General features: G+C 69.9%; 55 protein-coding genes, 1 tRNA gene and 1 pseudogene (1 of these 57 cut by a window edge). 35 read left to right on the forward strand and 22 right to left on the reverse strand.

Features of this window, described 5'->3' with window-relative positions; translation table 11 throughout:
* Positions 1-1,017: 1,017 nt before the first annotated feature.
* Positions 1,018-1,914, reverse strand: coding sequence for a hypothetical protein (locus ADL03_RS32230; protein ID WP_053737372.1), 897 nt, complete (start codon positions 1,912-1,914; stop codon positions 1,018-1,020).
* Positions 1,915-2,123: 209 nt separating this feature from the next.
* Between ADL03_RS32230 and ADL03_RS32235 the strand changes: the two genes are divergently transcribed.
* The 3 genes from ADL03_RS32235 (at position 2,124) to ADL03_RS32245 (ending at position 3,595) form a co-directional block, all read left to right on the forward strand.
* A complete protein-coding gene (locus ADL03_RS32235) occupies positions 2,124-2,444 on the forward strand; it encodes a YbaB/EbfC family nucleoid-associated protein (RefSeq protein ID WP_231642564.1) in 321 nt (106 codons plus the stop codon).
* A 6-nt stretch (positions 2,445-2,450) separates the two neighbouring features.
* Entirely contained in the window at positions 2,451-3,059 is a 609-nt protein-coding gene (gene recR / locus ADL03_RS32240; RefSeq protein ID WP_053737373.1) for a recombination mediator RecR, read from the forward strand.
* 62 nt (positions 3,060-3,121) lie between these two features.
* Positions 3,122-3,595: a uridine kinase gene (locus ADL03_RS32245; RefSeq protein ID WP_231642566.1), complete on the forward strand. Its 474-nt coding sequence runs from the start codon at positions 3,122-3,124 to the stop codon at positions 3,593-3,595.
* On the opposite strand, the gene ADL03_RS32250 is transcribed toward ADL03_RS32245, so the two are convergent.
* A complete protein-coding gene (locus ADL03_RS32250; RefSeq protein ID WP_053737375.1) occupies positions 3,574-6,852 on the reverse strand; it encodes a BTAD domain-containing putative transcriptional regulator in 3,279 nt (1,092 codons plus the stop codon). The two genes, ADL03_RS32245 and ADL03_RS32250, sit on opposite strands and share 22 nt — an antisense overlap.
* A gap of 216 nt (positions 6,853-7,068) precedes the next feature.
* Between ADL03_RS32250 and ADL03_RS32255 the strand changes: the two genes are divergently transcribed.
* From ADL03_RS32255 to ADL03_RS32280, 6 genes are all read left to right on the forward strand, one after another.
* Positions 7,069-8,748 (forward strand): ABC transporter substrate-binding protein, encoded by a 1,680-nt coding sequence (locus ADL03_RS32255; RefSeq protein ID WP_053737376.1) that lies wholly within the window; start codon positions 7,069-7,071, stop codon positions 8,746-8,748.
* Positions 8,749-8,791: 43 nt separating this feature from the next.
* Positions 8,792-9,796, forward strand: coding sequence for an ABC transporter permease (locus ADL03_RS32260; protein WP_053737377.1), 1,005 nt, complete (start codon positions 8,792-8,794; stop codon positions 9,794-9,796).
* Between the two features lie 5 nt (positions 9,797-9,801).
* A complete protein-coding gene (locus ADL03_RS32265) occupies positions 9,802-10,725 on the forward strand; it encodes an ABC transporter permease (RefSeq protein ID WP_053737378.1) in 924 nt (307 codons plus the stop codon).
* A gap of 6 nt (positions 10,726-10,731) precedes the next feature.
* Positions 10,732-11,730, forward strand: coding sequence for an ABC transporter ATP-binding protein (locus ADL03_RS32270; protein ID WP_053737379.1), 999 nt, complete (start codon positions 10,732-10,734; stop codon positions 11,728-11,730).
* The gene (locus tag ADL03_RS32275; protein ID WP_053737380.1) at positions 11,727-12,833 is read left to right on the forward strand and encodes an ABC transporter ATP-binding protein; all 1,107 of its coding nucleotides are present in this window, start codon (positions 11,727-11,729) and stop codon (positions 12,831-12,833) included. Before ADL03_RS32270 ends, ADL03_RS32275 begins: the two co-directional genes overlap by 4 nt.
* A 122-nt stretch (positions 12,834-12,955) precedes the next feature.
* Positions 12,956-13,537, forward strand: a complete 582-nt coding sequence (locus ADL03_RS32280; protein WP_053737381.1) for a TetR/AcrR family transcriptional regulator — start codon at positions 12,956-12,958, stop codon at positions 13,535-13,537.
* Positions 13,538-13,557: 20 nt separating this feature from the next.
* Here ADL03_RS32280 and ADL03_RS49905 read toward each other — a convergent pair.
* Positions 13,558-13,980 (reverse strand): annotated as a pseudogene (locus ADL03_RS49905) (DedA family protein); the annotation flags it as partial.
* Positions 13,981-14,427: 447 nt separating this feature from the next.
* Here ADL03_RS49905 and ADL03_RS32290 point away from each other — a divergent pair.
* From ADL03_RS32290 to ADL03_RS49915, 3 genes are read left to right on the forward strand one after another with little or no spacing between them, the layout of a single operon-like run.
* The gene (locus ADL03_RS32290) at positions 14,428-15,996 is read left to right on the forward strand and encodes a discoidin domain-containing protein (protein WP_053737383.1); all 1,569 of its coding nucleotides are present in this window, start codon (positions 14,428-14,430) and stop codon (positions 15,994-15,996) included.
* A 46-nt stretch (positions 15,997-16,042) separates the two neighbouring features.
* Positions 16,043-17,176: an MFS transporter gene (locus ADL03_RS49910; RefSeq protein ID WP_231642568.1), complete on the forward strand. Its 1,134-nt coding sequence runs from the start codon at positions 16,043-16,045 to the stop codon at positions 17,174-17,176.
* Entirely contained in the window at positions 17,173-18,120 is a 948-nt protein-coding gene (locus ADL03_RS49915; protein WP_231642569.1) for a hypothetical protein, read from the forward strand. Before ADL03_RS49910 ends, ADL03_RS49915 begins: the two co-directional genes overlap by 4 nt.
* On the opposite strand, the gene leuA is transcribed toward ADL03_RS49915, so the two are convergent.
* Positions 18,117-19,910, reverse strand: coding sequence for a 2-isopropylmalate synthase (gene leuA / locus ADL03_RS32305; RefSeq protein WP_053737385.1), 1,794 nt, complete (start codon positions 19,908-19,910; stop codon positions 18,117-18,119). The genes ADL03_RS49915 and leuA overlap by 4 nt on opposite strands.
* A 769-nt stretch (positions 19,911-20,679) precedes the next feature.
* Between leuA and ADL03_RS32310 the strand changes: the two genes are divergently transcribed.
* From ADL03_RS32310 to ADL03_RS32320, 3 genes are read left to right on the forward strand one after another with little or no spacing between them, the layout of a single operon-like run.
* On the forward strand, positions 20,680-20,931 hold the full coding sequence (locus ADL03_RS32310; RefSeq protein WP_197288832.1) for a hypothetical protein: 252 nt from the start codon (positions 20,680-20,682) through the stop codon (positions 20,929-20,931).
* 18 nt (positions 20,932-20,949) lie between these two features.
* Positions 20,950-21,237: a hypothetical protein gene (locus ADL03_RS32315; protein ID WP_053737387.1), complete on the forward strand. Its 288-nt coding sequence runs from the start codon at positions 20,950-20,952 to the stop codon at positions 21,235-21,237.
* Between the two features lie 10 nt (positions 21,238-21,247).
* On the forward strand, positions 21,248-21,748 hold the full coding sequence (locus ADL03_RS32320; RefSeq protein ID WP_053737388.1) for an NUDIX domain-containing protein: 501 nt from the start codon (positions 21,248-21,250) through the stop codon (positions 21,746-21,748).
* On the opposite strand, the gene ADL03_RS32325 is transcribed toward ADL03_RS32320, so the two are convergent.
* Positions 21,734-22,294, reverse strand: a complete 561-nt coding sequence (locus ADL03_RS32325; protein ID WP_053737389.1) for a nitroreductase family protein — start codon at positions 22,292-22,294, stop codon at positions 21,734-21,736. The genes ADL03_RS32320 and ADL03_RS32325 overlap by 15 nt on opposite strands.
* The gene (locus ADL03_RS32330) at positions 22,294-23,514 is read right to left on the reverse strand and encodes a hypothetical protein (protein ID WP_197288833.1); all 1,221 of its coding nucleotides are present in this window, start codon (positions 23,512-23,514) and stop codon (positions 22,294-22,296) included. Before ADL03_RS32330 ends, ADL03_RS32325 begins: the two co-directional genes overlap by 1 nt.
* A gap of 106 nt (positions 23,515-23,620) precedes the next feature.
* Between ADL03_RS32330 and ADL03_RS32335 the strand changes: the two genes are divergently transcribed.
* Together ADL03_RS32335 and ADL03_RS32340 are read left to right on the forward strand one after the other, a co-directional pair.
* Positions 23,621-24,886 carry an aspartate kinase gene (locus ADL03_RS32335; protein ID WP_053737390.1) on the forward strand — a complete coding sequence of 422 codons (1,266 nt, stop codon included), beginning with the start codon at positions 23,621-23,623 and terminating at the stop codon, positions 24,884-24,886.
* The gene (locus ADL03_RS32340) at positions 24,883-25,947 is read left to right on the forward strand and encodes an aspartate-semialdehyde dehydrogenase (RefSeq protein WP_053737391.1); all 1,065 of its coding nucleotides are present in this window, start codon (positions 24,883-24,885) and stop codon (positions 25,945-25,947) included. The genes ADL03_RS32335 and ADL03_RS32340 overlap by 4 nt, the downstream gene beginning before the upstream one ends.
* Before the next feature lie 55 nt (positions 25,948-26,002).
* On the opposite strand, the gene ADL03_RS46025 is transcribed toward ADL03_RS32340, so the two are convergent.
* On the reverse strand, positions 26,003-27,451 hold the full coding sequence (locus ADL03_RS46025; RefSeq protein WP_231642571.1) for an ATP-binding protein: 1,449 nt from the start codon (positions 27,449-27,451) through the stop codon (positions 26,003-26,005).
* Positions 27,452-27,656: 205 nt separating this feature from the next.
* On the opposite strand from ADL03_RS46025, the gene ADL03_RS32350 reads away from it, so the two are divergent.
* From ADL03_RS32350 to ADL03_RS32370, 5 genes are read left to right on the forward strand one after another with little or no spacing between them, the layout of a single operon-like run.
* Positions 27,657-28,220: a hypothetical protein gene (locus tag ADL03_RS32350; RefSeq protein ID WP_053737393.1), complete on the forward strand. Its 564-nt coding sequence runs from the start codon at positions 27,657-27,659 to the stop codon at positions 28,218-28,220.
* Positions 28,217-30,130 carry an ADP-ribosylglycohydrolase family protein gene (locus ADL03_RS47590; protein WP_157529533.1) on the forward strand — a complete coding sequence of 638 codons (1,914 nt, stop codon included), beginning with the start codon at positions 28,217-28,219 and terminating at the stop codon, positions 30,128-30,130. The genes ADL03_RS32350 and ADL03_RS47590 overlap by 4 nt, the downstream gene beginning before the upstream one ends.
* A 10-nt stretch (positions 30,131-30,140) precedes the next feature.
* Complete coding sequence (locus ADL03_RS32360) at positions 30,141-30,881, forward strand: class I SAM-dependent methyltransferase (protein ID WP_053737449.1); 741 nt, start codon at positions 30,141-30,143, stop codon at positions 30,879-30,881.
* Positions 30,878-32,275, forward strand: coding sequence for a gluconokinase (locus tag ADL03_RS32365; RefSeq protein ID WP_053737394.1), 1,398 nt, complete (start codon positions 30,878-30,880; stop codon positions 32,273-32,275). Before ADL03_RS32360 ends, ADL03_RS32365 begins: the two co-directional genes overlap by 4 nt.
* Positions 32,276-32,335: 60 nt before the next feature.
* Positions 32,336-33,508 (forward strand): MFS transporter, encoded by a 1,173-nt coding sequence (locus tag ADL03_RS32370; protein ID WP_053737395.1) that lies wholly within the window; start codon positions 32,336-32,338, stop codon positions 33,506-33,508.
* Between the two features lie 43 nt (positions 33,509-33,551).
* On the opposite strand, the gene ADL03_RS32375 is transcribed toward ADL03_RS32370, so the two are convergent.
* The gene (locus tag ADL03_RS32375) at positions 33,552-34,022 is read right to left on the reverse strand and encodes a GatB/YqeY domain-containing protein (RefSeq protein WP_053737396.1); all 471 of its coding nucleotides are present in this window, start codon (positions 34,020-34,022) and stop codon (positions 33,552-33,554) included.
* 69 nt (positions 34,023-34,091) lie between these two features.
* On the opposite strand from ADL03_RS32375, the gene ADL03_RS32380 reads away from it, so the two are divergent.
* The gene (locus ADL03_RS32380; protein WP_053737397.1) at positions 34,092-35,045 is read left to right on the forward strand and encodes a metallophosphoesterase; all 954 of its coding nucleotides are present in this window, start codon (positions 34,092-34,094) and stop codon (positions 35,043-35,045) included.
* 18 nt (positions 35,046-35,063) lie between these two features.
* Positions 35,064-35,137, forward strand: a tRNA-Pro gene (locus ADL03_RS32385).
* A gap of 104 nt (positions 35,138-35,241) precedes the next feature.
* Here the strand turns inward: ADL03_RS32385 and ADL03_RS48925 are convergent.
* From ADL03_RS48925 to ADL03_RS32400, 3 genes are all read right to left on the reverse strand, one after another.
* The gene (locus tag ADL03_RS48925) at positions 35,242-35,430 is read right to left on the reverse strand and encodes a hypothetical protein (RefSeq protein ID WP_197288834.1); all 189 of its coding nucleotides are present in this window, start codon (positions 35,428-35,430) and stop codon (positions 35,242-35,244) included.
* A 425-nt stretch (positions 35,431-35,855) separates the two neighbouring features.
* Positions 35,856-37,088: a helix-turn-helix transcriptional regulator gene (locus ADL03_RS32395; protein ID WP_053737399.1), complete on the reverse strand. Its 1,233-nt coding sequence runs from the start codon at positions 37,086-37,088 to the stop codon at positions 35,856-35,858.
* A gap of 118 nt (positions 37,089-37,206) precedes the next feature.
* A complete protein-coding gene (locus tag ADL03_RS32400) occupies positions 37,207-38,355 on the reverse strand; it encodes a helix-turn-helix domain-containing protein (RefSeq protein ID WP_197288835.1) in 1,149 nt (382 codons plus the stop codon).
* A gap of 244 nt (positions 38,356-38,599) precedes the next feature.
* Between ADL03_RS32400 and ADL03_RS32405 the strand changes: the two genes are divergently transcribed.
* A complete protein-coding gene (locus ADL03_RS32405) occupies positions 38,600-38,821 on the forward strand; it encodes a hypothetical protein (RefSeq protein WP_053737400.1) in 222 nt (73 codons plus the stop codon).
* 10 nt (positions 38,822-38,831) lie between these two features.
* On the opposite strand, the gene ADL03_RS32410 is transcribed toward ADL03_RS32405, so the two are convergent.
* Entirely contained in the window at positions 38,832-39,311 is a 480-nt protein-coding gene (locus ADL03_RS32410; protein ID WP_082373656.1) for a GAF domain-containing protein, read from the reverse strand.
* A 126-nt stretch (positions 39,312-39,437) separates the two neighbouring features.
* Here ADL03_RS32410 and ADL03_RS32415 point away from each other — a divergent pair, with 126 nt between their 5' ends.
* Positions 39,438-41,249, forward strand: a complete 1,812-nt coding sequence (locus ADL03_RS32415) for a prolyl oligopeptidase family serine peptidase (protein ID WP_053737402.1) — start codon at positions 39,438-39,440, stop codon at positions 41,247-41,249.
* Positions 41,250-41,319: 70 nt separating this feature from the next.
* Here the strand turns inward: ADL03_RS32415 and ADL03_RS32420 are convergent, their stop codons facing one another.
* The 3 genes from ADL03_RS32420 to ADL03_RS32430 form a co-directional block, all read right to left on the reverse strand.
* Positions 41,320-41,796 carry a Dps family protein gene (locus ADL03_RS32420; protein ID WP_053737403.1) on the reverse strand — a complete coding sequence of 159 codons (477 nt, stop codon included), beginning with the start codon at positions 41,794-41,796 and terminating at the stop codon, positions 41,320-41,322.
* Positions 41,797-41,812: 16 nt separating this feature from the next.
* Positions 41,813-42,235, reverse strand: coding sequence for an organic hydroperoxide resistance protein (locus ADL03_RS32425; RefSeq protein ID WP_053737404.1), 423 nt, complete (start codon positions 42,233-42,235; stop codon positions 41,813-41,815).
* A gap of 82 nt (positions 42,236-42,317) precedes the next feature.
* Positions 42,318-42,887, reverse strand: a complete 570-nt coding sequence (locus tag ADL03_RS32430; RefSeq protein ID WP_063798782.1) for an NADPH-dependent FMN reductase — start codon at positions 42,885-42,887, stop codon at positions 42,318-42,320.
* 65 nt (positions 42,888-42,952) lie between these two features.
* Between ADL03_RS32430 and ADL03_RS32435 the strand changes: the two genes are divergently transcribed.
* Positions 42,953-44,005: an alpha/beta hydrolase gene (locus ADL03_RS32435; protein WP_053737405.1), complete on the forward strand. Its 1,053-nt coding sequence runs from the start codon at positions 42,953-42,955 to the stop codon at positions 44,003-44,005.
* Positions 44,006-44,009: 4 nt separating this feature from the next.
* Here the strand turns inward: ADL03_RS32435 and ADL03_RS32440 are convergent, their stop codons facing one another.
* Entirely contained in the window at positions 44,010-45,182 is a 1,173-nt protein-coding gene (locus ADL03_RS32440) for an MFS transporter (protein ID WP_053737406.1), read from the reverse strand.
* Between the two features lie 63 nt (positions 45,183-45,245).
* Entirely contained in the window at positions 45,246-47,696 is a 2,451-nt protein-coding gene (locus ADL03_RS32445) for a penicillin-binding protein (RefSeq protein ID WP_053737407.1), read from the reverse strand.
* 237 nt (positions 47,697-47,933) lie between these two features.
* Between ADL03_RS32445 and ADL03_RS32450 the strand changes: the two genes are divergently transcribed.
* A complete protein-coding gene (locus ADL03_RS32450; RefSeq protein WP_053737408.1) occupies positions 47,934-48,224 on the forward strand; it encodes a WhiB family transcriptional regulator in 291 nt (96 codons plus the stop codon).
* A gap of 36 nt (positions 48,225-48,260) precedes the next feature.
* Here the strand turns inward: ADL03_RS32450 and ADL03_RS32455 are convergent, their stop codons facing one another.
* Genes ADL03_RS32455 through ADL03_RS32465 form a run of 3 tightly spaced genes read right to left on the reverse strand, consistent with a single transcriptional unit; the run spans position 48,261 to position 50,670 of the window.
* Complete coding sequence (locus ADL03_RS32455) at positions 48,261-49,385, reverse strand: ArsA-related P-loop ATPase (RefSeq protein ID WP_053737409.1); 1,125 nt, start codon at positions 49,383-49,385, stop codon at positions 48,261-48,263.
* Entirely contained in the window at positions 49,382-50,374 is a 993-nt protein-coding gene (locus ADL03_RS32460) for an ArsA-related P-loop ATPase (RefSeq protein WP_053737410.1), read from the reverse strand. The genes ADL03_RS32455 and ADL03_RS32460 overlap by 4 nt, the downstream gene beginning before the upstream one ends.
* 44 nt (positions 50,375-50,418) lie before the next feature.
* A complete protein-coding gene (locus tag ADL03_RS32465; protein ID WP_053737411.1) occupies positions 50,419-50,670 on the reverse strand; it encodes a hypothetical protein in 252 nt (83 codons plus the stop codon).
* Positions 50,671-50,739: 69 nt separating this feature from the next.
* On the opposite strand from ADL03_RS32465, the gene ADL03_RS47595 reads away from it, so the two are divergent.
* From ADL03_RS47595 to ADL03_RS32480, 4 genes are read left to right on the forward strand one after another with little or no spacing between them, the layout of a single operon-like run.
* On the forward strand, positions 50,740-50,895 hold the full coding sequence (locus tag ADL03_RS47595) for a DUF4177 domain-containing protein (protein WP_086668176.1): 156 nt from the start codon (positions 50,740-50,742) through the stop codon (positions 50,893-50,895).
* The gene (locus ADL03_RS32470; RefSeq protein ID WP_053737412.1) at positions 50,892-51,344 is read left to right on the forward strand and encodes a RidA family protein; all 453 of its coding nucleotides are present in this window, start codon (positions 50,892-50,894) and stop codon (positions 51,342-51,344) included. The genes ADL03_RS47595 and ADL03_RS32470 overlap by 4 nt, the downstream gene beginning before the upstream one ends.
* 43 nt (positions 51,345-51,387) lie before the next feature.
* Positions 51,388-51,990 (forward strand): hypothetical protein, encoded by a 603-nt coding sequence (locus ADL03_RS32475; RefSeq protein WP_053737413.1) that lies wholly within the window; start codon positions 51,388-51,390, stop codon positions 51,988-51,990.
* An 11-nt stretch (positions 51,991-52,001) separates the two neighbouring features.
* Entirely contained in the window at positions 52,002-53,138 is a 1,137-nt protein-coding gene (locus ADL03_RS32480; protein WP_053737414.1) for a hypothetical protein, read from the forward strand.
* A gap of 49 nt (positions 53,139-53,187) precedes the next feature.
* Here the strand turns inward: ADL03_RS32480 and ADL03_RS32485 are convergent, their stop codons facing one another.
* Positions 53,188-54,078: a Gfo/Idh/MocA family protein gene (locus tag ADL03_RS32485; RefSeq protein WP_053737415.1), complete on the reverse strand. Its 891-nt coding sequence runs from the start codon at positions 54,076-54,078 to the stop codon at positions 53,188-53,190.
* Positions 54,079-54,092: 14 nt separating this feature from the next.
* Positions 54,093-54,449: a hypothetical protein gene (locus tag ADL03_RS32490; protein ID WP_053737416.1), complete on the reverse strand. Its 357-nt coding sequence runs from the start codon at positions 54,447-54,449 to the stop codon at positions 54,093-54,095.
* Between the two features lie 39 nt (positions 54,450-54,488).
* Between ADL03_RS32490 and ADL03_RS32495 the strand changes: the two genes are divergently transcribed.
* From ADL03_RS32495 to dnaN, 3 genes are all read left to right on the forward strand, one after another.
* Positions 54,489-55,280, forward strand: coding sequence for an NUDIX domain-containing protein (locus ADL03_RS32495; RefSeq protein ID WP_053737417.1), 792 nt, complete (start codon positions 54,489-54,491; stop codon positions 55,278-55,280).
* Positions 55,280-56,089: an MBL fold metallo-hydrolase gene (locus ADL03_RS32500; protein WP_053737418.1), complete on the forward strand. Its 810-nt coding sequence runs from the start codon at positions 55,280-55,282 to the stop codon at positions 56,087-56,089. Before ADL03_RS32495 ends, ADL03_RS32500 begins: the two co-directional genes overlap by 1 nt.
* A gap of 79 nt (positions 56,090-56,168) precedes the next feature.
* Positions 56,169-56,335, forward strand: the 5' portion of a protein-coding gene (gene dnaN, locus ADL03_RS32505; protein WP_053737419.1) for a DNA polymerase III subunit beta. It continues 928 nt past the right edge of the window; 167 of the gene's 1,095 nt are visible here — the first part of the coding sequence; it begins with the start codon at positions 56,169-56,171; its stop codon lies beyond the right edge, outside the window.

Below are 56,335 nucleotides of genomic sequence, written 5' to 3' on the forward strand. Positions count from 1 at the left end.
CCGACGAACCCCTCCCGCCAGAACCCGACGACGAAGAGGCCATGCTCGCCGAGGCCGCCCGCCCCGCCGACCCCAACGCCACCCCCGTCGTCGCCCTGGACCCCGAGGCCAAGATGTTCCAACTCCTCGCCGACGAACTGGGCGCCCGCCCGCTGAAGAAGGCCTAGCCGCCCCCCGATCGGGTGAACGTTGTCCGTACCCCCGCACCCCGGCGTCTGTTGAGTGTCCGGACCCCACGGTCACCAGCGCCCGCAGACAAGGAACGCGCGGAGGGAGCGCCCATCGTCACTTCGACAACCCCAGCCGTCCCGACGGCTGAGTCAGCCCGGCAGCCAAGCCGGTCCGACGGACAGCCGTTCGGACGCCCAAGCGGTCCCGACGGGCAGCCGTTCGGACGGCCAAGCGGTCCCGACGAACAGCCGTTCGGTCGGCCAAGCGGTCCCGACGGACAAGCCGGCACCACGGGCAGCCAGAACCACAGCCAAGTCACCCCCGACGGCACCGGTTCTCGGCACCCGGCGAGGCACCGGCTCCGCTTCGCCTGGGACTTCGAGTAGCTGCTCTGGCCTGGGTGGTGCGCGGTCGTGGCAGGGTGGTCGGATCCGCGCCGCGCAGCCGACACCTAGCTTCCGCGCCGCGCCGTCCCCCGCCACGCCGCCCAGCCTCGCTTTCGCGCCGTGCCGCCCAGCCGCCCCGCGCCCCGCAGTCGCCGTCGACGCCGCGCAGCCGCTACCTCCGCCGCGCAGCCGCCACCTCCGCGGCGCCACCACAGGGCCGCCACCGAGCCGCCGCCACCCCACCCCGCCCGCCCTAAGCGAGCGCGTCCGTCGACCGGCCCCGCCCGCACTCGGCCGAGGCGCAATCGAAAACGCCCTCAAAACGCAGCAACCCCCGCACCACGAGCAAACCCGTGTCCGGACACGGGCCGCACCCGCGCCCGGACAGGGCCCGCACCCGCGTCCGGACACGGGCCGCACCCGCGTCCGGACACAGCCCACACCCGCGCGTCGCAGCGATTCAGCCGTTGACCACGACCACCTCGTACTGGTCGGCCGTGGGCGGGAAGCCGGTGTCGAACTTGGCGTTCACGACCGCCAGCCGGCCGCCGAACCTCGCCACGGTGCTGGGGGACTGGAAGGTCGGGCTGGTGATGACCTTCTCCGTCGTGCCCGCCGTGGCGTCGTGGTCGAGGCGGATGCGGCTGACCTGGTTGTTGTGCACGACCCACATCGTGTGGCCGGCGCGGACGATGCCGTCGGCGCCGGGGACGCTGACGTTGCGGATCGTCTCGCTCGTGCCGGTGCGGGGGTCGACCTTGTTGAGCTCGCCGCGGCTGGTGTTCGCCACGATCAGCGACCGGGAGTCGGGTGAGGTGGTGATGCCGTTGTTGTTGATCGAGCCGGTGGCGTCGCCGGCCGGGCCGGTCAGCGGCAGGGTGCGGAACTGGCCGAGTTCTCCGGTGCGGCTGATCGGCACGAAGTAGAGCTGTGGTTGGCGGAAGTCGGTGAACCAGGCGCCGTCGGCGGTCAGCGTGACGTCGTTGATCATGCCGACGTCGGCGGTGGTGAGCTGGTACACCGCGACGGTCTTGGCGGTGCGCAGGTCGTAGACGTAGGCCTGGCCGGTGAAACCGCCTGCCACGAACAGCAGGTCGTGGTGGAGGTCTGCGGTCATGCCGACCGCTGTCCGGCCGGTCGGGGCGTCGATGAACAACGACGCCGTGCCGCGTCTGACGTCGCCGCGGTAGATGTCGCCGGCGAAGAGGTCTCCCGCGTAGAAGGTGGTTCCCCTGCCTTCGGTGATGCCCTCGGCCGACTTCGCGCCGGGCAGCACGATGACCTTCTCGGCCACATCCGCCACGGCGGGTGTGGCCAGGCCGAGGATCAGCATCAACGTCAGCACCAGCGACCGCATCAGACCGGCTCCTGTTCGTCGCAGAATCCCGCTGACCACCCAACCGCACTCACCGGCCGAAGGCGAGAAAACCAAAAGGTCGCAAACGATCCGGAGTGGACGCGACCCCGCGCCTCAAGCGCACCACCGAAGCCCACCGCGCTCCCCGCTCCTGACTTCGCCGTACGCTGGGACCCACCCTCCAAAGCCCCTTCCGAGAGGACCAGCAGGTGCAACCCGGTTTCGACATGCAGGCACTGCTCCAGCAGGCCCAGAACATGCAGCAGCAGATGGCCACCGCCCAGCAGGAACTGGCCGAAACCGAGGTGGCCGGCTCCGCGGGCAACGGTCTCGTCACCGCGACGGTCACCGGTGGCGGTGAGCTCCTCAACCTCGTCATCGACCCGAAGATCGTCGATCCCGAGGACGTGGAGACGTTGCAGGACCTCGTGATCGCCGCCATCAGGGACGCGAACACGAAAGCTCAGCAGATGGTGGAACAGAAGCTCGGCCCGCTCGCCCAGGGCGGCCTCGGCGGATTGCTCGGGTAAGACGCGATGTACGAGGGGCCGGTACAGGACCTCATCGACGAGCTTGGCCGGCTCCCCGGCGTCGGGCCGAAGAGTGCGCAGCGCATCGCTTTCCACCTGCTGGCAACGGAACCCGCTGACATCGAGCGGCTTCAGCAAGCGTTGCAGAAGGTCAAGGAAGGCGTGGTGTTCTGCGACGTCTGCGGCAACGTCAGCGCGGAGACCACGTGCCGCATCTGCCGCGACCCCAAGCGGGACCTGAGCCTGGTGTGCGTGGTCGAGGAACCCAAGGACGTGCTCGCGGTCGAGCGGACCAGGGAGTTCAGGGGCCGCTACCACGTGCTGGGCGGCGCGCTCGACCCGTTGAGCGGCGTCGGGCCCGACCAGTTGCGGATCCGGCAGCTGCTCACGCGGATCGGCACGCCGGTCGACGGGGTCGACATCTCCGAGGTGATCATCGCCACCGACCCGAACACCGAGGGCGAGGCGACGGCGACCTACCTGGTGCGGATGCTGCGGGACTTCCCGGGGCTCACGGTCACCAGGCTGGCGAGCGGGTTGCCGATGGGTGGCGACCTGGAGTTCGCGGACGAGCTGACGCTGGGCCGTGCGCTGTCCGGCCGCCGGAGCATGTGAACTGGGCGCCGGAGAACCTGACGAACCATCCACCGCGGTTGGGCCGCACCCGGCTGATCGCGGTGGATGGTCCTTCCGGTGCCGGCAAGTCGACCTTCGCCGAGCAGCTCGCCGCTGACCTCGGCGCCCAGCTGATCAGGACCGACCACTTCGCCACGTGGGACGACCCCGCGACGAGGTGGTGGCCGCGGCTCACGGCGGCGCTCGACGACGTCGCACGGGGAAACCCCGGCCGCTACCGGAAGACCGACTGGTCCCAGGGGTTCGCGCGTCCCGAGCAGGGCGAGTGGGTCGAGGTCGGGCCACGACCGGTGCTCGTCCTGGAGGGCTTCTCCTCGGCCAGGCGGGCGAACCACCGCGCCAGCGTGCGGATCTTCGTCGACCACGGTGACGAAGCCGCGCGGCTCGAACGCGCGGTGAGACGAGACGGCGAAAAGCACCGCGAGCACTTCCGGCGCTGGCAGGACTTCGAACGCGGCTGGTTCGCCGTCGACGACACGAGGGCCAGAGCCGACTACGTCGTCACGGCGAGCTGACCGCGCACGACGTCGGCCTCCGGTGAGCCGATCGCGTTGAACACCTCGAGCGCCGACTCCCAGTGCTCCCGTGCCGCCGCGAGTGATCCCTGCGCCGATGCCGCGTCGCCGGCCAGCCCCAGCGCCCGCGCGAGCACCCAGCGGTGCCCGGACGCCTCGCCGACCGCGGCCGCGCGTGACGCGCACTCCAGTGCCTGGGCGGCGTCGCCGGTGTCGAGGTGGATGCGGCCCAGCACGAGCAGCACCTCCAGCTCCGCGGTGCGGAACTGCGACCGGCCCGCCTCCACCAGCGCCGACATCGCCTGCGTCAGCGCCTCGTCGTACCGCCCGACGCCGCGGTAGGCGGCGGCCAGGCCGCGGCGGGCCAGGATCGTGCCCCACGAGTACCCGGTCTCGGTCGCACTGGCCAGCGCCGCCGAGAACTGCGTCAGCGCCTCCTCGTAGCACCCGGCACCTTCGAGCGCGCGGCCCAGCAGGTTCGTGGCGTCACACGAGCTCTTGACGTTCTCCAGGTCCGAGGCGATCTGAATGGCCGCACGGGCGTGCGTGGCGGCTTCGTCGTAGCGGCCGCGCATCAGCAGGGTGATCGCCATGCCCTCGTGCAACGTGTGCCCGAACGTGCGTGCCGCGGAACGCTCGTAAAGCTCACCGGCGCGCACGAAGTAGTCGGCGCCGAGGTCAGCCTGGCCGCGCATCGCGTGCACCTCGCCCAACGCGCGCATGACGTGCGCCTGCGTGATCCACGAGTCGAGCCGCGTGCCGGCTTCCAAGGCTTCCTCGAAGTTCGCCGCGGCCCGGTCGAGCTGCCCGAGCTGCATGTAGATGCCGCCGAGGTTGAACAGCGCGGTCGCCTGCAGCTGATCGGCCTGCACCCGGCGGGTGATCACCAACGCGCGTTCGAGGTGGTCGGCGGCGTGTTCGAGCTCGCCGAGGTCGATGTAGACGCCGCCCGCGTTCGACAGCACGGCCGCCTCGGCCTGGGGGAGCGAGATCCGCGGCACCAGCGCGATGGCCTGCTGGTAGTAGCCGAGCGCGTTGCGCAGCCGCCCGGTCACCCAGTACAGGGTGCCCAGCGACGACAGCATCGCGAGCTGGCCGAGCTCGTCGCGGGGAGCGCGGGCACCGAGCAGGCCCGCCTTCGCCGTCTCCCGCCACTCCGCGGCCAGGCCCTGCGTGTGGAAGTAGCCGCGCAGCGCGTCCGCCAGCAGCCACGGCGAGTTCTCCGGGTCGCGTTCGACGGCGTGCGCCACCAGCGCCACCAGGTTCGAGCGTTCCACGTCGAGCCAGCTCAGCGCCTCGGTCGAGGTGCTGAACGTCCGCGGCACCACCCCTTCCAGCGGCGCGGGGCGGGGGAACCGGAACAGCGTCGACTTCAGCGCGGCCGTGGCGTTGTCCACCGACCGCACCGCCCAGTCCACCAGCCGCCGCAGCGCCAGCCGCGAGTCCGCCCTGCCCTCCTCGAACGCCAGCCGCTCGGCCGCGTAGTCGCGCAGCAGGTCGTGGAACTGGTATCGCGACGGCGCGTGGTTCGCGATCAGGTTGGCCGTGGCCAGGCGGTCCAGCCGCCGCCGGGCGTCCTGCGTGGTCAGCCCCGACAGCGCCGCCGCCATCTCCGGCGTGAAGTCCGTGCCCGGCACCAGCGACAACAGGCGGAACATCTGCGCCAGCTCGGGCTTCAGCGCGGTGTAGGACAGGTCGAACGCCGCGTGCACCGCGACCCGTTCGTCACCTTCGACCGCGAGCGCCGCGAGCCGGTTGCCCGCGCGCAGCTCCTCCACGTAGTCCGCGATGGACAGCTCCGGGCGTGACACCAGGTTCGCCGCCGCGATGCGCAACGCCAGCGGCAGGTGCGCGCACAACGCCGCCAGCTCCGCGGCCGCGTCCTCCTGCGCCGCCACCTCGGCGGCACCCACGATGCCCGCGAGCAACGCCCTGGTCTCCGGCCAGTCGAGCACGTCGAGCCGCACGTTCGACGCCGCGTGCGACACGGCCAGCCCGCGCAGGGTGTCCCGCGAGGTCACCAGCACCGCGCACCCCGGCGAGCCCGGCAGCAGCGGCCGGATCTGCTCGGCCGACGACGCGTTGTCGAGCAGCAGCAGCACCCGCTGCCCGGTCAGCGTCGACCGGAACATCGCCTCCTGCTCGTCCTGGTCCAGCGGCACCTGGTCGGGTTCGGTGCCCAGCGCCCGCAGGAACCGCGGCAGCACGTCCACCGCGCTCAACGGGGGACCGGGGGCGTACCCGCGCAGGTTCACGTACAGCTGCCCGTCGGGGAAGTCCGCGCGCATCCGGTGCGCCGCGTGCACGGCCAGCGCCGTCTTGCCCACGCCCGGCGGCCCGGCCAGCGTGACGACCGGTACGCCCTGGGCCGTCCGGAGCAACGCGATGATCAGCGACACGGCCTCGTCGCGGCCCACGAAGTCCGGGATGTCCGCGGGCAGCTGTGAGGGCACCACCCGTTCGGGCTTCGCGGCCACCACGGCGGCACCGGACGCCGCCGGCGCCACCGCGTCGATCGAGCCGGACAGCACCTGGCCGTGCACGCGCCGCAGCTCGTCGCCGGGATCGATGCCCAGCTCCTCGCCCAGCAGCCGGGACACCCGCTGGTAGGCGGCGAGCGCCTCGCTCTGCCGGCCGGAGCGGTACAGCGCCACCATCAGCTGCGCCCAGAACCGCTCGCGCAACGGGTGGTCGTTCGTCAGCCGGGACAGCTCCGCGACCAGCTCGCCATGCCTGCCGAGCTCCAGGTCGACCTCGACGCGGCGTTCCAGCACGTGCAGGCGCCGCTCGTTGAGCCGCGGCACCTCGTCGCGGTGCAGGATCTCCGACGGCACGTCGACCAGCGCCGGTCCCCGCCAGAGCCCGAGCGCCGCGGCGAACGCGGCCGAGGCGGCCTGCAGGTTGCCCGCCGCCCGCTCCTGCTCGCCCTGCTCGATCAACGGCTCGAAGCGCATCAGGTCGATGGTCTTCTCGTCGACGTCGATCAGATATCCGTCCGGCACGGTCCGGATGGGCACCGACGGGCCGAGCAGCTGTCTCAGTCTCATCACATATGTCTGGAGGGTCGCACGCGCCCGTGCCGGCGGGTCGTCACCCCACACGTTCCCGGCCAGTTCGTCGACCGACACCGACGTGCCCGCGCGCAACAGCAGCGACACCAGCAACGCACGCTGCCTACCTGCTCGGACCAGCAGTGGTTCGGAGTCGAGGAGCACCTGCAGAGGGCCGAGGACGCGGAACTCGACCTGCCTGCTCATGCGACCTCCTCCGCGTGTCGTTGTCGTTTCTACAGCCTAGGAGAGCGTTCGACGCATCCGACGTGCTCACGTTGGGTCAGCGCGCGTGCGCCGGACGTATCAGAATGCCTGGTCTAGTGGCCGGATCGTGACCTGAGCTACCTCGGGAGGGGTATGAACAACGGTTATGGTCGGCGACCACACCGTGAGATGTGCGGATTGTCCAAGGGGTGTTTGATGGTCCACTCAGTAACGGCTCGCCGCCGTTGGGTTGCCGCGATCGGCTTCCTCAGCGTCAGCGCGCTGGCCCTGTCAGGTTGCGCGCAATCGCAGCGCGACTCCGGCGGTGGCGGCCAGCAGGGCGGCACGCTGACCTTCGGTGCCGCAGGCGCGCCGAAGCTCTTCGACCCGTTCTACGCGACGGACGGCGAGACCTTCCGGGTCTCCCGCCAGATGTTCGAGGGTCTGGTCGGCTTCAAGCCGGGTACCGCCGAGGTCGAGCCCGCGCTGGCGACCAAGTACGAGCCCTCCGCGGACGGCAAGACGTGGACGTTCACCCTCAAGGAGGGCGTGAAGTTCCACGACGGCACCGCGTTCAACGCCGAGGCCGTCTGCTTCAACTTCGAGCGCTGGTACAACCAGAAGGGTGCCGGTCAGAGCGACGCGGTCTCCCAGTACTGGCTGGACAACTTCGGCGGGTTCAAGGACACGCCGGACAAGCCCTCGCTGTACAAGTCCTGCACGGCCAAGGACGCCAAGACCGCGGTCATCGAGCTGAACGAGGTCACCTCGCAGTTCCCGTCGGTCCTCGGCTTCACGTCGTTCTCGATCTCCAGCCCCGACGCGCTGAAGAAGTACGACGCGGACAACGTCCAGGCCGCCGGTGACGCGTTCACCTACCCGGCTTACGCGAACGAGCACCCGACCGGCACGGGCCCGTTCAAGTTCGGCAAGTACGACAAGGCCAACAACACCGTCGAGCTCGTCCGCAACGACGACTACCACGGCACGAAGGCCAAGCTGGACAAGATCGTCTTCAAGATCATCCCGGACGAGACCGCCCGCAAGCAGGCGCTCAAGGCCGGCGACATCGACGGGTACGACCTGCCGAACGCCGCCGACTGGGCCGGCCTGAAGTCCGACGGCTTCAACGTCGCGATCCGCCCGGCGTTCAACGTCTTCTACCTGGGCATCAACCAGAAGAACAACCCGAAGCTCGCCGACCTCAAGGTCCGCCAGGCCCTGATGTACGCGATCAACCGCGAGCAGCTGGTCAAGTCGCAGCTGCCCGAGGGCGCGAAGGTTGCCACGCAGTTCATGCCCGACACCGTGAACGGCTACAACAAGTCGATCACCGAGGTCAAGTACGACCCCGAGAAGGCGAAGTCGCTGCTGGCCGAGGCCGGCGCCACCGACCTGACCCTGAAGGCGTACTGGCCGTCCGAGGTCACGCGTCCGTACATGCCGTCCCCGAAGGACCTGTGGGGCGCCATCGCCGGTGACCTGCAGAAGGCCGGCATCAAGCTGGACGTCGTCACCAAGCCGTGGAACGGCGGCTACCTGACCGACGTCGACAACAGCATCCCGGACGTGTTCCTGCTGGGCTGGACCGGTGACAACGGCACGGCGCACAACTGGGTCGGCACCTTCTTCGGCCGCACCGACAACCGCTTCAACACCGGTGTGTCGCCGTGGGGCGCGTCGCTCGCGAGCGACCTGGCCAAGGCCAACTCGGAGCCGAACGAGGCCAACCGCACCAAGCTGTACGAAGAGATCAACAAGAAGATCATGGAGCAGTACCTGCCCGCGATCCCGATCTCGCACTCCCCGCCCGCTCTGGTGTTGAAGTCGGACATCAAGGGTGTCGTTCCCAGCCCGTTGACCGACGAGAGGTTCGGCACGGCCTCCAAGGGCTGACCGGACCCGCTCCCACCACAAGAGAACAACGGGGTAGCTCACAGTGCTCCGCTACACCATTCGACGGCTGGTCCAGCTGGTCGGCGTGGTGCTGGTGCTCTCGCTGCTGCTCTTCGCGTGGTTGCGCGTGCTCCCAGGAGGGCCGGTCTCGGCCCTCCTGGGAGACCGCTCCACGCCGGAGAAGGCGGCGGAGCTCACCAAGCAGCTCGGCCTCGACCAACCGATCATCGTCCAGTACTTCAAGTTCCTCGGTCGCGCGGCGACCGGGGACTTCGGCGTCTCCACCGGTGTCCAGCCGGGTGACTCGGCGCTCGACATCTTCCTCCAGCGGTTCCCCGCGACGCTCGAGCTGAGCTTCTTCGCGATCGTCATCGCGATCGCGGTCGGCGTCCCGCTCGGTTACCTCGCCGCGAAGCGCCGCGGTGGCTGGTTCGACAACCTCAGCGTCGTCGGCTCGCTCATCGGTGTCGCGGTTCCGGTGTTCTTCCTGGCCTACGTGCTCAAGGGCGTGGCGTCGTCCTCGCTCGGCCTGCCGTCCAGCGGCCGGCAGGACGCCATCGACGCCACCCGCGTGACCGGGTTCTTCACCCTCGACGGCGTTCTGACCGGCGAGTGGGACGCGACGTTCAACGCGCTGGAGCACTTGATCCTGCCCGCGATCGCGCTGGCCACGATCCCGTTCGCGGTGATCTTCCGGATCACCCGCGCGGCCGTCCTCGACGTGCTCGACGAGGACTTCGTGCGCACGGCCGAGTCCAAGGGCCTCACCGCACCGGTGATCCGCCGCCGGCACGTGCTGCGCAACGCGATGCTGCCGGTCGTCACGACGATCGGCCTGCAGACCGGTGCGCTGCTCTCCGGCGCGGTGCTCACCGAGAAGGTGTTCTCGTTCCCCGGTGTCGGCGAGGCGCTCGCCATCGGGTTCGAGCGGCGCGACTACCCGGTGCTGCTGCTGTTGATCATCATGGCCACGAGCGTCTACGTCGTGGTCAACCTGCTGGTCGACCTCTCGTACGCGCTCATCGACCCGCGCATCAGGACGAGGTGAGCGCAGTGGCTCTTGGAGTGACCAAGAAGGAAAAGATCGACGGTCTCGCCGAGTCCGCGGGCACCTCGCTCGCGGCCAGCGCGTGGAAGCGGCTCAAGCGCAGCCCGGTGTTCCTCATCGGCGCGGTGATCATCGGCATCTTCATCGCGATCTCGCTGCTCTCGCCGTGGCTCGCGCCGCACAACCCGGCCGACCCGATGCTGATCGACCAGGTCGTCAAGGCGCGCAACGAGATCCCGCTCGCGCAGCCGGGTCACCCGCTCGGCGGTGACCTGCAGGGCCGCGACTTCCTGTCGCGCCTGCTGGTCGGCTCGCAGCAGACGTTGATCGTCGGCATCGGCGCGACGATCATCGGCCTGTCCGGCGGCCTGATCCTGGGCACGCTCGCGGGCGCCCTCGGCGGCTGGGTCGACTCGCTCGTCATGCGCGTCGTCGACGTCATGCTCTCGCTGCCGTCGCTGCTGCTCGCGTTCTCGATCGCGGCGATGTTCGCGCGGCCCAGCCAGTTCACCGTGATCCTGGCGGTCGCGATCGTGCAGATCCCGGTGTTCGCCCGGCTGCTGCGCGGCTCGATGCTGGCGCAACGGCACAGCGACCACGTGCTCGCGGCCACGGCGCTGGGCGTGAAGAAGGGCGCGATCGTGTTCCGGCACATGCTGCCGAACTCGCTCGGCCCGGTGATCGTCCAGTCCACGCTCGTGCTGGCCACCGCGATCATCGAGGCGGCGGCGCTGTCGTTCCTCGGTCTCGGCAACCCGGACGACCGGGTGCCGGAGTGGGGTCAGATGCTCGGCGACGTGCAGAAGGTGTTCGACACCCACCCGCACCTCGCCGCGTGGCCCGCGGTCTGCATCATCATCGTGGCGCTCGGCTTCACCCTCATGGGCGAGACCCTGCGCGAAGCCCTCGACCCGAAGAACAGGCGGTGAGTCGTCGTGGCACTGCTCGAAGTTCGTGACCTCTCCGTCGTGTTCCAGCGCAAGGGCGAACAGCCGTTCGCCGCGGTCGACGGCGTCAGCTTCGACGTCGAGCCCGGCCAGACGGTCGGACTCGTCGGTGAGTCGGGCTGCGGCAAGTCGGTGACCTCGCTCGCGATCATGGGGCTGCTGCCCAAGCGCGGCGCCAAGATCACCGGCACGGTCCGGTACGACGGCACCGACCTGCTCAAGCTCTCCGACCGGGAGATGCGCGACCGCCGCGGCCGCGACCTCGGCATGGTCTTCCAGGACCCGCTGTCGTCGCTCAACCCCGTCGTCCCGATCGGCCTGCAGGTCACCGAGGTGCTCGAACGGCACCGCGGCATGCCCCGCAGGGAAGCCATGATCGAGGCGAAGAACCTGCTGGACAAGGTCGGCATCCCCGACCCGAACCGGCGGCTCAAGGAGTACCCGCACCAGCTCTCCGGCGGCATGCGGCAGCGCGCGCTCATCGCGATCGCGCTGGCCTGCCGGCCGAAGCTGCTGATCGCGGACGAGCCGACGACGGCGCTGGACGTGACCATCCAGGCCCAGATCCTGTCGCTGATGAAGGAACTGGTGCAGGACCTCGGCACTGCGCTCGTGATGATCACCCACGACCTGGGTGTCGTCGCCGGCCTGTGCGACGAGGTCAACGTGCTCTACGGCGGCAAGGTGGTCGAGAAGGCCATGCGGCACAAGCTCTTCGCCGAGCCGCGCCACCCGTACACGCACGGCCTGCTGGCGTCGATCCCGCGCCTGGACGCGGCCCGCGGCGAGAAGCTGACGCCGATCAGGGGCTCGGTCGCCGACAACATCCCGTGGACGCAGGGCTGTGCCTTCGCGCCGCGCTGCCCGAACGCGCTGGAGGTGTGCACGCGGGTCACCCCGGCCGAGGAGGACCAGCTGGGTCGCCTGCTCCGCTGCCACAACCCGGTGGTCCCGGGAACCCCGGCCGCCGAGGAGGTGTCGGTATGAGCGAGACCCTGGTGTCCGTGCAGGACATGAAGGTGCACTTCCCGATCAAGCGTGGCGTCGTCTTCGACCGCACGGTCGGGTACGTCTACGCGGTCGACGGCGTGGACCTGGAGATCAAGCGCGGCGAGACCTACGGCCTGGTCGGCGAGTCCGGCTGCGGCAAGTCCACCCTCGGGCGGGCGATGCTGCGGCTCAACGAGCCGACCGCGGGCAAGATGGTGTTCGACGGGCAGGACTTCTCGGCGCTGAAGGGCGAGGAGCTGCGCAAGATGCGGCGCCGGATCCAGATGGTGTTCCAGGACCCGCTGTCCTCGCTCGACCCGCGCCAGTCCGTGGAGTCGATCCTGGTCGAGGGCCTGCGGGCGCACGACCTGGACAAGGGCCGGGAGTCCACGTCCAAGCGGCTGCGCGACCTGCTCACCGCGGTCGGCCTGCCGACCACGGCCCTGCGCAAGTACCCGCACGAGTTCTCCGGCGGTCAGCGGCAGCGCATCGGCATCGCGCGGGCCCTGGCGCTGGAGCCGGACCTGATCGTCGCCGACGAGCCGGTGTCCGCGCTGGACGTGTCGGTGCAGGCGCAGGTCGTGAACCTCCTGGAGGAGCTCCAGGAGCAGTTCGGCCTGACCTACCTGGTCATCGCGCACGACCTCGCGGTCGTGAAGCACATCTCCGACCGGGTCGGCGTGATGTACCTGGGCGGGCTGGTCGAGGAGGCCACCTCCGAGGACCTCTACGCCGAGCCGCTGCACCCGTACACGCGGGCGCTGCTGTCGGCGATCCCGGTGCCCGACCCCGTGGTCGAGGACCGGCGCGAGCGGATCCTGCTCGCCGGCGACCTCCCGTCGCCCGCGAACCCGCCCACCGGCTGCCGGTTCCACACCCGGTGCCCGTGGCGGCAGCAGACCCGCTGCGACACCGAACGCCCGGTGCTGCGCGAGCTCAAGCCCGGCCACAAGGTCGCGTGCCACTGGGCCGAGCAGATCCGCTCCGGCGAGATCCAGCCGCACGAGGTCAAGCCGGTGCTGGTGGAGGAGGACGACACCATCTCCCCGGACGTCCCCCTCGTCGGCCCGGCCTCGGTCACCGAGGCGCTCAACCCGTAGTCCCCTTTCGGCCCACGCGGGGGCCCCACGTTCCCTTCACGGGGTACGCGGGGCCCCCGCGTGCCGTTTGCGTTCGAGGCGAGCGCGGGCGGGCTTCGAGGGGCGTCCGGTGTCGTGGGGCGATGGACAGTCGTGGGGCGATCCTGCTGAGGGCGGCGGAGATCGCGTCCGTCGAGGGGCTCGAAGGGGTCACGATCGGGCGGCTCGCGGTCGAGCTCGGCATGAGCAAGAGCGGGGTGTTCTCGCACTTCGGTGCGAAGGAGGAGCTGCAGCTGGCGACCGTGCACGCCGCCGCGGAGATCTTCGCGCGCGAGGTCGTGGCCGCGGGCGGGTCGGTGCTGGACGTGTGCGACCGGTGGCTCGACTACTCGAAGCGGCGGGTCTTCCCCGGCGGCTGCTTCTTCGTGGTGACCCGCTCGGAGTTCGCGGCCCGTCCCGGCCGCGTGCGCGACGCGTTGATGCTGTTCACCCTGCGCTGGTCGGCACTGCTGGAACGGCTGTGCGGCGACGCGCAGCTGGCGTTCGAGGTGGACGCCCTGCTGGCGGCCGCGGACCGGTACGCGGTCCTCTACGACGACGCTTCGGCGTACGAGAGGGTGCGGTTGGCGTTGCGCGCACGCCACACCATGCCGATGGGCACGGAGATGAGCATCGCCACGCCGAGGGACAGCAGCATCGCGAGCCACGCCTCGTCGATGATCTGACCGCCGATGTAGCCCACGGTGGCGGGGTAGAGGCTCCACACCACGGACCCGACGGCCGCGACCGGCAGGAAACGCCGCAGCGGCCACTTCAGGGCACCCGCGAGCATCGCGCCCACGATGCCGCCCGCCGGCAGGAACCGGGCCACGACGAGGATCGTCTCGCCCCTGGTCGCCAGCTGGTCGGCCGTCCACACCACCATCGAGCGGGCCTTGGCGTTCTTGTTCACCTTGTCGAGCGCCTTCATGCCCATCCGGCGGCCCGCGGTAAAGTTGATCATGTCGCTGGTCAGGCAGCCCGCCGCGGCCACGGCGATCACCAGGTAGAGCGGAACCTCACCGGACGCGGCCAGGACACCGGCGCCGATGAGCACGGCCTCCGTCGGTGCCAGCGGCACGACGGCGACCAGGAACAGCACGACGAGACTGGCGGCTGCGGTGCTCATGATCTGTGAACGTACGTGACCGACGTGAACAATCCCGACCTGGGTGTTTCTTCAGCCCGCCCACAGCTCCGAAGTCGATCTGCGGCCGGTGCGCCTGCCTTCGCTCGGCGGTGTCCCCGTGCCGCCGGTCGGCCCACCCGTTGTCCGGAAGGGCAATGACCGCGAGTCATGCGCCGGGAGATCCCGGTACGGGTTCCGGGCCTTCTCAGCGGCACCACCGACGTGGACGCCGTGAGGTCGTTGCCTGATCCCGTCAGCCGGGTCCCGTCGGCCAGTCAGTGCATGACAAGCGATGACAGCCCGATTTCCTTGATCGGGTGCCGATCTGTCACGCGGTCAAGCGGCGGTGCTGCCGTTGACCCGTGTCTTTGCCCACAGCTAACCTCCGGCCTTAATAGGAAAGCTTGTTTACCAATCCTTCGCCGCCACCCGTGCCAGGAGGACGAAGTGATCAGAAAGCACACCAGAACAGGTGTCGCCGTCGTGGTGTTGGCGCTGGTGATACCGCCTCTGGCGGCGTCAGGCCCGGCGCAGGCGGCCGACTCCCTGCTCTCCGCCAACAAGTCCACCACCGCCTCCTCCGTCGAGGCCGAGACCTTCGGCAGCGCCAACGCCGTGGACGGGGACCCGGCCACCCGCTGGGCGAGCCTCGAAGGCGTCGACCCGCAGTGGGTCGCCGTCGACCTCGGTGGCAACGCCACCATCTCCAAGGTCAAGCTCACCTGGGAGGCCGCGTACGCCTCCGAGTACAAGATCCAGACGTCCGCCGACGGCTCGTCGTGGAGCACCAAGAAGACCCTGACCGGGCAGAACGGTGGCGTCGACGAGACGAGCATCGCGACCTCGGGCCGTTACGTGCGGATCTACGGCACGAAGCGCGGCACCTCGTACGGCTACTCGCTGTTCGAGTTCGAGGTCTACGGCAGCATCGCGAACGGCGACACCACGGCACCGACCGCGCCGTCCGGGCTGACCAGCACCGGCACCACGTCGAGCTCGGTCGCACTGCAGTGGACGGCCGCGACCGACAACGTCGGCGTGACCGGCTACGAGGTCCTGCGCAACGGCAACGTCGTGGGCACGCCCACCGGCACGTCGTTCACCGACACCGGACTGGCCTCCGGCACGGCGTTCACCTACACCGTCCGCGCGAGGGACGCCGCGGGCAACCTCGGTCCCGCGAGCAACGCGGTGCAGGTGACGACCCAGCCGGCCGGGCCGGGCGACACGATCACGGTCGTCGTCGCCGGTGACATCGCGTCGCTGACGAACACCGAGCACTACGAGACCGCGAAGCTGATCGACCAGATCAAGCCGAACCACATCCTCACGGTCGGCGACAACCAGTACGACAGCGGCACGCTCGCGGAGTTCAAGGCCCACTACGACAAGTCGTGGGGCCGGTACAAGAGCATCACCCACCCCGCGACCGGCAACCACGAGTGGGAGGACAACCTCAACGGCTACAAGTCGTACTTCGGCGCGCAGGCCTACCCGGCCGGCAAGCCGTACTACAGCTGGGAAGCCGGTGAGTTCCACTTCGTCTCGTTCGACTCGCAGAAGCTCTACGAGTCGGGCAGCGACTCCACGCAGCTCAACTGGCTGAAGGCCGACCTGGCCGCGAACACCAAGCCGTGCGTGGTCGGCTACTGGCACCACCCGCGGTTCAACTCCGGCGAGTACGGCGACAAGTCCGTGATGTCGCCGCTGTGGAACGCGTTCGCCGACGCCAAGGCCGATGTCGTCTTCAACGGTCACGACCACCACTACGAGCGGCTGAAGCCGTTGAGCAAGAGCGGTTCGGTGGACGAGGCCAACGGCATGCGCGCGGCGATCGTCGGCATCGGCGGCGACTACCTGTACCAGAACGTGAAGCCGCGCACCGGTGTCGAGAGCTGGTTCGCCGACACCCACGGCGTCATGAAGCTCACCCTGTCCGGTCGCTCCTACTCGTGGGAGATCATCGACACGGCTGGACGGGTGCGCGACAAGGCCGGTCCCTACAGCTGCCGCTGACCGTTCCCGGCAGTTGATCGTCCCTGGTCGTTGATCGGAGGCCGTCGTGTACATCGCAACCGCTCGACAAGCTCCGGCAGCGGGTGGCACCGGCAGGATCGCGGGGAACGTGCTCGCGCTGGGCGCCGTCTCGCTCCTGACGGACGTCTCGTCCGAGATGGTCACCGCCATCCTGCCGCTGTACCTGGTGCTGGGCTTGGGGTTCTCCCCGCTGCAGTTCGGTGTGCTCGACGGCATCTACACCGGTGTGACGGCACTGGTCCGCGTCGTCGGCGGTCATGCGGCGGACCGCTGGCAACGGCGCAAGCTCGTGGCCGGACTCGGGTACGGGATCTCGGCGGTGGGCAAGCTCGGCCTGCTCGCCGCCGGGACCTCCGCCACCGCGATGGGGCTCGTGCTGGCGGGAGACCGCACCGGCAAGGGCTTGCGCACCGCGCCGAGGGACGCGCTGATCACGTTGAGCAGCGAGCCCTCCGCGCTCGGACGCGCCTTCGGTGTCCACCGTGCCATGGACACCGTCGGCGCGTTCCTCGGCCCGCTGGCCGCGTTCTGTCTGTTGTGGACACTCCCGGCGCGTTACGACGTGGTGTTCGTGGTGAGCTTCTGCTTCGCCGCGGTCGGGGTTCTGGTGCTCGTGCTGTTCGTGCGCGATCACCGCGACGTGCTGCCACGTGTCGCGGTGTCGTTGCGGTCGGCGTTCGGACTGCTGCGCTCCAGGCCGTTCCGGCGGGTCTGCCTGGTCGCGTGCGGGCTCGGGTTCCTGACCCTGGGCGACGGGTTCGTGTACCTGTTGCTGCAGAAGAAGCTCGACATCGAGCTCGCCTACATCGCGTTGCTGCCGCTCGGCACGGCCGGCGTGTACCTGCTCGCCGCCGTGCCGATGGGCTCGCTCGCCGACAAGGTCGGGCGCTGGCGGATCTTCCTCGCCGGCCACCTGGCGTTGCTCGGCGCCTACCTGATGCTGATCGGCGCCGGCGGGATCGCGTTGCTCGTGGGGGTGCTGCTGCTGCACGGGTTGTTCTACGCGTGCACGGACGGCGTGCTCATGGCCGTGGCCGGGCCGATGATGCCCGACGAGCTCCGGACGTCCGGTCTGGCGCTGCTGCAAACCGGGCAGGTCCTGGCCAGGGCCTGTTCCTCCGTGCTGTTCGGTGCCCTGTGGACGTGGTTCGCGTGGTGAGGGTCCTGATCGTGCTCGCGGCCGTGGTCCTGCTCGGAGCGGGCGCCACGGCCTATGCCCTGCGCACGCCGGAGAAGCCGTCCGTGGAGGTGGAGGCGGGTGCCGTCGACCTCGCGGAACGGGGCCGGCTGGTGTTCGTGGACGAGATCAGCGGGAAGGTGGCCTCGGTGCCGCTGTCCGCGCCCGGCGGTCCGCGCCGGGTGAGCTCCCTGTCCTGCAAGCGCTTCTACACCGCCGCGGAGCAGGGCCTCTGCCTCGCCGACGCCTCCGGGCCGTTGCCGGGGGCGACCGCGGTGTTCGTCGACCGGTCGCTGTCCGAGCAGCAGCGGATCGAGGTCGACGGCGTGCCCAACCGCGCGAAGCTCTCGGCCTCCGGGCGGATGGCGTCGTGGACGACGTTCGTGACCGGCGACTCCTACTCCCAGGCCGGCACGTTCTCGACCAGGACCGCGATCTACGACCGGCAGACCCAGACCTACGAGAGCAACATCGAGGGCGTGCGGGTCGCCGGCACGAAGATGGTCAACGACATGAACTACTGGGGTGTCACCTTCACCCCCGACGACCACACCTACTACGCCACGCTCGGCACCGGCGGCAAGACGTACCTGATCCAGGCCGACGCGGCCGACTCGTCCGGGACGAAGGTGCGGGAGAACGTGGAGTGCCCGTCGCTCTCACCGGACGGCAAGCGTGTGGCGTTCAAGAAGCGCGTGCCCGGCGACGGCGTGCGGCCGTGGCGCGAGCACGTGCTGAACCTCGACACGATGGTGGAGACACCGCTGGCCGAGACCCGCGGGATCGACGACCAGGTCGTGTGGCTCGACGACGACACCATCGCCTACGGCCTGCCCGGCGAGGGCATCTGGGCCGTGCGTGCGGACGGGGAGGGCGAGCCGCGGCAGCTGGTGCCGCACGCGTCCTCCCCGTCGCTCGTGTCCTAGCGGTTGGCCCGGTTCACGGCCGACACGATCGCGCGGAACGACGCCGCGACCGTCGAGGAGTCGATGCCCACGCCCCACAGCACGCGGTCGCCCACGGCGCACTCGACGTAGGCGGCCGCACGGGCGTCGTCACCGGCCGAGAGCGCGTGCTCGGCGTAGTCCATGACCCGCACGTCGTACCCGATCGACGCGAGCGCGTCGACGAACGCCGCGATCGGCCCGTTGCCGGACCCGGTGACCTCGTGCTCCTCGCCGTCGATCAGCAGCACGGCGTTGATCTCCTCGTGCCCGCTGCCGTCCGACGACGCCCGGTGCCGCAGCAGGTGCAGCGGCACGCGGCCGTGCAGGTACTCCTCGGCGAAGGCGTCCCACATCTCCTTCGGCCCGATCTCGCCGCCCTGCGTGTCGGTGACCTCCTGGATCACCCGCGAGAACTCGATCTGCAGCCGGCGCGGCAGGTCCAGGTGGTGCTCCTGCTTCATCAGGTACGCCACGCCGCCCTTGCCGGACTGCGAGTTGACCCGGATGACCGCCTCGTAGTTGCGGCCCACGTCCTTCGGGTCGATCGGCAGGTACGGAACCTCCCACGGGAACTCGTCGACGTGCTGGCCCGCGTCCTTCGCGTCGGCCTCCAGCGCCTCGAAGCCCTTCTTGATCGCGTCCTGGTGCGAGCCGGAGAACGCCGTGAACACCAGGTCACCGCCGTACGGGTGCCGCTCGGGCACCGGCAGCTGGTTGCAGTACTCGACCGTGCGCCGCACCTCGTCGATGTCGCTGAAGTCGATCTGCGGGTCGATGCCCTGGCTGAACATGTTCATCGCCAGCGTCACCAGGCACACGTTGCCGGTCCGCTCACCGTTGCCGAACAGGCAGCCCTCGATCCGGTCCGCCCCCGCCAGGTACCCCAGCTCGGCCGCGGCGACGCCGGTGCCGCGGTCGTTGTGCGGGTGCAGGCTCAGGATGATCGACTCGCGGTTGGCCAGGTTGCGGGACATCCACTCGATGCTGTCCGCGTACACGTTCGGCGTGGCCATCTCGACCGTGGCCGGCAGGTTGATGATCAGCGGCTTCTCCGGCGTCGGCTGGATGACCGCGGAGACCGCGTTGCAGACCTCCAGCGCGTAGCTCAGCTCGGTGCCGGTGTACGACTCGGGCGAGTACTCGTAGCGGAAGTCCGTCTCGGGGTAGCCCGCCTCCTGGGTGAGCGCGAACTTCGCGGCGTCGACGGCGATCTTCTTGATGCCCTCGCGGTCGGAGCGGAACACCACGCGGCGCTGCAGGATCGACGTCGAGTTGTAGAAGTGGACGATCGCCTTGTTCGCCCCGCGCAGCGACTCGAACGTCCGCGCGATCAGCTCCTCACGGCACTGCGTCAGCACCTGGATCGTCACGTCGTCGGGGATCGCGCCGTCCTCGATGATCTCGCGGACGAAGTCGAAGTCCGTCTGCGACGCGGCCGGGAACCCGACCTCGATCTCCTTGAAGCCCATGCGCACCAGCAGGTCGAACATCTTCCGCTTGCGCGCGGGTGACATCGGGTCGATCAGGGCCTGGTTGCCGTCCCGCAGGTCGACCGCACACCACAGCGGTGCCTTCTCGGCGCGCTTCGTCGGCCACGTGCGGTCGGGGACGTCGATGACCTCGACCACCTCGTGGAACGGGCGGTAGCGGTGGAACGGCATGCTGCTGCCCAGCTGCGGGTTCCAGGACGGTTGCGCCGCCGAGGCCGGACGCGCGGGCTTGCGGATGCGGCTGGTGCCGGAGGTGTAGGCGTCAGGTGAGGAAGACATCTCGGGGTAGCTCCTGCTGGTCGTGGATCGAACGACCGGCGGCAACGCTGAGTCCCGCGACGGGGGGCCGGTCTGGATCAGACCCCGTCACGGCAGCGAAGCAGGAGGGAACGCCACACGCTGGACAGAGTAACCATAGGTGGGTGGTTGGTGGAACTTGCGGGACCGGATCGTGGGATGGGGCTGGTCCTGTTCGGCTGGTTCCTGGGGCTCCGCCCCAGACCCCGACACTCCCAAAGAAGCCCCCAGCGCTGTGAGCAGGTAGATGGCACGCCTGTTTGTGTTGGGCGGCTGCCGGTTGGGTTGTTTGGTTGCGTTGCGGTGGGCGTCTGCCCCGTCTAGCACTCACGGAGCGAGCCAGACCTGAGGAGGGGTGTCAAACCGACGAAAAGCGTGTCGGTTTGACACCCCTCCTCAGGCCCGGCTAGACGGGGAAGCCACCCACCGCGGAACCGCCCGAGGAAAGGCTGAAACGCCTCGCCTTCGGCTCGATCGCGACCGGAGCCACCGGTCGTCGAGCCGATCACGACCGGGGCTTTCGGCCTGTCGGATCGATTGCGCCCAAATCCACCGCGTCTCCCGGCGGCGGTCTGCGTCCGTCCAGATCAGCGGGCTGATCCTGTCGGTCCAGCGGAGTACGGTGGGACGCGGGGGAGCCGAAAAACAAGGGGACCTCTGCGCGAGCCTGCGTTTCGACCCGAGGAAACCCGGGAACTTTTCAGGTATGTCCAGATTACGTACTACCAGTGGCCGCGGCACGGCTTCACGCGTGATCAGCGGCATCGGTGCGGTCTTCGCGATCATCGAGGTCCTGTACATCTTGATGATCGTGCTCGGAGCGAACCAGGCCAACGCGTTCTTCCGCTTCATCGGGTCGCTCGCCGAGCCCCTCGCGCTGTTCTTCCCCGGTCTTTTCGCCACGGGGAACTACAACGTCGACGTCCTCCTCAACTACGGACTCGCTGCCGTGTTCTGGCTGGTCGTGACCGGCCTGCTCGCCCGAGCGGTGGCACGCTACTGAGTAGTAGATTCCTGACCCATGCGTACGCGCCTGGTCGGAATCGTCGCAGGGATCTTGAGCTGGGTCGGCCTCGCGCTGGCGGTGGTGCTCGTCTTGCACGTCGTGCTCACCGTCGGCGGGGCCAACCCCGACAACCCCATCACCAGCACCGTCAAGGCGATTGCCGAGCCGGTGTCGTTGGCGTTCAAGGACCTTTTCCGGCCGAATGACGCCAGTCTGCGCACAATCGTCAACTTCGGGCTCGCCGCGATTTTCTGGCTGGCCGTTCGAGCGATCGTGCTCAAACTCGTGAGGCGCCTGGGCTAGCGTCACGGCCATGGCGCGTGACGACTTCTGCGACAACTGCGGCACCGCGTACACCGACACGAGCGCCTACCCGCGCAGGTGTCCCGGCTGTGCCCACATGGTGTGGGACAACCCTGCTCCGGTCGTCGTGCTGCTCGTGCCGGTCAAGGACGGGGCCAGGACCGGTCTGCTCACCGTGCGCAGGGCCATCCCGCCGGTCGGGGAGCTGGCGTTCGTCAGCGGGTTCATCGAGCGCGGTGAGTCGTGGCAGCAGAGTGCGGCGCGCGAGCTCGAAGAAGAAGCCGGGGTGCTGGTCGACCCCGACGAGTTGCGGCCGTTGCACTTCGTGTCCACACCGGACGGGGGGACGGTGCTCATGTTCGCCACCGCGCCCGCCGTCAACGCCGAGGACATGCCTCCGTTCGTGCCCAACGAGGAGGCGTCCGAGCGGAAGGTCATCTTCGAGTGCGTGCCGTTGGCGTTCCCGCTGCACAACGAGGTCGCCACGAAGTACTTCTCAACCGAACGGTGACTCGCCCCAGGTGCCGGTGAAGACCGTCTCGGACAGCGGGTGGCGGCGGCGTTCGCGTTGTTCGCGGGCCTGGAGGTCCTCGGGCAGGTCCTCCACGCGGCCGGGACGGCCCAGCGCCATCGCGACCAGCGGGCGCACGTCGGCGGGCATCGAGAACGCGGCGTGCGCGGCCTCCCTGTCGAAGCCGCCCATCATGTGCGTGATCAGGCCCAGGTCGACGGCCTGCAGGGCGATGTTCTCCATGGCCAGGCCGAGGCCGAACTCGACGTTCGAGAGGTCGCCGCGGTCGTCCGCGGTGATCACGCAGCCGATCAGCAGCACCGAGGCGCGTCCGGCCCAGGTCTTGTTGCCGGGACGGAGGGTCTCGTGGATCTTGTCGAACGTCGGCGAGCCGCGGTGGCCCACGACGAACCGCGCCGGCTGGCTGTTGCCGTGCGAAGGGGCCCAGCGGGCCGCCTCCAGGAGCACGCGCAGCTCGTCGTCGGTGATGGTGGCGTCAGCGGAGAAGGCGCGCGGGCTCCAGCGCTTCGAGATCAGCTCGTTCATCAGATCGCATAGTCCCAAACGGCGAGGGCGTACGCACCGAACCACGCGCTGAACAGCGTGGTCACGGCGAGCACGGTGACGACGGTCGACAGGCGGCGGCGGGCCAGCACCAGGGCCAGCGGCACCAGCAGCGTGAACGCGGGCAGCAGCAGGCGGGCCTTGGAGTTCATCAGGCCGTTCGAGCCGAGGTCCATGACCAGCACGCCGACGCCGTAGACGATCAACGGCCACTCCAGGCGGCGCTGGACGGCGTAGAAGACCAGGACGACCGCCAGCACGAGCAGCCACACGGTGCCGATCTCCAGTGCCGAGCGCGGTTCGCCGAGGTGTTGCAGGGCGAACGTCCAGGTCGCCTCGCCGCCGTCGAACCGCGAGCCCCAGCCGCGCTGCTGCACGCCGAACCAGCCGTCGAGCTCGCCCGTGCGGACCGCCACCCACCCCAGGTAGCCCAGCAGGCCGACCGGGGCGACCAGGCCGCCGGCCCACGCCCTCCAGTCCTGCCGGTCGCCGAGCACCGCGACCAGCGCGGCCAGGCAGATGGCGGCGATGAGGGCACCGGCGGTCGGGCGCACCAGGCCGGCGCCCGCGCAGCAGACACCGGCCATGACCCACTGCTTGCGCACCACGCCGACCAGCGCCCACGCGGCGAACGCGCAGAACGTGGCCTCCGAGTACGTCATCGACAGCACGACGGCCATGGGGGAGGCGGCGAACAGCGTGACCAGCACCAGCCCGGCGCGGGACGAGCCGCCGCGGACCGTGCGGCCGAGCACGAACAGGCCGTACGCGCAGAACAGGCCGCTGATCAGGCTCACCGCGAACGCCGCGCCCTGCACGTCCACGCCCGGTAGGCCGTCGACCCACCTGACCAGCGCGGGATAGCCGGGGAAGAACGCCAGCGGGGTCTCCGCCGAACGCCGCCCGGCCGCGTCGACCAGCCGCATCGGCACGTCGTTGTAGCCGTGCTCGGCGATCCCGAGGAACCACTCGCCGTCCCACGAGCCCAGCTCGCCGGACACCGTCATGGCCGTGTTCTGCCGGCTGTTCTGGTGGTCGACCATCCACCCGAGCACGACCAGGCCGAACTGCCGCACGAACAGGTAGATCAACGCCGGGGCGGCCCACAGCGCGGCGGGGTGTCTCAGCAACTCGCCGATGCGGGGCCGCGGAGCGCGTTCGGGCATCGCTGGAGAAGCCTCCACCACATCGACTGAGGACACCCGGACAGCGTAGTCACGCCCGTCACGGCTCCAGGATCTCACCAGGTGGTCCGGGTAGGCTGCCCACGACGTGCGGTTTTAGTCGCGTGTGAGGGAGGTTGGGTCGGTGGCGCTCGTCGTCCAGAAGTACGGCGGTTCATCGGTGGGAAGTGCCGAGCGGATCAAACGCGTGGCCGAGCGCATCGTCGCGACCAAAAAGGCGGGCAACGACGTCGTTGTCGTCGTGTCGGCCATGGGCGACACGACCGACGAGCTGCTCGACCTCGCCCACCAGGTCGCCCCGGTGCCGCCGGTGCGTGAGCTCGACATGCTGCTCACCTCGGGTGAGCGGATCTCGATGTCGCTGCTCGCCATGGCGATCAACACGCTCGGAGCCCAGGCGCGGTCCTACACGGGGTCGCAGGCCGGTGTGATCACGACGTCGGTGCACGGCAAGGCCCGGATCATCGACGTGACCCCGAGCCGGATCCAGGACGCGCTCTCGGACGGGGCGATCGCGATCGTCGCCGGGTTCCAGGGCGTCAGCCAGGACTCCAAGGAGATCACCACGCTCGGGCGCGGCGGCAGCGACACCACCGCGGTGGCGCTCGCGGCGGCCACGAAGGCCGACGTGTGCGAGATCTACACCGACGTGGACGGCGTCTACACCGCCGACCCGCGCATCGTGCCGAACGCGAGGAAGCTCGACACGATCACCTACGAGGAAATGCTCGAGATGGCCGCCTGTGGCGCGAAGGTGCTGATGCTCCGCTGTGTGGAGTACGCCCGCCGCTACGGCGTCCCCGTGCACGTCCGTTCGTCGTTCAGCAACAAGACCGGAACCATCGTGTCCGGTTCAGTGGAGGACGCTTCCGTGGAACAGGCGATGATCACCGGCGTCGCGCACGACCGGTCAGAAGCCAAGATCACCGTTACCGCCGTCCCCGACCACCCCGGCATCGCGGCCAAGATCTTCCGGGTGGTGGCGCAGGCGGAGCTCGACATCGACATGGTCGTGCAGAACGTCTCGCAGGCCGCCTCCGGCCGCACCGACATCACGTTCACGCTGTCCAAGGACGACGGTCCGCGTGCGGTGGCGGCACTGGAGAAGGCCCGCGGCGAGATCGGCTTCGACCAGGTCCTCTACGACGAGCACGTCGGCAAGGTGTCGCTGATCGGCGCGGGCATGCGCTCGCACCCCGGCGTCACGGCCACGTTCTGCGAGGCGCTCGCCACCGCCGGCGTGAACATCGACATCATCTCCACGTCGGAGATCCGCATCTCGGTCATCTGCCGCGACACCCAGCTCGACGACGCCGTGCGCGCGCTGCACGACGCGTTCGACCTGGGCACCGACGAAGAGGCCGTCGTCTACGCGGGGACCGGCCGATGAGCGCCCCCGTTCTCGCGCTGGTGGGCGCGACCGGTGCCGTGGGCACCGTGATGATCGACATCATGAACACCCGCTCCGACTTCCCGTGGGGCGAGGTCCGGCTGATCGCGTCACCGCGGTCGGCGGGCAAGAAGATCAACGTGCGTGGCCAGGAGCTCACGGTCATCGCGCTCTCGCCGGAGGCGTTCGACGGCGTCGACATCGCGATGTTCGACGTGCCGGACGAGGTCTCCGCGCAGTGGGCGCCGATCGCCGCCGAGCGCGGTGCCGTCGCGATCGACAACTCCGGTGCGTTCCGGATGGACGCCGACGTGCCGCTGGTCGTGCCCGAGGTCAACGCCGCCCAGGTCGACAACCGCCCGCGCGGCATCATCTCGAACCCGAACTGCACGACGCTGTCGATGATGGCGTCGCTCGGTGCCCTGCACCGCGAGTTCGAGCTGAAGGAACTGGTCGTCTCCTCCTACCAGGCCGCCTCCGGTGCCGGTCAGTCCGGCATCGACCGCCTCTACGCCGAGATCAGCGCGCTGGCCGGCAAGGAGGCCGGGGTCGTCGCCGGTGACGTCGCCGAGGCGCTCGCCGCCGCCGGTCTGTCCGCGGAGGACTCCCCGTTCCCGGCGCCGCTGGTGCTGAACGTGGTGCCGTGGGCGGGGTCGCTGAAGGACGACGGCTGGTCGTCGGAGGAGCTGAAGGTCCGCAACGAGGCCCGCAAGATCCTCGGCATCCCGGACCTGAAGGTCTCCGCGACCTGCGTGCGCGTCCCGGTCGTCACGACGCACTCGCTGGCCGTCCACGCGGTGTTCGCCCGCGAGGTCACCGTCGAGGCGGCGCACAAGATCTTCTCGGAGCAGCCGACGATCGTGCTCGTCGACGACCCGGCCGCCCAGCGGTTCCCGACCCCGGCCGGCGTGGTGGGCGAGGACCCGACGTACGTGGGCCGCGTGCGGCAGGCGCTGGACTTCCCGAACACGCTGGACTTCTTCGTGTGCGGTGACAACCTGCGCAAGGGTGCCGCGCTGAACACCTACGAGATCGCGGAAGAGCTCGCGAAGCGCCTGTAGACGCTTGTGTTGAAGAGCGGATGCCTGGCTCGTTCCATGGCGAGCCAGGCATCCGCTACCTCTCAAGAAACTGATCGTCCTCGGGAAGCGACCAAACTGCACGTGGATCTTTCGCCGACTTTCCGTTCCAGCGGATCAGTCTGAGGTCCTCGAGTGCCTTCAGGCGGATTTTGGTCGCGGGACGACTCAGGCCCAGTGCCTCGGCGATATCTCCCGTGCCGAGCGGGTTCGCCGAAGCACGCAGAACGTCCAAAACTTGCTGACTTCCCCGAGGAAGTTTCGCGGCAATTCGTGGATCAAGCCTCTGCATGTCGACCAGAATCAGCCTCACGCTTCCGGCGGACTGCTTGTAGACGGGGTCCGTGAGTCCGACGCGCCGCATCTCCGCGAAGATTCGCTTGATTCCCTCGCCCAACTCCTGGCCGATCCGAAGGTCTGCGCAGACGCGAGCAATTCTAGGATTTCTGGCAAATCTACTGATTTCGAGTGGGCGCTGAGGATTCGCAAGCCCAGGGAACCGTCCGGGGCTCTCGATCTCGATTCGGTTGGGAAAAATTTCAACACGGATGTGGTCTCCGGCCAGGCTGTATGACCGGTGCACTGCGGCGTTGACCAGACCTTCCAGCCATGCGTTGCGAGGTACGATCGGATGTGACTCGAACGTGCCGGACTCGCCGAGTGAGCGCCGCTTCGGTATGAGCTCGTCGATCGCTCCGCTGGCGCCCTGGATCGCGTAAGGTATCGGACCCTCGAACCTGATGTCCGCACCGTCTTCCAGTGACAGCGACGACCCCGTGCCTCTCTCGGTGCTCAGGTATCGGATCACTCGTATGTATGCCTGAGGGTGAACATCCTGTGGGTGCTTGCCGAAGAGAAGATATCCGGCGTTGTTGATCTTTCCTTTTCGGGTCATCAGACTGCGTGCGGCGAGAAGCTTCTGTGCTGTGTCTGATGCGCCGGTCCTGCGCTTGTAGTGTGTGAGCAGCTTGGCGTCGAGATCGGAAATAGTCACTCCTTCCGCCTCAAAGCCGTCGTATTGGCTCTGGCCCTTGTCGAAGTGCAACTCTTGCCGCTGGTTGAAGTTGAGCTTGCGTGACTCGTCGCCGATGCGGAGGTAGCAGTCGCCTTTTTGTGTCTCATGAACGACCTCGCTCGGCTCCACTTGAACTACGAGGAGGTGATCCGATTCACCTTCGCTGTTGACGCACTCGATCTCAAGAAACTGCACGCGAACAGGGGGGACCGTAAAATCGATTGGAACCTGACGGAAGTCGTTCATCTTTCGTCGGTGCGCGTCCACGCCTTGCACCTTGCCGTTGTGGAGGCCGATAGCGATGGTTCCACCCTCGGCGTTCGCGAAGGCGACGATCGCAGGAGCGAGATCGCGAGGTTCCAGGAGTACGTTCTTCCGGTCATACCACTGGTCTTCAGGTGCCGCCAAGAGCAGGGCACCCACGTCGCGTCTGGGCGCTGCGAGTGCTGTCTCAACTTCCGCGATCGTCACCGGGCTACTCTAAACTTTTTAGAGTAGCCCGGTGGTCGTCATAGTGCCTGCACTCCTATCGTGTCCTTGCTAGTAGGTTTCAAGTAGAGATCAAAACTGGCTATTTGCGCAGCTCAGAGGCTTGTTGGCCACTTTTGCGTGGTTGCAAGTAGCTTCTGGTAGCGGATCTGTGCCACGTCTTGACACCCGGTAGGGTCGGGCGGCGATGGGGGAGATCCAGTGGGTCCAGCCGCCACGACCGCAGCAGGTCGTGGCCGCGTTCCAAGGTTTCGCACACGGCGCCGGTGTCCGCACAGGACTGGTCGACCAGCTCGTCGCGTGCTGCGCGGAAGACCCGAAGGCGGCACTGGCGCGGTGGGCCGGCCGACCGGCCGTGCAGCCCGACCTCGTGTCACGCCAGGCCGCCCGCCTGCTCGCCGAGGACGACTACCGCGGCAAGCCCAGGTCGCAGGGGCCCGGCGCGTTGATCTGGGCGTTGCCCGCCGCCGTCCGCGGCCTCGACGAGTACCAGGTCGCCGAGCTGGTCGCCCTCACCCACGGCCCCGGCTCGCCGGCCCTCGACGCCGTGCTGCTGCTGGCCGAGCACCTCTTCACCCCCGAGCGGCTCGACCCGCCGGACGCCGACCCGTTCACCGCCGCCGGTGCGCTCGCGCAGGCCGTGCACGGCGGAGGACGAGGCGTCGCGCGAGCCGTCGCCGGTGCGTTGCGCGGCGGGCCCGACCACGAGATCAGGACCACTGCGGAAGAGCTGTTCCGGAGGTCGTGGTGAACCGCGACCAGGCGGTGATCAAGGCCGACAAGTGGCTGGCCCAGCACCGGCCGGAGCACCGCATCGACCCGAGGTGCGTCTTCGACACCACGGCCGGGTGGGAGATCGGGTTCGCGCTGCCCGACGACGAGGGCCGGGTCCGCGCCGGCGGCCGGTGGCCGGAGCACGCGCTGGAGGTCCACGCCCTGGGCACGATCACCGAGCTGTCGGGCGGCAGCGCGGTCGGCGGTCAACGGCCGTGGGAGCCGCGGTTCGACCCGGAGTTCGCGCAGCTGCCCGGCATGCGGCTGCCGCCGGGACGTGCGGCGGTGCTCGGCTGGGTGCCCACGGGTGGCGGCGAGCTGCACCTCAACCCGGACCGGGTGCCGGGGCCGGTGGCGCAGGGCAGGCCGCGGCCGCTGACGCCGATGGAGCACTTCCTGAGCTACCTCGGCCTCGGCTGGTACGACCGCGCCGAGTTCGCGCACAACGCCCCGCACGGCGAACTGCTCGTCCCCGGCAACGTGGTGATCGACAACCACCACTACCCGGAGACGTTCGAGGTCTACACGGCACCGGAGCGGTTGCCGGCGGACGCGGACCAGTGGGTGCGCACGAACCTGCACACCATCATCACCAAGATCGCCGGCAACGCGAAGTTCGCCGGCACCAAGCCGGACCGCCTGCACATCAACCCCGGCCTGCCCTTCGACACCGAGTTCGACCTGTTCCACCTCGCCGACGACGCGGCGCAGCACCTGCGGATGTGCGGCTGCTACGAGCGGCCGTTCACGCGGCGGGAAGGCAGCCGGTGGGTCGACCCGGACGGCAACCGGTTCTACGCCGTGTGGAAGTCGAAGAAGAAGGACACGAGCAGGCTGCGCGGCTGCCTCATCGCGGGCGCGATCGGTGACGCGCTGGGCGCGAACACCGAGAACCTGCCGATGGAGGTCGTCCACGAACGCCACGGCCCGCAGGGCGTGACGGACCTACCGGCCGACCCGCGCATCACCGACGACACGCAGATGACGCTCTTCACGTTCGAAGCGGTCATCCGCGCGCACGTGCGCGAACGGCTCACGGGGTCCCAGGAGCTGACCGCGGTCACGCAGCACGCGTACCAACGTTGGCTGCACACGCAGAAAACGCCGTGGGCCAAGGCGCGTGGTCCACTGTCCACTCTGGAGGAACCGGACGGCTGGCTGGTCACGCACCACGACCTGTTCCGCATGCGTGCGCCCGGACTCACGTGCACGAGCGCGTTGCAGGAGTACGCGCGCACCGGCGAGCAGGCCACGATCTCCAAGCCTGCCAACGACTCCAAGGGCTGCGGCGGTGTCATGCGGGTCGCGCCGGTCGCGCTCGCCGACGACGACCCGAGCGTCGTGTTCGCGCTCGCGGCGGACAACGCGGCGCTCACCCACGGCCATGCCAGCGGGTACCTGTCGGCCGGTGCGTTCGCCGTGCTCGTCCACCAGCTGTTGCGCGGCAACGGGTTGCTCGACGCCGTCGACGTGGCGATGAGCTCGCTCGTCCGGCGGGAAGGTCATGAGGAGGTCGTCGCCGGCCTCGAACACGCCATCGAGCTGGCCGCCCTCGGTGAGCCGGGCGTCGCCCGCGTCGAGGAGCTCGGCCGGGGCGAGGTCGGCGACACGGCGCTCGCGATCGCGCTGTACGCCGCGCTGGTCACCGACGACCCGAACGAGGCGTTGCTGGTGTCGGTCAACCACGGCGGCGACAGCGACTCGACGGCGTCCATGTGCGGCAACCTGGTCGGCGCGCTGCACGGTGTGGACGGGATCCGGCCGGACTGGGTCGAGCGGGTGCAGTTCCGGGACCTGATCGACCGGATGGTCACCGACTGGGCCACCGAGGCCGGTCCCACGCCGCCGCTGGCACACGAGTGGTTCACCCGCTACCCGCCGTCCTAGGGTGACGTCCATGGCGGAGAGCGACGAGCAGTACGACGCGCTGGGTGCGATCTACGAGCGCGCCAAGCACATCCCGACCGGGTTGGCCGAACGCGCCACGCTGCTGTCGGCCGTGGGCGACCTGCGCGGCAAGGCGGTGCTGGACGTGGCCTGCGGCACCGGGTTCTACCCGCGGCTCTTCCACGACCTCGGCGCGACGCGGGTCGCGGGCGTCGACTCGGCCGGTGAGATGGTCGGGTACGCCCGGCACGTCGAGGACCGCGAACCGCGCGGCATCACCTACGCGCAGCACGACGCCACGAGCCTGCCCGTGCTCGGCGAGTTCGACGTCGTCACGGCCGTGTGGCTGCTCGGCTACGCCGACGACGAGGCCGCGCTGGACGTCATGATCGGCAACCTCGCGGCGAACCTCGTCCCCGGCGGGCGGCTCGTCGTGGTGGTGCCGAACCCGGACGGCGACTGGGACCTGTTCGCGCAGTACGGCCGCTACGGCTACGAGATCACCCGCACCGGCCCGATGGACGTCAAGCAGCCGGTCCGCGTGCACGTGCTGGGCGACCCGCCGTTCGACTTCGACTCGTTCTTCTGGCAGCGCGGCGTGTTCGACGCTGCATTGCAGCGTGCGGGGCTCACGGACGTGACGCGTCATCCCGTCGTGGTGCCCGACGACGAGCGCGGCCCCGAGTTCTGGGAACCGCTGCGGGTCTCGCCGAGCTTCGCGGTGTTCAGCGCGCTGAGGGGCCGGTCATGATCGTTCTGGCGGTGGACCTCGGGACGACGGCCACCAAGGTCGTCGCGGTGGACGAGCACGCCCGCGTGGTCGCCTCGACCGAGCGCGGCTACCCGATGCGCACCAGCGGCCCGGAGGCCACGCACGACCCGCAGGTGGTGCTCGCAGCGGCGTTCGACGCCCTGCGCGAGCTGGCCTCCGACGACGTGCGCGCGATCGCGTTGACCGGCGCCATGCACTCGATCATGGGCCTGGACGCGGACCTGCGCCCGGTCACCGAGTCGCTGAGCTGGGCCGACAACCGCGCGATCGAGCAGACCGAACGGCTGCGCGGCACCGCCGAGGGGCGTGAGCTGCACCGGATGACCGGCGCGCCGATCCACTCGTTCACGCCGCTGATGAAGCTCGCCTGGTTCCACGAGAACGGCGTGCGGGCCGCGAAGTGGTGCGAGATCAAGGACTTCGTGCACCTGCACCTGACCGGTCAGCTGCTCAACGAGCACTCGTGCGGCTCCGGCACCGGCCTGATGAACATCCACACGCTGCAGTGGCACGAGCCGTCGCTGGAGTTCGCCGGGGTCACCGCCGACCAGCTGCCGCCGCTCGTCGAACCCACGCACGCCACACCGCTGACCGCCGAGATCCCCGGCCTGCGCAAGGGCATCCCGGTGGTGATCGGCGGCGGCGACGGACCGCTGGGCAACCTCGGCGTCGGCGCGGCCACCCCCGGCGCGGGCGCGGTGTCGCTCGGCACCTCCGGCGCCCTGCGCGTGGCACAGCAGGGGCCCGGCATCGACGACGAGGGCCGCACGTTCAGCTACGCCATCGCCGACGGGCTGTGGGTGCGCGGCGGCGCCATCAGCAACGGCGGCGTGGTCGCGCAGTGGGCGGCCGAGACGTTCGGCGTCCAGGTCGGCGACCTGCTCGCCCAGGCGCTGCACGCCGACTCCGACGGGCTGGTCGCGCTGCCCTACCTGCTCGGCGAGCGCGCGCCGTGGTGGGACCCGACCGTGCACGCCGCGTTGCTGGGCCTGCGCCGTGAACACACCCCGGCCCAGATCACCAAGGCCCTGGTCGAGGGTGCCTGCCAGCAGCTCGCGCTGGTGCTCGACGCCGTGCCGGTGGTCGACTCGATCCGGATCACCGGCGGGGCGTTCCGCGCGCCGGTCTGGGCCCAGGTGCTGGCGGACGCGCTCGGCATGCCGTTGCACCTCACCGAGGACAGCGGCGGTTCGGCCGTGGGCGCGGCGCTGCTGGCGTGGCGGGCGCTGGGCGAGATCGAGTCGCTGACCGTCGACCTCGTGCGGCCGACCAGGACGATCACGCCGGACGAGGAGGCGATCAAGCGGTACGCGGCGGCGCGGCCGTTCATCGCGAAGGCCTACCGGGCGCTGGAAGACCTCTACTCCGTGTGATCTTGCGTACATCAACAGGACGCCCTGTAAATCATTAGCCAGGCAAAGTAAGTATGGGGTGTGAACCTCGCGCCCTTCAAACACGTCCTCGTGCTGCCCAGGGTCCGGCCACTGCTGCTGCTGATGCTGTTCGCACGGATGCCACCGGCGGCGACGGGCGTGATCCTGACGCTGCACGTCGCCGTGACGCTGGACGAGGGCTACGGCGCGGCCGGACTGGTCGGCGCGGCGGGCACCGTCGGCATGGGGCTGGGCGCGCCGCTGATGGGCAAGCTGATCGACGAACGCGGCCTGCGCACCATGCTCGCGCTGAGCGTGACGGCATCGGCCGCGTTCTGGCTCACCGCGCCGCTCATGTCGTACTGGACGCTGCTGGTCGCGTCGTTCGCCGTCGGCCTGCTCGGCGTGCCGATGATGTCGATCGGGCGGCAGATCATCACCGCGCTGGTGCCGGAGGTGCAGCGGCGGGTCGCGCTGTCGCTCGACTCAATCTCCGTCGAGCTGTCGTTCATGGCCGGGCCCGCGCTCGGGGTGTTCGTCGCGACCAAGTTCTCCACCAACGCGGCGTTGATGTTCATCGGCGTCTCGATCCTGTTCGCCGGCGTGCTGCTGTACGTCGCGAACCCGCCGATGGTGCACGCCGACGAGGTCGTCGACGGCCCGAAACCGCGGATCTCCGAGTGGCTGCGCGGCCCGGTCGTCGGCGTGTTCGTGGTGTGCGCCGGCGCGACGACCTGCCTGGTGGGCATGGAGGTCTCGACGATCGCGAGCCTGGAGCACGCCGGCAAGCAGGGCTGGCTCGCGGTCGCGTTCTTCGCGATGTGCGCGGCGTCGATCGCCGGCGGCCTGGTCTACGGCGGCGTGAAGCGGACGCCGAGTGTGCTGGTGCTGCTGGCGCTGATGGCGGTGCTGGAGATCCCGGTGGGCCTGGGGGACGGCAGCGTCCTGTTGCTGTGCCTGCTCCTCGTGCCGATGAACCTCATGTGCGCGCCGCTGATCGCGGCCTCCGGCGAGCACATCAGCCGCCTCGCCCCGGCCACCGCACGCGGCCTGGCGCTGGGGCTGCAGGGCTCGGCCTTCACCGTCGGCAGCGCCATCGGCTCACCGCTCGCGGGCGTGGCCATCGACCACGGCGGGGCGGTGCTCGGCTTCGCCGTGGCCGGCGCGGGCGGCCTGGTCGTGGCGGGGGTCGGCTGGCTGCTCGCGCGGCAACGCTCTCGGGTTCCGGCGTGACGGAAGGCTCCTCCCGCCGTGCGCGGGAGGAGCCTTCGAGGTGTCAGGAGGTCAGCCTGGCCTTCACCGCGGCGGCCACCCGGCCACCGTCGGCGCGACCGGCCACCTCGGCGTTGACGGCCTTCATGACCTGACCCATCTGCTTCGGGCCGGGCGCCGCACCGGACTGCTCGGCCACCGCGGCCACCGCCTTGTCCACAATGGACGCGAGTTCGGCGTCGTCGAGCTGCTTCGGCAGGTACGCCTCCAGGACGGCGAGCTCCGCGCGCTCCAGCTCCGCCTTCTCCGCACGCCCGGCACCCGCGAAGGCCTCCGCGGCCTCCTTGCGCTTCTTGGCCTCGCGCATCAGCACCTTCACGACCTCGTCGTCGCTGAGCTCACGAGCCTGCTTGCCCGAGACCTCCTCGTTCGTGACCGCCGTGAGCGCCATCCGCAGGGCACCGGCCGTGACCGTCTCCCTGGCCTTCATCGCCGCAGTCAGGTCGTTCTGCAACCGCGTCTTCAACTCCGCCATGGCGCAGAACGGTACCGCCCGCCGGACGCGGCGCCGATCGAGTTGTTCCTCTTCCGTACCCTTGACAACGTGAACAAGCTCGGCCGCGCACTCCTCGCCACGACCGCACTCGGCACCGCGACCATCGCTTACGCGGCGGGAATCGAGAGAAGGCACTGGACCCTGCGCACCGCGACGGTCCCCGTGCTCGTCCCCGGCGCCAAGCCGATGAGGGTGTTGCACATCTCAGACCTGCACATGACCCCGAACCAGGTCTCCAAGCAGCGCTGGGTCGCCGCCCTGAACGACCTGAACCCGGACCTGGTCGTGAACACCGGTGACAACCTCGCCCACAAGGACGCCGTCCCCGCCGTGCTGCGCGCCCTCGGCCCCCTGCTGGACCGCCCCGGCGTCTTCGTCTTCGGCAGCAACGACTACTACGCCCCGCGCATGAAGAACCCGGTGCGCTACCTCCTCCCGTCCGCCAAGACGAAGCGCGTCCACGGCGTGACCCTCCCGTGGCGAGACCTCCGTGCCGCCATGATCGAACGCGGCTGGCAGGACCTCACCCACGTCCGCCGCACCATCGAGGTGGCCGGCCAGACCGTCTTCGCCGCGGGCCTGGACGACCCGCACCTCAAACGCGACCGCTACGCCGACATCGCCGGGACCCCGGACCCCCACGCCACCCTGCGCCTGGGTGTCACCCACTCCCCGGAACCCCGCGTCCTGGACCCCTTCGCAGCCGACGGCTACGACTTCGTCATGGCCGGCCACACCCACGGCGGCCAACTCCGCGTCCCCTTCTACGGCGCCCTCGTGACGAACTGCGACCTCGACCGCACCCGCGCCCGCGGCGTCTCCCGCTGGGGCACCCACATGTGGATGAACGTCTCCGCCGGCATGGGCACGTCGCCCTACGCGCCGGTGCGGTTCTGCTGCCCTCCGGAGGCCTCGCTGCTGACCCTGGTCCCACGGCCGGTCATGCCTGGTCAGGACCGGAATGAGGGGGTCCGATTCGGAGCTGGGAAGGACATGATGTAGAGTTCTACTCGTTCCAACCGGGGTGTGGCGCAGCTTGGTAGCGCGCTTCGTTCGGGACGAAGAGGTCGCAGGTTCAAATCCTGTCACCCCGATCCGGTTAGACACAGGTCAGGCCCTGTTCACAGTAGATGTGGACGGGGCCTGATTTGTTTTTGCGGCCTTTTCGGTCGCATTGGGAGAAATTCGGGAGAACCACTTACCGAAGTGTCTCCTCCGCACCGCGCAGCTCGTCGAACGGGACGAGGCTGCACCCTTTCAGTTCACGGACCAATGCCACGGCGACCATCCACCGAGTTCTCGGGTCTTCGTAGGCGAGGTTCGCGGCCGTGACCGGCACGGGTGCGAACGTGCCCGGCCGGTAGAGCGTTCCCCGGACACCTGCCACCGCGAACTCCCGAACCCGAACCGCGACAGCGCCGCGCTGGAGCGCCGGGCACCGTTCTCCGCGCGGTCGGCGGGTCCCGCGCACACCTGGCACAGGAGCTCGCGCATCGCACGCCGTTGCCGCGCCGGGTGCACCTTGCCGAACTCGGGCTTGCCCTTGCCAGGCCGTTCCGCGACTTTCCGCCACAGGACACCGAACTCGTCTCGATCGCCGGGCAGTTCGTTGGCGTACCCGACACCGAGTCCGTCAGGGCGCACGACCAGGCTGCACTCCAGGGGCCGCTCGGCGTTGTTCGCAGTGACGTAGGGCGCGACGACCCGCCCGTCTCGGGCTGGGCCCTCCGCATTGGTGATCAACCGCATGCCGGGACCGTAAGACCGTTCCAGCAGCCCAGGGGGTACGACCCGTACCCCCACCTGATCAGGTCAAGCCGCGATGCCGACCCGTTCGCAAAGATCGCGGACGTCCTGGCGCAGCCCGGTCGGCGGGTTGCTGCGCAAGCCGATCAGCATGTCCCGCGCGAACCCGTTGTACTTGATCGTCTCGGAGGCCGTCCGCTCCGAGTGGTTGAGCAGCGCCCACACCGCATGCCGCTCGCCGCGCTGGTCGTGGGCCCGCGCGACCTCGATCAGGTGCCGGGCCCGGCGCGGCACCGAGATGATGGTCTCCGAGTCGAACCCGTCAGCCGCGCGCAGCGCTTCAGCAGGGCGCCGCAACTCCACGCCGAGCGTCGTGGCGTGCGCGGACATCACCGGACGGCTGAACGACGACTGCGTGTGCCGGTAGCCGATGGGGAGTTCACGCGCCACGCGGTCCGCCTCCTCCCACGCTTCCCAGGCTTGGCCGTATCGGCCGCGCCGAGCGTGCACGTACGCGACCTCGGCTTTCAGCGCGCCCCACATGCCGCGCCAGTCGTCACCGCTGTCCAGGTGGGGCTCGATCTCGCGAACACCGAACTCGGCGACGTCCAGCGCTTCGTCCCAGCGGCCGGCGTCGCGCATGGCCCCGACCTTCGCCCACGCACCCCCTGCGATCGCGAGCGGATCGTCAGCCTCCAGCGCCTCGTTCATCGCCCGGTCCGCGACGAGCCACACCAGCTCCGGAGCGGGTTGGTAGGCGCAGTAGAAGTCAGCGAGCCGGTACACCCCGGCGAGCGTCCGGCGTGCGTCACGGCGTCCCTCGCCGCGGATCACGCGCACGGCGCGCTGAGCGTCCCGGATCAGGTCGGGGAGGAGCAGCCCGAGCTGGGTGCGGTGATCGGGGCTCGCGTGCCGGATCTGCCACGCCTGCTCAAGACGTACCGCGAGGTGCGCGACGTTGGGCGGCGGGCCGTCGCCGGACACGTGGTAGTCCGTCAGCGCGGCCTGCACCGCGGTGAGCGCCTTGTGCCTCTCGCCCGCGAACACGGAGACCGGCACGGCATGGCCGTTGCCGGTGAGGTCGGCGAGGTCTTGCACACCGAGGGCGTGCGCGATGCGGAGCAGCATCGGCAGGCGCGGCGCCTGCAACCGGCCGTTCTCGACCGCCTTGACCCACTCGGTGCTCCGGTCGACCAGGCCGCCGAGGACCGGGCGGGACATGCCGGCACGTTCTCGCGCCCACCTGATGCGCTGTCCGATCGTGGTGTGCGCCGGATCGGGGAAACCCGAGGTCACCATAGGTCCACCTCATCGCCGGATGTGTCCTCGCAGGTGCGCCCGGTGGCCAGCCCAGGGCGAGGATGTCGAGGTCCAGCGTAGCGACGGGGTGTGGCACCCAGAAGAGATCGACGAGCGGCTACACGTGCAGGCCGGCGCGGTAGGCCATACCTCGAAGTTCTCTGCCGACGCCATCCCGCTTCGCCTTCGTCAGGAGCTCGGCCAGGATCGACCGCATGAACGGGTGGCGGTGAATGCGCGTGGGCGAGAGCTGTTCGGCTCGACGCAGCATCATCACGGCCTCGTCGGTTCGTCGCGGCAAATGGGCCAGGGCGCGGCCGTACTCCCGGAAGTAGGCCGATCGCCGCGTTTGTGATGGCAGCGCGTCGGGGTGCACTGTCGTGGCAATCCGCGCAGCCTCCGCGTGGTCACCGGATTCCAGCGCCACGGACATCCGCCACACGCCGACGTTGCTCGGGCCGAACCCGAACCACAACGCGTTCCCCTCACCGGTGCGGGCAGCGAGGTCAGCCGCGTGGTCCAGCGCGGCGGACCGCTCCGATTCGTTCCCGCGCGCCGCGGCGACGAGTGACGAGGTGAGCGAGAGCATTCCCGCCGCCTGCATCGCCTCGGGCGTTGCGGTGCCTGGATCGGCCGTCGACACGGTTCGCGCGGCCAGGTCGAACGCTCCGGCGCCCAGCAGTCCGAAAGCGGTACCGAAAGCGCTCACGGCGAGCGTCGGCCGATCATCGACCTGCTCGGCAGCGGTGCTGGCGAGCGTCGCAGCTTGCCACGCGAGGTCGAGGTTGGCGCCGACGTCCATCAGCCATGCTTGTGTGCCTTGCACGTGCGTCAAGGTGAGGAGCTTGAGCACCGCCGCGACGTCGCGCCCGGCGCCGAGGGTGGCGTGCAGGTCGCGGATCAGGCCGGGCAACGCCTGCCCGACCTCGACGGCCCTGCAGTCCTTCTGGTCGTCCAGCAGTTCGGCCACGCGAGCGCGGAGGGCTTCGATCGGCACGACCTCACCCGCGGGCTCACCCACGCTCACCGCGAGCAGGGCGAGCCGCACGCCGTTCAGCGATCGGTCCTCGTCCGAGCTGCCCGGTGCCGCCGCACCGGTGATCTCGCTCGGCGCCACCTCCAGCGCGTTCGCGAGCGCCACCACGAGCGAGCGGCGGTCGAGTGCCCGTTCGCCGTTCTCCAGCCGCGACAGGTAGGAGGCCGAGGGCTCACGAACCGACCACAGCTCCACAGGGTCGAACGTCCCGCCCGCCGTGCAGAAAGCCACCGATCCACGCCTGAATTTCACCCAATCGAGCGACACGTATCGACACGAGCGGCCCAACGAGCGACCGTGGTGTCAAGTACGCAGCGCCACCGTTCCGCCTCAAACCTTACGAAACATGCACGTTGCGTTAACCCTTACGAGTGAAGGTTGAAGATTCAAGTCACGTTGGGTAACAGGCGCCGAGATCGACTCGACAACACGGGCAGCACGTTCGGCACCGTTCGAAAACTCCGGGAGACGTTCCATGAACTCCGCCTCCGCCGCCAAGCCGGTTCACAGGTCCTGGCTCGTCCTGGCGGCGAAAGCCGTTGTCGTGATGCAGTTGCTGGCGATCGTCTACACCCTCACGTCGGTCTGGATCGCCGTCGCGGTGGCCGCCGCGTTCGCCGTCGTGGTCGCGGCGGTCAGGGCGCTCGGCCGCGCGTCGAAGCAGGTCGACCGGATCTTCGAGGAAGAGCTCGGCTGAGTCGGCCCGGTCAGCTGAGGAAACCCCGCGCGGGCAAGCCCTCCGGGAACCGTTCCAGCGCGTCACCCGCCGCCAGCGCGAGCGCCTCCAGCGCCGACGTCTCCGACTCGGTCGCGGCGTGCGGCACCGCCCAGTAGCAGCCGATCGCGCCGATGGGATCCGGGCGCAGGATCGGGGTCATCACCAGGCTCCGCACGAACGTCGGCCGGTACGCCTCCTGCGGGATGCGTTCGTCGAAACGGATGTCGCGGATCGCCACGGTCTGGCGGTTCCGCATCGCCCAGCCGCTGATGCAGTTCACGGCGGGGAAGCGCTGGCCCTTCCACAACGGGCTCATCGAGTCCTCGTCGGCGTAGTAGCAGAGGTCGCCGTCCAGCAGCACGAGGGTCGCGCCGTGGGCGCTCAGCAGCGAACGGGCCGTCGTGCGGACGATCCGTTGCACTTCCTCCAACGTGGCCGCCGTGTCGAGCCGCTCCGTTGTCCGAGGCATCCACAAACATTAACTCGCGGCACACCGCACACCTAGACATTCAAAGCCACGCAGAATCGATGTCCTGCCGCAACGCCGTCATCGCCTCGAATCCCCCTGGACCCGCCGCTGACCTAGTGTTGCGGTGTGACGACGCACCCTGCTCCAGAGGTTCCGGACCAGCTCTTCGACGACCCCGCCGCGGAGGCCACGTGGCGTGAACGGTTCACCGCGCCCCGGATGAGCCTGCCCGGCTGGGCCGACGACGCACCCGACCGCACGCTGTACATCTCCAACGCCAGTGGCGTGTGGGAGATCTACGCCTGGGACCGGGCCACCGACGAGCACCGCAAGGTCACCGACCGCCCGAACGGCACGTCACACGGCACGTTGAACCCGGACGGCACCGAGATCTGGTGGTTCGACGACCACGACGGTGACGAGTTCGGCGTGTGGGTGCGGGAGCCGTTCCACGCCGACGGCAGCAAGGCGGAGCCCGCGCTCGCGGGGGTCACCGCCGGCTACCCGGCCGGGCTGGAGATCGGCCGCGAGGTCACGGCCGTCGCCGCCTCGACCGACGACGGCACCACGGTCTGGCTGGCCCGTGGCGACCGCACCGAGGTGATCTACCAGAACGAGAACGACGCCGGTGTCACGGCGATGTCCAAGGACGAGTCGCTCGTCGCGATCGCGCACTCCGAGCACGGCGACAACCGGCACATGGCGTTGCGCGTGCTGGCCGCCGCCGACGGGTCGGTCGTCGCCGAGAAGTGGGACGGCAAGGGCAAGGGGCTCGACGCCGTCTCGTTCAGCCCGGTGCGCGGCGACCAGCGCCTGCTCGTGCTGCACGAGCGCCGCGGCCGCGAGGAGCTGCTGATCTGGGACGTCGCCGCCGACACCGAGCAGGAGATCGTGCTCGACCTGCCGGGTGAGGTTTCCGCCGACTGGTACCCCGACGCGTCCGCGTTGCTGATCGTCCACACGCACCACGCGCGCAACACCGTGCACCGCTACGACTTGACGACCGGTGAGCTGTCCACTCTGGACACCGCGCCCGGCGTGATCGGCTCGGCCGGCGTGCGCCCGGACGGCACCGTCGAGTACTCGTGGTCGTCCGCCTCGACGTCGACCGTGATCCGCGCGCTGTCCGCCGACGGCGGCGAGCGCGTGCTCGTCGAACCTGCGGGTGCCCGCCCGGCCACGTCACAGCCGCTGGAGGACGTCTTCGTCGGCGACGTCCACGCCCTGGTGTCGCGGCCCGCGGGCGAGGGGCCGTTCCCGACCGTCTTCATGATCCACGGCGGCCCGCACTCCTCCGACGAGGACCGCTTCTCCGCCTACCGCGCCGTGTGGCTCGACGCCGGTTTCGCGACGGTGCACGTCAACTACCGCGGTTCGTCCGGCTACGGTTCGCAGTGGCGGGACGCCATCGAGGGCCGTCCGGGCCTCACCGAGCTCGAGGACATCGCCGCCGTCCACGACTGGGCCGTCGAGTCCGGCCTCGCCGACCCGGCGCGCGTCGTGCTGAACGGCGCCTCCTGGGGTGGCTACCTGACCCTGCTCGGCATCGGCACCCAGCCGGACCGCTGGGCGGTCGGCATCGCGGGCGTCCCGGTCGCCGACTACTTCGCCGCCTACGAGGACGAGATGGAACCGCTGCGCGCCTTCGACCGCGCGCTCTTCGGCGGCTCCCCGGAGGACCTCCCGGACCTCTACCGCGAGTGCTCGCCGCTGACCTACGTCGACCAGGTCACCGCGCCGGTCCTGATCCTCGCCGGCGAGAACGACCCGCGCTGCCCGATCCGGCAGATCGACAACTACCTCGACGCCCTCGCCGAGCGCGGTCACACCTACGAGATGTACCGCTACGACGCGGGGCACGGCTCGCTGGTGGTCGCCGAGACGATGCGGCAGACGGCCGCCGAGGTGGACTTCGCGCGCCGCCACCTGTCCCGCTGATGTCCTGAAGAGGCCGGAAGAACGACGAGGCCCGCTCCGTCGAGGAGCGGGCCGTCCGTCGGCTGCCGGGTCAGGCGGCCTGCGCCTGCCACATCCAGTGCGCCTGCTCCAGCTCCTGCGTGATGCCGATCAGCAGGTCCTGGGTGACGAGGTCCGGCTTGTCGGTCTCGTCGATGCGGGCACGCATGCGCGTGATCAGCTGCGCCAGCGACTTCGTGATCGCCGCGACGACCTGGTCCTCCTTCAGCCAGCCGGTCTCCATCTCGGGCAGGCCGGACGACGAGGCGATGGTCTTCGCCGTGCCGTTCGGCGTGACGCCGAGAGCGGCCGCGCGTTCGGCGACCTGGTCGGCGGCGTTGCGCGCCGCGATGACCAGCTCGTCGAGCTGCAGGTGGACGCTGCGGAAGTTCTTGCCGATCACGTTCCAGTGCGCCTGCTTCCCGATCAGGGACAGGTCGACGAGGTCGACGAGCGTTGCCTGCAGCACCGCTCCGACGGCGTCACGATCGGCGTCGGCGAGCGGGCTGGTGATCGGGTACTTGGCCATTGTTGAACGCGCCTCCTCAGACGGTGACGGTGAGCGCCACCTCGATGTTGCCGCGCGTCGCGTTCGAGTACGGGCAGACCTGGTGGGCCTGCTCGACGAGCTTCTCCGCGACCGCCTGGTCGAGTCCGGGGATGTTCACGGCGAGCTCGACGCCCAGCTGGAAGCCGCCGGTCCCGTTCGATCCGATCCCCACCTTGGCGGTTACCTCAGAAGAAGCGACCTGAATCTTCCCGGCGCGCGCGACGGCTGCGAGGGCGGAGTTGAAGCACGCTGCGTAACCGGCCGCGAACAGCTGCTCGGGGTTGGTCGCGTCACCGCCGGGGCCGCCCATCTCCTTGGGGACCGACAGCACCTCGTCGATCACACCGTCGGAGGAGCGCACCTCGCCGTTGCGGCCCTCGCCGTAAGCAGTCGCCTCGGCCGTGTACAGCGCTTCCATTCCGCTCTCCCTTGGGTCAGTGGGTGGTTCCACTCAGGGAGAACGCATCGTGCGCGACTTATCTGCCCGATCGTGACTCAGTTCACGCCTGGTGCGCGGCCTGGCGCTGCGCGAACTCGACCACCTGACGGCCGATGACCCGCAGGTTCCGGTCGACGTCGGAGTCGGAGCACGAGCCGTCGCCGTCGAACTTGACCTGCGCGGAGTTGATCGCGGAACCCAGCGGCGTCGGCCAGCCGCGCAACGCGTGCACGATCGAGCGAACCGCGGCGAGCGTGTTCACCGCGGCCTGCCACCCGTAGGCGGCGGTGATCGTGCCGACCGCGCGGCCGTCGAGGTAGGGGCGCTCGTCGTCACGCAGGTCCTCGATGTAGTCGAGGGCGTTCTTGACCAGGCCGGAGACCGTGCCGTGGTAGCCGGGCGACACGAGGATCACGCCGTCGGCCCTGCGCAGGTCCTCGACCATCCGCTTCGCCACGTCGGTGCGTTCCGGCACGGACGGGTCGTAGAACGGCAGCACCAGTTCGGGGCCGCTGTACTGGATGGTCCGCGCGCCCATTTCGCGAGCACCTTCGAGCGCGACCCGCAGCGCCCGCTCGGACTGCGAGTCGGACCTGATCGAGCCGCCGATGCCCACCACCGTCACCGTCATGACGCCGATCCTTCCACCTCCAGATACCTGGAGATCCAGCACTACTGGCTAGTAACATGCACCACATGTCGAACATCCAGGCGCGTGTGATGGCCGGCGCCCTGCGCTTCGCGTTCGGTCTGCCCTCACCCGTGCGCCGCCTGATCACGGGGCCCCGGATCCGCCTGGACGGTCAGGACCTGCACCCGGACGCGCAGTTGCTGCTCCGCCTCCAGCAGCTGTCCGGAACCGGGTGGCGCACGAGGACAGCTTCGGAGAGCCGGCTGGACCTTGAGTTGAGCACGAAGCTCGTCTCCGGTCCCAGGATCACCGGGGTGGGTGCCCGCGACCTCACGATCGGGGAGTTCGCCGGGCGGTTGTACACACCGCACGGGCTGGCGCCGGGCTCGGCTTTGTTGATCTTCTACCACGGTGGCGGCTGGGTGACCGGCAGCCTGGAGAGCCACGACAACCTGTGCCGCTTCCTCGCCCGTGAGGCCGGCGTGCGGGTGCTGGCGGCGGACTACCGGCTCGCGCCCGAGTACCCGTTCCCCGCGGCGGCCGACGACGCGGCCGAGGTGCTGCGCTACGCCGTGACCAAGGCGGCGGACCTGGGCATCGACCCGCGCCGGATCGCACTGGGCGGCGACAGCGCGGGCGGCAACCTCGCGGCGGTGACCGCGCACGGCGCCGAGGTCGACCTGGCGTTCCTGCTGCTGTTGTACCCCGGTGTGGACGCGTCGGTGCGGCGCCGGTCGCGGGAGCTCTTCGGCAACGGGTTCTTCCTCACCGACGAGAAGATGGACTGGTTCCTCGACCAGTACAGCGCCGGTGGCCGCGACCGGCACGACCCGCGGCTGTCGATCATGCTGGCCGAGGACCTGTCCGGGCTGCCGCCGACCTACATCGCGACCGCGGGCTACGACCCGTTGCGCGACGAGGGCGAGGCCTTCGCCGAACGGCTGGCCGCCGAGGGCGTGCCGGTGGTGCTGCGGCGGCACGAGGGCCTGTTCCACGGGTTCGCGAACGTGCTCGGCGTGGGCGGAATCTTCCGCGAGGCCGTGTCCGAGGCCGTCGGCGCGCTGCGGACCGGCCTGGCCCTCGCGAACTCTGCCCAGGACGTCCCCGAGACCGCCTGACCGGTCAGGCCGCCACCGGCTGCCGCTGCCGGCTCAGCAGGTAGCCGACACCGGCGACCGCCAGCCCGGCCACACCCGCGACGACGAAGCCGAGCGCGGGCCCGCCGTGATCCACGGCGAGGCCCGCGAGCGGCTGCCCGGCCGCGACCCCGAACGTGAACGCCGACCCCTGCACCCCGAGCGCCATCCCGCGCGCCGACGGGGGCGCGAGCTTGCTGATCTGCTCGCTCGACGCGGCGATCGTGGGCGCGCACAGCAGGTTCATCGGGATCAACGCGAGCGCCAGCACCGCCACGTTCCCGTCACCCAGCCCCACCGGCAGCTCCAGCAACGCCATCCCCGCGAGCAGCACGACCCCGCCCGGCACCCGCCGCAGCCCGCCGTAGACGAGCCCGCCGAACGCCGACGCCGCGCACATCACCACGAAGATCAGGCCCAGCCAGCCCTGCCTGCCCGCGTGCTCCAGGCTCGCGATCGACGCGAGCTCCATGCCCGACAGCACCATCGTGGCCCCGAACGGGATGATCAGCGCCGCGATCATGGGTCCGCGCAGCCACGACTGCCAGCGCGGTGCCGGTTGCGTCGTGACCTCGTCCTCGTGCACCAGCGGCGGGTTCACCACGTACAGCAGCACGCACGCGAGCACGATGGCCACACCGATCGACACCAGCGCCAGGCCGGTCGAGAACTTCGTCGCGAGCAGCACCCCGGCCGCGGGCCCGACCATGAACGACAGCTCGACCGAGATCGAGTCCAGCGAGAACGCCGGCCTGCGCTGCGGTTCCGGCACCAGCGCCGTGAGCGCCTGCCGGCCGATCGACATCACCGGCACCGCGAACAACCCGTTGGCGAACGCCAGCGGCAGCAGCCAGTGGTAGCTCAGCAACGGCGCCGTCAGCCAGAACACGCCCTCCACCAGCGCGCTGACGGTGAGCGTGATCCGCAGCCCCCGCCTGTCGATCAGCCGCCCCATCAGCGGCGATCCCAGCCCGATGCCCACCATCGTCGCGAACCCGACCGCGCCCGCCGCCGCGTAGCCCTTGTCGAGCGAGGTCACGACGTGCAGCGTCACCGTCACGCCCGCCGCCGTCGGGGCGATCCGCGCGAGCAGTACCAGCAGCATCAGCGACCGCACACCGGGCAGCGCGAGGACGTGTTTGAAGGGGGCGAGGTTCACCCCCACATCGTCACCCGGCTGGCAAGCGCGTTTCGGCTGTTCAGGACGCGCCCGGCACAGCGGCTACCGCCCGGGCGGGCCACCCGGTTCGGTGGGCAGCGTGATCGGCGGCGGCTCGTTCGGGTTGCCGGGGTCGGGGTTGCCGGGGTTCGGCGTTCCGGTCGGGTCGGTCGGCGCGGGCGGCGGCACGTAGCCGGAGCTCACCGACAGCGTGATCACCGTGCCGCGCAACGCGTTGCCGCGCGGCGACTGGCTGACGACGGTGCCCTTGGGCCGGTCGGAGTTGATCGTCTGCTGGCTCGTCTTGTACCCGGCCTGCTCCAGCGTCCGCACCGCGTCGTTGACCTGGCGGCCGACGACGTCCGGGATCTGGATCTCCCGGCCGCCCTTGAGGTAGCGCGGCTCGACCGGGGGCAGCTGCGCGACCGGCAGGGTGGCGTGCACCTTCGACATCGTGTCGAACCACGTGCGCGCGGGGATGGTGCCGCCGAAGATGTTGCCGTTGCCGCACAGGCGGGGCGCGCCGGTGACGCAGATCGGGCGGGGCGAGGTGCCGTCGTTGAACGTCTGCACGGCGCCCGCGAAGTCCGGCGTCGCGCCGATGAACGCGGCCGACTTGTACTCCTCCGTGGTGCCGGTCTTGCCGATCATCGGGCGGGTCCACTTGAACGCGCGGGCGGCCGCGGCGGCGGTGCCGTTGCCGAGGTCGTCCTTGCTCATGCCCGTCGCGAGGCCGTTGGCGAGGCCCTCGCTGACGACCTGCTCGCACGGCGCCTCGTTGACCTGCACGGCCTTGCCGTTGCGGTCGAGGACCTTCGCGAGCGGCGTGGGCGGGCACCACTTGCCGCCGGACACGATGGTCGCGGCGACGTTCGCGAGCTCCAGAGTGGACACCGGGGCCGGCGACAGCGTGAAGGAGGCGTTGCCGCCGTCCTGCTTGTAGAACTCGGTCTGCGAGATGCGGTTCTGCTTCTCCTTGGCCTTCGGGTCGGGCCGCATGCCCTGCAGGTTCGTCGCCATCGTGTCGCGCATGCCCAGCCGCGAGGCCATGTCGACCACCGCGTCCAGCCCGGTCTGCTCCTCCAGGATCACGAAGCCGGTGTTCGGCGAGGTCTGCAGGGCCTGTTGCAGCGACATCGACGACGGGTAGCTCGAGTCGAAGTTCGACAGGCAGTACCAGCGGGTGCCGGGCTCACCGGTGCTCGGGCAGCGCTGGGCGCCACCCTTGAACACCCGCGAGGTGTAGGACGTCGGCGTCGCGATGGTGTTCTCGATGCCCAGGCCCTTCTCCAGGGCCGCGGCGGCGGTGAAGACCTTGTAGACCGAGCCGGCGCCGAACTTGTTCTCCACACCGCTGGGCAGGTCGAACGTCGTCTGGTTCAGGTCCGCCTTCAGGCCGTAGTCGCGGTTCGCCACCAGCGCGAGCACGTCGTGGCGTTCCTTGCCGGGCTTCACCACGGCCATCGTGTTCGCGATTCCCGGCGTGCCCTTGGCGACCCCGGCCTCCGCCGCTGCCTTCGCCTGCGAGGTGACCGTTCTGTCCAAAGTGGTCTGGATCGTGTAGCCGCCGGTGCGCAGCTGTTCTTCGCTGAAACCCGCGCGTTGCAAGTAGTTCACGACGTAGGAACAGAAGAAGCCGTTTTCCGGTCCGGCACCCACACAACCGTTCGGCGGCGTGCGGACCGGGTTCGCCAGACCGAGCCCTTCCTTCTTCGCCGCCTCGCCCGCGTCACGCGAGAGCTTGTCGTTCTCGACCATCCGGTCGATCACTTTGTTGCGCCGCTCCAGCGCTTTGTCCGGATACGCTTCGGGGTCGAGCGCTGACGGGCTGTTGACCATTCCGGCGAGCATCGCCGCCTGGGGAACGGTCAACTTGTCCGGCGTGGTGCTGAAGTAAGCCTGGGCGGCCGCCGCGATCCCGTAAATGGTCGAACCAAATGGGACCACGTTGAGGTAGCGGGCGAGGATCTCCTCCTTGCCCAGCTTCCGCTCCAGCTGCAGGGAGATCCGGGCCTCGCGCATCTTGCGCGCGATGGTCTGCTCCTGCGCCTTGGCCTGCTCCAGCTTGTTGTTCCGCGCCACGACGTGGACGAGGTAGTTCTTGACGTACTGCTGCGTCAGCGTCGACGCGCCCTGCGAGACCGAGCCGCTCACCTGGTTCGTCAGGCCGGCGCGGATGGTGCCCTTCCAGTCCACGCCCTGGTGCTCGTAGAACCGGCGGTCCTCGACCGAGATCAGCGCGGCCTTCATCGTCGGCGAGATCTTCTCCGGCGGTGTCAGCACGCGGTACTGGTCGTACAGGTAGGCGATCGGCGCGCCTTCCTTGTCGGTGACGGTCGTGATCAGCGGTGGGTCCGTGGTCACGAGGTCGGCGGAGATGCTGTCCACGGTGTCGCTGGCCCGGTTGGACACCAGGCCTGTCGCGCCCACGACTGGGAACAGCATGCCGGCGAGGAGAACCCCAGCCAGCAGGCACAGGCCGAGCATCTTGAGCACGCCATTCCTGACTCGCACGCAGGTCAGCGTACGCCGTACACGAACGGGTGAAGGTGATCAGTAAGGGCCGTTACTCAGCATGAGTAGACATACGCAAGACAGGTAACAGTCGGGTGACCCAGGCTTGGACAGGGAACCGAACGGCACTACAGTCCGTCAACGTCCAAGGAATGCAGCCGTAGCTCGAACGCTACGGCATCCGTGGCAGGGGTGTGGCGGATTTCCACATTTGGACAGCACTGAGGAGTGGGGGATATGAACCAGGGGGATTGGCGTATCAACGCTTCGTGCCGTGACGAGGAGCCGGATCAGCTCTTCGTCCGCGGTGCGGAGCAGCGCAAGGCGAAGCTCGTGTGCCTCGGTTGTCCGGTGCGCATGGAATGCCTGGCCGAAGCGCTCGACAACAGGATCGAGTTCGGTGTCTGGGGTGGGATGACGGAGCGTGAACGACGCGCTCTGCTGCGTCGCCGTCCCGACGTTACGTCTTGGTACGAATTGCTCGACAATGCGCGCCAGGAACACCACGAGGACTCGCGAGTCGGCTAGTTCGCGTCCGTCGCGGCACAAAAGATCAACACGGCACTACTCCCCGGCCAGCCGGCGGCCGATCTCACGAAGGCCGTCGAGGTCGTGCACGTCCGCGGGCAACGCGGGCACGCCGACCAGCGCGACACCGGGGTGAGCACGCGTGAACCGGGCCAGCAGCCGCTTCTCCCGATCGGCGACCGCCACCCGGTCCGCGTGCAGCCGGAGCACCGCCGCCGCGAGCGGCGCCTCACCGGAACGGTCGAGGTCGTCCGCCGCGGCGTGGGCCTTCGCCGCGGGCAGGTCCACCGCCAGCACGGGGTGGGTCCTGTTCGCGACGAGCCCGCACAACGGCATGTTCTCCGCGCTGAGCCGTTCCACGAAGTAGCTGGCCTCGCGCAGCGCGTCCGGCTCCGCCGCCGCCACCACCACGAAACCGGTGCCCGGCGAGCGGAGCAGCTCGTACGTGCGCTGGGCCCGTTCGCGGAAGCCGCCGAACATGCTGTCGAACGCCTGCACGAACGTCGACGCGTCCTGCAGCAGCTGACCGCCGACGATGGTCGACACCGCGCGCGTGAACAGGCTGAACCCGGTGCCGACGATCTTGAGCAGGCCACGGCCGCTCGCACGTGCCGGTGCCGAGAGCATCCGGATGAACTTGCCGTCGAGCACCGTGGACAGCCGCTGCGGCGCGTCCAGGAAGTCGAGCGCGGAGCGGCTCGGCGGGGTGTCGACCACGATCAGGTCCCACTCGTCCTGCGCCACCAGCTGGCCCAGCTTCTCCATCGCCATGTACTCCTGCGTGCCGGAGAACGACGACGAGATGGTCTGGTAGAAGGGGTTCGACAGGATCTGGTCGGCCCGGTCGCGCCCGGCGTGGGTCAGCACCATGTCGTCGAACGTGCGGCGCATGTCCAGCATCATCGCGAACAGCTCGCCCTTGGGCTCGAAGCCCTCCACGACGACCTCGCGCGGGTGGTTGTCGAGCTCCCGCAGCCCCAGCGACTGCGCCAGCCTGCGCGCGGGGTCGATCGTCAGCACCACCACGCGCCGGCCCCGCTCGGCCGCCCGCAACGCCAGCGCCGCCGCGGTCGTGGTCTTGCCGACGCCACCGGACCCGCAGCACACCAGCACGCGCGTCGCCGGGTCGTCGAGCAACGGGTCGAAGTCGAGCCTGTTCACCGCACACCCGCCGCGACCAGCACCTCGGCCAGCTCGTAGAGCGCGGCCACGTCCACCCCGTCGGTCAGCTCCGGCAGGTCGACGGTCGGCAGGTCCGACTCGCGCAGCAGCTCCATCGCCTCCTGCTGCGAGCGCACCCGGATGGCGTGCTCGACGGTCTCCTCGACCAGGTCCTCCAGGGTGTCCTCGGCGAGGTCCAGCCCGGCCGCCACGAGCCCGGCGCGCACCCGTGCGGCGTCCACCCGGCCGTCCGCGGCCGCGGGCAGCGACCGCACCGGCAGCCGCGTCGGCTGCACCCGGTTCACCAGCACCGCGCCCGGCCGCAGGTCCGCGGCGTCGAGCTCGGTGACCGCGTCGAGCGTCTCGCGCACCGGCATCTCCTCCAGCAGCGCGACCAGGTGCACCGCCGTGTCACCGGAGTGCAGCAGCCGCACCACGCCCTCGCTCTGCCCCTTGATCGGCCCCACCTTGGCGAGGTCGGCCATCGCCTTCGTGACGTCCAGGAACTTCACCACCCGCCCCGTCGGCGGCGCGTCCAGCACGACCGCGTCGTAGCAGTGCCGGCCGCCGTCACCGGTGCGGTTGACCGTCTCCTTCACCTTGCCGGTCAGCAGCACGTCCCGCAGGCCGGGCGCGAGCGTGGTCGCGAACTCGATCGCGCCCATCTTGCGCAGCGTCCGCCCCGCGAAGCCGAGGTTGTAGAACATCGCCAGGTACTCCAGCAGCGCGGCCTCGGCGTCCACGGCCAGCGCGTGCACCTCACCGCCGCCCGGCGCGGACGCGATCCGCTCCTCGGAGTAGGGCAGCGGGGCCCGGTCGAAGAGCTGGGCGATGCCCTGCCGTCCCTCGACCTCGACCAGCAGCACCCGGCGGCCTCCGGTGGCGAGCGCGAGCGCCAGCGCGGCCGCGACCGTGGTCTTGCCGGTGCCGCCCTTGCCGGAGACCACGTGCAGACGGGCTCGGGTCAGCTCCTCGGTCCACGACGTCACCCGTCCAGACTATGTGTGAATCCGGTCAGACGTGGATCGGTCGGTCAATCGACCAGCGTGAGGAAGAGAACGGCCGCGGCGGTCGCGGCGACCAACGCCCAGGCCACGGCCGACGGCAGCCAGAACGCGATGGCGGCCGTGAGGACGGCCACGACCGCCAGCCCGATCAGCCCGGCCTGCCAGACCTGCGTGCGCCGGCTGTGCTTGCGGTCGCGCACCTGGGCCATGGCGACGAGCACCATCACCAGCCCGCTCACCACGAACGCGCCGGTGGCGACGATCCGCCAGGTCTCCATGTGATCAAGGTAGCTCGAAGGTCGAGAACCGCGCAGAGGGCGAGCGGGTGGCGCGTTACGCTTCCGCGCATGACGAAGTGGGAGTACGCGACCGTTCCGCTCTTGATCCACGCCACCAAGCAGATCCTCGACCAGTGGGGCGAGGACGGCTGGGAGCTGGTCACCGTGCTGACCAACCCCACCGGTGAGCAGCACGTCGCGTACCTGAAGCGGGTGAAGGCATGACCTGGTCCGCACGCTTGCAGGAGCTCGGCATCGAGCTGCCCGGCGTCGCCGCCCCGCTCGCCGCCTACGTGCCCGCCGTGCAGAGCGGGTCCTGGGTGTACACCTCGGGCCAGCTGCCGTTCGTCGACGGCAAGCTCCCGGCCACCGGCAAGGTCGGCGCCGACGTCTCGCCGGAGGAGGCCAAGGCGTACGCGCGGACGTGCATCCTCAACGCGCTCGCGGCGGTCCACGACCTCGTGGGCGTTGACTCGATCAAGCGGATCGTGAAGGTTGTGGGCTTCGTCGCCTCCGCGGAGGGCTTCACCGGCCAGCCCGGTGTCGTGAACGGGGCGTCGGAGCTGCTGGGGGAGGTCTTCGGTGACGCGGGCAGGCACGCCCGGTCCGCCGTGGGCGTCGCCGAGCTGCCGATCGGCGCGCCGGTCGAGGTCGAACTGATCGTCGAGGTCTGAGGTCTCCCGGTCGTAGTCCCGGGTTTCCGCTGAAGGGTGTGACATGTCGGACACGTGCCACGAACTGCTGCTGCGGCTCGCCGGTCGCCTCCCGGACGACCTGCTGTGGCGGTACCGGGACTGGGCGGCTTCGGACGCGTATGCGGTGCTCGCGCGGTCCTTGCCGCGCACCCTGCTGCACGGCCGCATCCCTCTGACCGATCACGAGATGCGCCTTCTGCAGGACGCCCTGGTGCCCTACGGGGCCGAACCCGGAGCTGTCAGTTCGGTCAAAGGGCTGGACGAACTGCCACCCACCGACTACACCTTTTCCCCGGAATCACCCGATCGGGTGCCGATGGGGGATTCCGCGACCGTCGTGCTCGGTGCCACGCTGCGAGGCCGGCTCGGGGTCGGTGAGGTTCGCTCCTGCTGGCGCATCGGCCCTGACGGGGTCAACCGCGTCCTGCTGGTGGCGGCCACCACCGGCCACTCCCGGCTGACCGGCGAGCTGCAGCGCGTGCTGCGGGCGCTGGGCGAGCACGACCCGTGCGTCGAGGTCGTGCCGTCCGGTCTGGACCTGCCGCCCTACCACCGGGCGGCGCTGGCGGCTTCGGAGCTGGTGTGTGCCGGCGCCGAGTCCGAGGAGCACCTGGTGCTCAGCTAAGGAGAGTTGCCGTGACGAACGACGGTGTCGGCCTGCCGGTCCGTCTGCACGATCTCCTGCTGTCGATGGCCGGGCGCGTCGACGACGACGCCCTGTCGCTGGCGCGCGAGTTCCTCGCCGTCGGAGAGCTGGACCGTGCGGTGGAACTGCTCGTCGGCACGCTCCTGGCCGGCGGCATCCCGGTGCTCCCGGACGAGAGAGCAGCCATCACGTGGGCGCTGCACGAGGTGCGCTCCGACGCGTCCCTCACCGACCGTCTGCCGGTCGTGGAGGTGCTTCCGTTCGTCCGGCACCGCTTCACCTCCGACTCCGACCCGGCCGCGGACCTCGGCCCGCTGCTGTCGCGTGCGGTGTCGGTGCTGCCGGACGTGCGCTCGGTGCGCTGCGTCTGGCGTTCGTCGCCGGCCGGTGCCACGCCGGGCCCGCTGCCGCACCGCGTCGTGCTGGTCGACGTGGGGCCGCAGGGCTTCGCGCCCGCCACCTCCTACCGGATCGACACGGTGCTGCGCAAAGCCGGCATCCGCGCCTCCGTCGAGGTGCTGGCCGTCGGCACGCAGCTCAGCGACTACCACGCCTCCGCGGTCACGTCGTCGCGCCCGGTGCCCGTCTCCGGTGCCCCGGTGACACCGACGCCACCACCCGCACCGGCGAACGTGGGCCACGAACCGGCCTGGTTCGACCAGTCAGAGGAACTTCCCGCTCCGGCGCCGATGGCCGAGCCGACACCGGCGCCGGAGCCAGCGGTGGAAGAGTCCGGCTCACGTTTTGCCCGAACGCCGTCCCTGGAGGGCTCGCAGCCCTTCCCGCCCAAGCCCGTGAAGCGGATCTCCGTCGCGCCGGTCGAAACGGAGCAGGAGCCCCTGCCGGAGCCCACGCCCATCAACCGGGCCGAGGTCACGACGGAGCTGAACGCGGACGAGCTGGCGGAGCTGCAGGCCGCACTGGCCGAGCCGCCGGCGGAACCGTCCTCCGTGGACGCCAACCTCAGTGAACGGGAACGCGCGCTGTTACAGCAGCTGCACGAGGAGCTGGCGCAACGCGAGCAGTCCGGCGCGAAGATGTCCGACACCGGCCGCTGGCAGATCGACCGGTCGTCGGCACGTCAGTCGGCCTTCGGGGCCACGAACAACGGGCACCAGCAGCAGTGAGCGCTGCCCGCGCCGACCCGGTCGGCGCGGGCTCTCCCAAGGCTTGGGCTCACACCCCGGCCTTGCGCCGCGCCAGGTCGATGACCTTCTGCAGGTGCAGGCCGCGCCGCACGTCGCACTCGTGGGTCGTGGTGCCGCTGTGCACCATCGCCACGAAGTCGTCGAGCAGGTTGGTGTAGCACTCCACAGCGGACGTGTCGCGGCTGTTGAGCGTGCGGTGGCCGTTCGGCCCGAACACGGTGAAGTCCGAGAACGGCGGCTCCAGCGGCAGCGACATGGTCAGCGACAACGTGCTCGTGGCGCCGCCCGCGTGCTGCAGGATCAGCTGCCACAGCCCGGTTTCCGACACGTGCGCGGCGATCACGTCGGTGATCTCGCCCAGTGCCGCGTCCAGCAGGTCGAACGCGTGCGGGCCGATGTCGTCGAGCGCGCCCCTCTCGTGCCGCCAGGGCGAGTTCGAGAACGGGCCGCCCAGCAGCGCGCCGGTCAGCCAGCGGCCGTCCGCACCGGTCCAGCCGCCGGTGCGGTGCAGCTGCTTGAGCAGCTCCCTGGTCTCCGGCGCGTAGCGGCGCGTCAGCACCACGAGCGAGGCCACGTTCGCGTCGGTCACCGCGCGGACGAGCTCCTCTGCGACCTCCTGGGACTCCGCGATCGGCTTCTCCAGGACGACGTGCTTGCCCGCGTTCGCCGCCTCGATCGCCATCGGCCCCTGCACGGCCGGCGGCACGCAGAACGCGACGGCGTCCACAGTGGACAGCAGGTCCCGGTAGGACGTGAACGCCTCGGCGCCGTGCGCGTTGGCCAGCTCCTGGGCCGCTTCCGGCCGCCGGGCCCACACACCGGTGAGCCGGGTGCCGGGGTGGTTGGCGAGGCCGGGGGCGTGGATCATGCTCGCCCACGGGCCCGCACCGACAAGTCCTACGCGCAGCTGTTCGTCCACTCGCCCATCCTGCCTCAGGAGTAACTGGCCTTGGGGACGAAGATCTCGCCACCGTTGTCGAACTTGAGCCGCAGACCGTCGGGCGTGCTCTCCCGTTCCGGGTCGTGTTCCCAGCCGGCGGGAACGGTCACCACGTGCCCGCGGTCGGGCGCCGGCCCGAGCCAGATCTCGTAGTAGGTGCCGCCCACCACGCGTTCGACCTTCTTCACGTACACGCCGGGGCTCGTGGCGGTCGGTTCGGCGCTGCTCACGGTCGTGCGGTCGGGCAGGAACAGCAGAACGCACGTCACCGCCGTCAGCCCTGTCCCCACCACCACGCCGAACAACACCAGCAGCATCTTCACCAGGCAGCCGGAGACCTTCGTCGCCATCACACCATCCTCGGGTTAGCGCGGTCGTACGCTCGGAGGATGCCCGAGGACATGACCTTGCCGGGAAACCTGGTACCCGCCGCGCCGGTCGCCCAACCCGTCGAGCCCCGTGACGCGGTCACCGTGGTGTTGCTGAGGGACGGTTCCGCCGGTGTGGAGGCGTTCCTGCTGCGGCGCGTGAAGGGGATGGCGTTCGCGGGCGGCATGACCGTGTTCCCCGGCGGAGGCGTGGACTCGCGTGACGCGGACACCTCGGTCGCCTGGGCCGGTCCGCCGCCGTCGTGGTGGGGATCGGTGTTCGGCGTGGACGAGGGCCTCGCGCGGGCGTTCGTGTGCGCGGCCGTGCGGGAGACGTTCGAGGAGTCCGGCGTGCTGCTGGCGGGACCGTCGGCGACGACCGTCGTCGCGGACGCCTCCGTGTACGCCGAGGCGCGGCAGGCGCTGGTCGACCGGGACGTGTCGCTGGCGGAGTTCCTCGCCTCCGCGGGCCTGGTGCTGCGGGCGGACCTGCTGCGGCCGTGGGCCAACTGGGTCACGCCCCACGAGGAACCCCGGCGCTACGACACCCGGTTCTTCGTGGCGGCCCTGCCCACCGGCCAGCACGCCGATGGTGCCACGACCGAGGCGTCCGACGCGGCCTGGCAGACGCCCGCCGAGGCCATCCAGGACGCCGAGGAGGGCCGCCGCATGCTCATGCCGCCGACCTGGCGGACGCTGGACGAGATCGGTGCCCTCGGGTCGGTCCCGGCGGTCATGGCCGCCGAACGCAGCGTCTCGAAGATCATCCCGAAGCTGGTGCGCGACGGTGACGTCATCCGGGTGGTGATCTGATGAGCGGGTCCCCGCTGATCGGAGCCCGTGCCGCGCACCCGCTGTACGGGCAGCTGCGCCAGGTCACCGAGCACGCGGCCGTGCTGCTGGCCGACAACCCGTCGCCGATGACGCTGGACGGCACCAACACGTGGCTGCTGAAGGCACCGGACGCCGAGTCGTACGTGGTGGTCGACCCCGGACCGGCCGACCCGGTGCACCTGGAGCGCATCGCGTCCGCCGGCCCGGTCTCGGAGATCCTGCTGACGCACGGCCACCCCGACCACTCCGAGGGCGCGCGCTCGTTCGGTGAGCTCGTCGGGGCGCCGGTGCGCGCGCTCGACCCGACGTTCGTCTTCGGTTCCGAGGGCCTGGTCGACGGTGACGTGGTCACCAGCTCCGGCCTGGAGCTCCGCGTGCTCGGCACCCCCGGCCACACCAGCGACTCGCTGTGCTTCGTGCTCGCCGGCGAGGCCGTGCTGACCGGCGACACCGTGCTGGGCCGCGGCACCACGATCGTCGCCCACCCGGACGGCAGGCTCGGCGACTACTTCGAGTCGTTGCGGCTGCTGGCCGACCTGCCCCCGGACACCGCCGTGCTGCCCGGCCACGGCCCCGAGCTCGCCGACGCCGGCGAGGCCGCGCGCGCCTACCTCGCGCACCGGTTGCAACGCCTCGACCAGGTCCGCCGCGCCGTGGCGTCGCTGGGCGGCTCGGCCACACCCCGCCAGGTGGTGGAGATCGTCTACGCCGACGTGGACCGGGTGCTGTGGCCCGCGGCGGAGTGGTCGGTGCGCGCGCAGCTCGAATACCTGCGCACCGAGGCCTGACCAGCGCTCGGCCGTCGCTCCACCGGCCTGCGGGCCGAGCGCGCGAAAATTGTCAGGGGTGCCCGCTAGCGTCCTGACCATGGACCTCACCGCCACCACAGCCGACCTGGCCGGCGCCGTCGCCGAGGTGGCACGGCTGCTGCCCACCCGCGTGCTCGACCCCGTGCTCGCGGGCGTCCGGCTGCGCGCCGGCGCCACCGGCGTGGAGGTCGCGGGCAGCGACCACGAGCACGCCGTGAGCCTGAC

The sequence above is a fragment of the Nocardia sp. NRRL S-836 genome (assembly GCF_001279525.1).
Taxonomy (GTDB): Bacteria; Actinomycetota; Actinomycetes; order Mycobacteriales; family Pseudonocardiaceae; genus Lentzea.

Bases quoted from the DNA above. Each gene is read 5' to 3' on its own strand.
- ADL03_RS32230 (WP_053737372.1), bottom strand. From the start codon at position 1,914: ATGCGGTCGCTGGTGCTGACGTTGATGCTGATCCTCGGCCTGGCCACA.
- recR (WP_053737373.1), top strand. From the start codon at position 2,451: ATGTACGAGGGGCCGGTACAGGACCTCATCGACGAGCTTGGCCGGCTC.
- ADL03_RS32250 (WP_053737375.1), bottom strand. From the start codon at position 6,852: ATGAGCAGGCAGGTCGAGTTCCGCGTCCTCGGCCCTCTGCAGGTGCTC.
- ADL03_RS32255 (WP_053737376.1), top strand. From the start codon at position 7,069: ATGGTCCACTCAGTAACGGCTCGCCGCCGTTGGGTTGCCGCGATCGGC.
- ADL03_RS32275 (WP_053737380.1), top strand. From the start codon at position 11,727: ATGAGCGAGACCCTGGTGTCCGTGCAGGACATGAAGGTGCACTTCCCG.
- ADL03_RS32280 (WP_053737381.1), top strand. From the start codon at position 12,956: ATGGACAGTCGTGGGGCGATCCTGCTGAGGGCGGCGGAGATCGCGTCC.
- leuA (WP_053737385.1), bottom strand. From the start codon at position 19,910: ATGTCTTCCTCACCTGACGCCTACACCTCCGGCACCAGCCGCATCCGC.
- ADL03_RS32315 (WP_053737387.1), top strand. From the start codon at position 20,950: ATGCGTACGCGCCTGGTCGGAATCGTCGCAGGGATCTTGAGCTGGGTC.
- ADL03_RS32320 (WP_053737388.1), top strand. From the start codon at position 21,248: ATGGCGCGTGACGACTTCTGCGACAACTGCGGCACCGCGTACACCGAC.
- ADL03_RS32325 (WP_053737389.1), bottom strand. From the start codon at position 22,294: ATGAACGAGCTGATCTCGAAGCGCTGGAGCCCGCGCGCCTTCTCCGCT.
- ADL03_RS32340 (WP_053737391.1), top strand. From the start codon at position 24,883: ATGAGCGCCCCCGTTCTCGCGCTGGTGGGCGCGACCGGTGCCGTGGGC.
- ADL03_RS32350 (WP_053737393.1), top strand. From the start codon at position 27,657: ATGGGGGAGATCCAGTGGGTCCAGCCGCCACGACCGCAGCAGGTCGTG.
- ADL03_RS32360 (WP_053737449.1), top strand. From the start codon at position 30,141: ATGGCGGAGAGCGACGAGCAGTACGACGCGCTGGGTGCGATCTACGAG.
- ADL03_RS32365 (WP_053737394.1), top strand. From the start codon at position 30,878: ATGATCGTTCTGGCGGTGGACCTCGGGACGACGGCCACCAAGGTCGTC.
- ADL03_RS32375 (WP_053737396.1), bottom strand. From the start codon at position 34,022: ATGGCGGAGTTGAAGACGCGGTTGCAGAACGACCTGACTGCGGCGATG.
- ADL03_RS32395 (WP_053737399.1), bottom strand. From the start codon at position 37,088: ATGGTGACCTCGGGTTTCCCCGATCCGGCGCACACCACGATCGGACAG.
- ADL03_RS32405 (WP_053737400.1), top strand. From the start codon at position 38,600: ATGAACTCCGCCTCCGCCGCCAAGCCGGTTCACAGGTCCTGGCTCGTC.
- ADL03_RS32410 (WP_082373656.1), bottom strand. From the start codon at position 39,311: ATGCCTCGGACAACGGAGCGGCTCGACACGGCGGCCACGTTGGAGGAA.
- ADL03_RS32420 (WP_053737403.1), bottom strand. From the start codon at position 41,796: ATGGCCAAGTACCCGATCACCAGCCCGCTCGCCGACGCCGATCGTGAC.
- ADL03_RS32425 (WP_053737404.1), bottom strand. From the start codon at position 42,235: ATGGAAGCGCTGTACACGGCCGAGGCGACTGCTTACGGCGAGGGCCGC.
- ADL03_RS32430 (WP_063798782.1), bottom strand. From the start codon at position 42,887: ATGACGGTGACGGTGGTGGGCATCGGCGGCTCGATCAGGTCCGACTCG.
- ADL03_RS32435 (WP_053737405.1), top strand. From the start codon at position 42,953: ATGTCGAACATCCAGGCGCGTGTGATGGCCGGCGCCCTGCGCTTCGCG.
- ADL03_RS32450 (WP_053737408.1), top strand. From the start codon at position 47,934: ATGAACCAGGGGGATTGGCGTATCAACGCTTCGTGCCGTGACGAGGAG.
- ADL03_RS32465 (WP_053737411.1), bottom strand. From the start codon at position 50,670: ATGGAGACCTGGCGGATCGTCGCCACCGGCGCGTTCGTGGTGAGCGGG.
- ADL03_RS47595 (WP_086668176.1), top strand. From the start codon at position 50,740: ATGACGAAGTGGGAGTACGCGACCGTTCCGCTCTTGATCCACGCCACC.
- ADL03_RS32470 (WP_053737412.1), top strand. From the start codon at position 50,892: ATGACCTGGTCCGCACGCTTGCAGGAGCTCGGCATCGAGCTGCCCGGC.
- ADL03_RS32475 (WP_053737413.1), top strand. From the start codon at position 51,388: ATGTCGGACACGTGCCACGAACTGCTGCTGCGGCTCGCCGGTCGCCTC.
- ADL03_RS32490 (WP_053737416.1), bottom strand. From the start codon at position 54,449: ATGGCGACGAAGGTCTCCGGCTGCCTGGTGAAGATGCTGCTGGTGTTG.
- ADL03_RS32495 (WP_053737417.1), top strand. From the start codon at position 54,489: ATGCCCGAGGACATGACCTTGCCGGGAAACCTGGTACCCGCCGCGCCG.
- ADL03_RS32500 (WP_053737418.1), top strand. From the start codon at position 55,280: ATGAGCGGGTCCCCGCTGATCGGAGCCCGTGCCGCGCACCCGCTGTAC.